This window comes from Marinospirillum insulare DSM 21763, from assembly GCF_000686905.1.
In the GTDB taxonomy this organism is placed as follows: Bacteria; Pseudomonadota; Gammaproteobacteria; order Pseudomonadales; family Halomonadaceae; genus Marinospirillum; species Marinospirillum insulare.
This window is the reverse complement of the sequence record NZ_JMLW01000018.1, coordinates 1-56,784: the sequence shown is the minus strand read 5'-3', so window position 1 is coordinate 56,784 and position 56,784 is coordinate 1. Positions and strand designations below refer to the sequence as shown.

Here is a 56,784-nt window from a genome sequence, read left to right as displayed (position 1 = left end):
CTTAAGTTTGCCGGTAGGTGTCGATGAGCAAGGCCTACCTATAGCAATGCAGCTTACTGCAGGCGCACAACAAGAAGTTAAGCTCTTAGCGCTAGCCCAAGTTATAGAGCGGCAGCTAGGTTATTACCCTGATTTACCCAATTAATTTATTAGGAGCAAGTATGCCGCAATTAGTAGGACGCCAAGAGTTAGCTTGGCAATCAGCCTTAACTGCAGCCCAAGCAGCGATGGCTAAAGCAGATGAATTAAAAATAAAAATTCATGTGGCCGTAGTTGATGTAGCAGGGTTAGAGCTAGCTTACTTACGTCATAACGGTGCCTTTTTACACTCAGCTCAAATTGCACGTGATAAAGCTTATACTTCTGCTAGCTTTGGAATGCCTACGGGAAAATGGCCTGAAGTTTTAGAAGACAACCCAGCTTTAAAGCTAGGTTTTCCACATCAGGAACGCTTTATAGTGTTTGGAGGTGGCCTACCTATAGAGCATCAAGACATGCTTTTAGGTGGTATTGGTGTTTCTGGCGGTTCAGCTGAACAAGATGAGGCTTGTGCTCTAGCAGGGTTAGAGGCAATTAATAGTTAGTTTTTAATCTGAAAAGGAAAGTTTAATGCCAAGTGCTTTAATAGAAACACGTCAAAATTACTCGCCAGAAATTGAAATTGGTATCATGGATGCAGTTCATTCTGCGCTTTGTGAGGCTTTTAAAATAACACCAACGGATAAAAATATTCGTTTATTAGTACATGAACCACACAGGTTTGTCTATCCAACGGGTCATGAGCAACCAGAAACTTACACTCATATAAGCATTGACTGTTTTGCTGGCCGAACTATCCAAGCTAAAAGATTATTGTATAAAGCGATAGTAAAAAACTTATCTTGCTATGGTATTCCAGCAAAAAACATCAAAATCTTGCTGCGTGAAATCACTACTGAAAACTGGGGTGTCAGGGGTGGTCAAGCTGCATGCGATGTTGATCTTGGCTTTAATCTTAATGTTTAACCAAATAAGCCCCGCACTCAGCATGGTGGGTATAAGGAAATTGGTCAAAAAAAGCCAAGCGTTCAATTTTATGCGTGAGTGTTAGGGTTTTTAAGTTATCTGCTAGCGTTACTGGGTTGCAGGAAATATAAATAATTCGTTCATAGTTTTGCACTTGTTCTAGCGTGGCTTTATCTAAGCCAGCTCTGGGTGGGTCGACTAATACGGTTGAAAAGTCATAATCCTGTAAATTGAATTTACTGGCTTGCTTTGAATCGGGTTCATTTAATGCTTTAGAGAAATCTTCAGCAGCCATGCGCTCAATACGCACATTGTTTATATTGTTAGCCTGAATATTATACTGACCAGCAGCTACAGAAGTACGGCTAATTTCTGTGCCCAGCAACTGCCTAAAATTATTAGCTAAAGCTAGCGTAAAATTGCCATTACCGCAGTAAAGCTCAACTAAATCACGTTTTTCTTCATCGGCTTTCGGGCTAGAAACAGCTTGTGCCCATTCCAGCATGCTTTGGCAAATCCACGGGTTGGGCTGAGTAAAGCTGCCTTCTACCTGCTTGTAAACAAGGGGTTGCCCGTTTACCTGCAAGGTTTCAAGTACAAAGTCTTGTTCTAAAACACGCTTTTGTTTGCGTGAGCGACCTATCAGCATTACCCCTAATTCAGTTTGTAGCTGTTTTGCGGCAACTTCCCATTCATCTTCTAACGGGCGATGATAAATAAGGGTAATTAGTACTTGCCCAGAAAGCGTGGTTAAAAACTCCACCTGAAATAAGCGGTGGCGCAATAAGGGTTTATCACGAATGGCATCGAGTAATAACGGCATTAAACGGTTAATTTCTTTGCCTGCTACTGGGTATTGGTCCATACGCACTAGGGTGCGGTCTTTTTTAGGATCTTCACCTATTTCAAACATGGCATAAAAAAGATCATCGCCTTCATGCCAAACTCGAAACTCAGTGCGCAGCCGATAGTGGCTAGCAGGTGAAGCAAAAACCTCTAGCTGGGGTGGATTAAACTCAGCAAAAGTTTGTTTTATTAGCTCAGCTTTTTCAGCTAGTAGTTGCGAGTAAATGGCAGGGTTAACTTGAGGCAGCCTAGAAGACATAGTGTAATTTAATCTCGTAAAAATATTAGCTAACCTGCTTGTCTAGATTGAAGCTGGTTAGTTGTTTTAGTTGGCTAAAGCCAAATGATTGTAAGAAATGAGGAAGCTGACTAGCGGTAGACAAAGGGGCAGTTAACCAGCAGCTAGGAATAAAATTTGTTGGGCAAGATGGATTAGCATAGCCAGATTCAGTTAATAGCTGAACTACACGGCGAGCGATGGCTGCGCCGGAATCTATCCATTGCCAAGGAGCTGTACCTGTTTGTTCTGCAACTCTTGCCAAATGTGGCTGAAGTAAAGGAAAATGGGTACAACCCAGAACAACGGTATCTAAGCGTGACGCTGCTAAAAATGGCTGTAAAATTTCCAACAAGTCTTGGTCAGCTACCTTACCGCCAGCCAAGTGAACTTCAGCTAACTCAACAAGCCGATTACTACCCACTTTAATGATTTCGCAATCAGCTGCAAAAGTTTTAATTAACTTTTCTGTGTAGGGGCGACTTACTGTACCGCAAGTGGCTAAAAGACCAATTTGACCACTGCGAGTCATTAAGGCAGCAGGCTTAATAGCTGGAACCACACCCACCACGGGTAAGTTACAGCTCATACGCAGCTCAGGTAAAGTTAAAGTACTGGCAGTATTGCAGGCCAAAACGATTAAACTGGGTTCAACTTCCTTAATTAAACTGGCAATAACCGAGAGCACTCTTTTTTTGAGCCAAGCTGCACTTTTTTGTCCATAAGGAAAAGCCGCATTATCACAAGCATAGACTAGCGGTAAACTAGGTAAACGCTCTTTTAGCGCTTGCACAACAGAAAGCCCACCAACGCCTGAGTCAAAGACTAAAATTGGGCCAGAGAGAGGAGTAGGTGCGCTTGTTAGATCAACCAAGATGTTGCCTATTATAGACTGAACAAAAGGTCATTTTACGCCCTGCAATGGCCTTTCAGCAAATCGGAATATTTATCTTTATTATTGGTGAAGAATGTTTTCGCAAAAAAACAAATCTGAGTATGTTTTAGAGTTCACTAGAACTCTGCCTAAATCAAAAAAAAATGTAACTAGCCTCTATCTTTTTCCACCCGGAGAAGCTGAACACCTGCCCGAGCTTTTAGATCGTACTGAATGGAATGCTCGCCCAATTGATTTTCGTTACCGTGTTTTAGGAATACCCGAAGATAAAAAACAGCATGCTGAGCAATCGGTGTCCTTGTTGTCGCCCCACTATGAAACCCTGCGAAGCACTTGGTTAGCTAGCTTTCAGCGTTCACTAGAAAAAGTGCAGTATCAAATACAGCAAGCTGGGCTAGGTGAACAGCAGGTTGGTCGGTTACTACTTTTACTTAGAGGTTTTGCTAAACGTATTCGCACCAACGTATCGAGTGAGCCAAGGCAGAGTCGTTATCAGCGTCAGCTAGATGTGTATTTTTCTTGGTTAGCTGAACAGAGTTTGTTGGCTTTAATAAAAAATGAAGGCTGGGCAGACCTACCCGAAACAGCTCAAGCCGAGCTAAAAGCCTATTACCACGAAGAAATTGAATACCGCAAAGCTCAAGGCTACTTAAAAGAGTTGGACAGTCGATCCGCAAGAATCTTCTATCGTATGCAGTTGTACCGACGTTTTTTAGATAGGTATATTTTATTAAAGCCTGATGTAATTGAGCTAGGCAATATTGCTAGACGCAGTGTAAAAGCCTTTATAACCACTTTAATTATGAGTGCGTTTACTATATTTATATTTTATTACCGAGACTCAGGCTACTCATTAAGTATTGGTCTTATTCTTACTGTGGCTATGGTTTATGCCTTGCGTGACCTGTTACGTGATGACCTAGTGAAAGTCTTAACCGACTATATTAGAAAAGATAAAGCTTTATGGAAGCTCAGGTACCGAAAAAATAAAAAATCACCTTTGCTATTTCAGCAGTTTTTATGGCGCTCAATTATTAGCTTTGAACAACTACCAGAAAGTGTGAAGAAAAATAGTGGAAAGTGGTTTTTTAGTGCGGGTAATAATATTTTCTTTTTTCGATCAGAAATTGATGGTGATGGCTATTTAGGTATCGAAGAAAATATAGAAGAAAGCATTGAGATTGACTTCAAGCCTTTTGCTGACCTGTTAAGCAGTGTTAAAACGCCCATTTATCACTATGACTTCAATGATGAAGAAGCAGAGGTAGGTACTCATTTAATAGAGCAGCGTCACTATTATAATTTAGTTTTAGTGACTGAGGATTCCCAAGCAGAGGAGCCAGTCAAGGTGCAGCGTTGGAAGCTCACCCTGACGGCGGAAGGAATAGTGAACACGCTTGTTGGGCGTGTAATTGAGCCATCTAAAGCCTAGTTTTTAAAACCTAGGCCTTAGAAGGATTCTTAAGTAGGAAATGTGCAAAAGCTGGTAAGAGCCAAAGTGCGCCAATCATATTCCAAAGGAACATAAAGGTTAGCAAAATGCCCATATCTGCTTGGAACTTAATAGGCGAAAATACCCAAGTACCTACGCCTATTGCTAGGGTTAGGCCTGTAAAACTAACCGCCTTACCAGTAGAGCGAAGTGTATGGTAGTAGGCGTCTTGCAAGCTTTTTCCTTCACCTAAGTATTGGCGTAGGCGTGAGTAAATATAAATGCCGTAATCCACACCTATACCTACCCCTAATGCAATAACAGGTAGTGTAGCCACTTTTACACCTATGCCCAGTTGCGCCATAAGCGCCTGGCAAAGTACCGAAGTTAGGCCAAGGGGTGCCACAATGCACACCACTGCACGCCAAGAACGGAAGGTAATAAATACTAAAGAAGCGACCACAGCATAAACAAAAATCAGCATAAAGGTTTGCGCACGGGCAATTTCTTCGTTGGTCGCTGCTTCTATACCAGCACTGCCTGCCGCTAACATAAACTGGGCAGCCTCAGAATTATTTTCAGCAGCAAAGTCTTCTACTGCCTTAGTTACTCTAACTAGGGTGTTAGCTTTATGATCTTCTAAGTAAAGAATAACGGGTAAAAGATCACACTGGTTGTTAATCATGCCGGCAGGCAGGTTGCTCATGGCTTGGTTAAGTACAAATTGGTTACGAGCAAGGGTTTCCCATTTCAAATTACCTTCATTAAAGCCGGCAATAACTCGCTTGGTAATGTAGGCGGGCGACAAGGTACCCTGCACACCAGCAACATTCTGCATTTGCCATTCTAGTCTATCAACAGCTTCTAAGGCTTCATAAGCAACACAGCCTTGTTCGGGTGTTTCTACCATAACAACTAGCACATCAGCACTGGTTGCGTAGTTGTCTGTTACATAGGCGTTGTCTAGGTTATAGCGAGAGTCGGGGCGCAGCTCTGGCGCACCTTTATCTAGGTCACCAATTTTTAAGTCGGCACTGGCTACAAAGCCAAAAACACCTAAAAGTAAAGCTGCTGCTAAAGACCAAGGTGCAGCCTTGGCATGGGTGAAAAAAGACAAACGGTGCCAAACGGGTGAGTGCTCTAAGCGCTTATTTTTAGCACGCATAATGCTGGTTAGGCTGACACCTAAATAAGACATTAGTAAAGGTAAGAGAATTAAGTTAGTCAGAATAATAACCGCTACACCTAAGGAGGCAGCAACGGCAAGCTCTTGAATAACTTGAATATCTATAAATAGCAGGGTCATAAAACCTATGGCATCTGACACCAAAGCTAAAATACCGGCTATGTATAAACCACGGAAGGCTAGGCGAGCTGCAGTAATGCGATCGTGACCAAAAGAGGCTTCTATTGCCATGGCATTGATTACTTGAACACCATGTGAAACAGCGATAGCAAAAACTAAAAAGGGTACTAGCATGGAATAGGGGTCTAAGCCGTAGCCCAAAAGGTTAAGCAGACCTAACTGCCAAGTAACCGCAACGACGGAACACAATAAAGAGATTAAAGCACTTTTAATGCAGCGTGAATAAAGAAATAACAAAACAAACGTGATGGCTAAGGCAATTAAAAAGAAAAACCCTACCTGAGTTGCACCATCAATTAAATCACCAATAAGCTTAGCAAAACCAATGATACGCACGTCAAAGTCTGAGTCGCTAAACTGGTCGCGTACTTCCTCTAAGGCAGCAGAAAAAGCTTGGTAATCAAGCGGCTCGCCATCTACCATTTCTAGCAAGGGTGCTACAACAATGGTTGATCGAAAGTCGTTGGCAATCATAATGCCAACCTGACCTGATTTAAGCAGGTTTTCACGCAACTCTTCTAGGCTGGCAGCACTACCATCATAGGTATCAGGAATGACCGTTCCGCCTTCAAAGCCCTCTTCGGTAACCTGTGTCCAACGCACGGCTGGATCCCATAAAGATCTAACAGCAGACTGATCAACGCCTTCCAAATAGCGTACTTCTTCATAAACATCTTGCAGGCGCTGCATATATTCAGCACTAAAAATGTCTGCATCCTTTTGCTTAGCCGCTACAACAATACGCACCGCATTACCCAAACCACGCAAGTCATCTTGGCGATCCATAAAATTTTCTATGTAGGGGTGCGATAGGGGAATAAGCTTTTCAAAGCTAGCTTCAGGCTTAACCTGAACTGCTTGAAAGCCTAAGAAAATGGTTAAAGCTAAAAAGAAAGCTAACCAAATGGGTCGAAAGTTAAAAAAAGTATTTTCGATTAGGGGTGCTTGTTTTGTATTCATAAAGATAGTCCTTATCGCCCTAAGGTTTCAGCTAGTGGCAAGCTGTGCAGGCCACCACGACCAACAGCAATCAATTCTGTGCCTTGGCGGGCTGCTGCTAATAAAGAGTAGCGCCCTGCTAGGGTGTGCAGTTTAAGTGCTTGTGCAGGGCCTGTTAGATACTCACCATTTTGACCCAATAAAAGCAGTTGGTTATTCTCTAAGACTAAGCCCGTGTTTAACGTTTGTTCGCCAGCATGCTCTAGTGCTTGCCATGAATCACCCGCATCTAAACTCATAAATAAATGACCACGCAAGCCACTGGCAATTAGTTGCCCAGCAGAGGTAGCGAGCAAACCAAACAGCGAGCCGTCATAATCAAGTTGCAAACTTTGCCAATGCTTGCCTGCATCGGTTGATCTATAAAGATTGCCACGCTCACCGGCAATAAATAAATTGCCCGCTGTATCTTGGGTAATGGCATTGTTGTGGTAGCCATCTGGGTTAGGTAGATCATCCATCAAGCTTTGCCAAGTTTTGCCTGAATCATTGGTTGTAAGCAGTAATCCATAACCACCTACTACAAAACCTTTTTGTTCAGAAGTGAAATAAACATCTAAAAGAGGTGCTTCTTCAGTATCTTGGTGGATGAGTTGCCAGCTAGCACCCGCATCTTTGCTACGTAGAATCATGGCTTCATGGCCTACAGCAAAACCGACTTGAGGAGTAGGGAAGTGGACACTCGTTAACTGACTTATAACGGGCACCTGAGCTTGTTGCCATTCTTTACCTGGGTCGCGATAAATAATGTGTCCACGTTCGCCGACAGCAACTAAACGGTTGCCGGCAGTGGTAATGTCTAACAATAGAGATTGAGTGACCAACTCAGACTTAAGAGCTGGCCTAACTAGAGCAGAGTCTGCAACAAGAAGCGGCGTATAGAGGCTAGCCGCAAGTAAAAGGTAGGTAATTTGCAGTCGTAAAGACCATAAACTCGAAGCCATAGCAATCTCCATTATTTTTATTTGCTGATGAAATCCAACTTTAGCACCAAGTTGCACGTCAGACAAACGATCGTTTTAAATGAGTAGGGTTTTACTGGATAATTTTTAGACCCTTAAGTCTAACAATGCTTTACAATACATCAATTAAAGTGAAAGAGGTTGCATTGATGTTGGCTAGAGGTCTGAGTTCCTTTTTACTAGGCTGTTGCTGTTTATTAGCCTTCGAGGCTAATGCACAGGCCAAAGGTATTGTCAGTTTACAAGTCGAGAATGATGCGCTAGTAGGTTTAGACAAGCATTACACTAGTGGTGTGTTACTAAGCTACTTTCCATTAACTCCTGCTCCAGACTGGGCTATTTCTGTCATGAATGACCTAGGCTTAAAAGTTGTACCAGATAAGGTTGCATTAGAATATTCGATTGGTAATACCATTTTTACACCCAAAGATTTTGAGTCTACCGAACCTTTACCAGACCAGCGCCCTTGGGCAGGGCATACCTTTGCTAGCTTGGCTATTATGCGCAAACCCAAGCGGCTTGATAGCTTTATCAAGGTAGGCGATAAGTTAAATATTACCCTAGGGCATGCTGGTCCTGCTTCAGGTGGTGAGTGGGGCCAGAAAAAGCTTCATGAAATAATAGGTTCGCCCAAGCCAGGTGGTTGGCAGCATCAAATAGGTAATGAAACAACCTTCAATCTGCATTACTTTAGAAAGTGGCAAGTGTATCAACAGTTGTCGGATAGCTATGAGTTAGAGTGGTCACCTTTATTTAGTTTAGCATTAGGCTCGCCTTACACTTATGCAAGTTTAGGTTTTACTCTGCGTTTAGGTCCTGACTTAAGGCAGGATTATGGCCCGCCATCCATTCAACCTAACTACCCAGGATCAAGTTACTTCTCACCTGGTCACCCATGGAACTGGTACCTAGTAGCAGGTATGGAGTACCGTTATATGCACTACAATCTATTTTTAGATGGTCCAGTCTTTCGTGATGGCCCCAGTATAGAAAAGTATAGAAACATAGATGATTTTTTTGTAGGTGGTGCAGTTAGTTATGAAAAGGTAAGGCTAGGATGGACTGCGGTTTCCCGCTCAATTGAATTTTTAGGGCAAGCTAAGCGAGATTATTTTGGCTCGCTTAACCTATCCTATTATTATTAAAACTAACCAAACTGCTGGCTACCAACAAAAGGGTTGTTACGCTTTTCTTCACCAAAAGTAGAGCGTGGTCCATGCCCGGGAATAAACTGAATATCATCGCCTAAGGGAAAAAGCTTGGTTTTAATAGACTCAATCAAGTCTTGCTGATTGCTTTTAGGAAAGTCAGTTCGACCTACAGAGCCAGCAAAAAGCACATCACCAACTTGAGCAATTTTGCTTTCAGAATTATAAAAAACCACATGGCCTGGTGTGTGCCCAGGGCAGTGTAAAACTTGTAAGCTTGAGTTACCTAAGGCTAGCTGATCACCATCATTTAGCCATTGGTCAGGAGTAAGGGGTTGAGCTTCAGGGAAATTAAACATTAAACTTTGTTGCCCTAAGCCATCTAACCAAAACTGATCCGCTTTATGCGGACCTATAATTGGAGCACCACTCGTTGCTTTTAATTCTGCCGCGCCACCTGCGTGATCTATATGCCCATGAGTAAGAAGTATTTTTACTAACTTAAGCTGCTTAGTGGCTAGGTGATTTAAAAGCCGATCAACTTCGCCGCCCGGATCAATAATGGCAGCCTCTTGGGTTTCATCGCACCAGACCAAAGTAGCGTTTTGGGCGAAAGGTGTAACGGGAACCACTTCAAACATCAACATCTTTTTACTCCAATAACCTTTAGCTTTACCAGTGAATAAGATAGTATGCGCCTACCAGTTAATTAAAGAACCCAAAGAACTCTACTACACCTATGAACTTTCTTTTACAAAAACTCGCTAGTTGCTTGAGAATGCAGCGCATAACTTTATGTTTTTGTTGCCTATTTTCTGTTTTCTCTCTTAGCGGCTGTAGTGGTACACAGTTTGCCGAGTTTTTGAAGCCTGTCAATGTAGATAAACTATCAGCCTACGAGAAAAAACGCTTGAGCTGTTCAATACAAACAGGTTTACAGTCAGAAACAGACTATGCCTTAATCGGTTCAGGCATAGTTAGCTTAGGGTTTCGTTTACCCTCTTCAGCTGACCAAGATATGAATTATGATCGTCGCTTCGATGATTACCATGACTGTTTACGCATCGCTGGGCTCTAATGAATGCTCTTCCTAGAGTCACTTCTTCCTGATCAAATCAGTTCCTTCAGTAGTTTACTTTTAATTGTTTTTGCAGGGCTTACCTCCGCTATTACTGCCAGCATTGGTGTAGGTGGCGGTGTTTTGTTGCTTGCAATAATGGCAATACTTCTCCCTCCAGCGGCAATTATTCCTGTACACGGCATGGTGCAGTTAGGTTCTAACTTTAACCGTGCAATCATGACCTTTAAAAATATTGACTGGAAGCTACTTGCCGCTTTTACCCCGGGTGCTTTTTTAGGTGCTGGTTTAGCCAGTCTATTTTTAGTTGAGTTACCCCTACATTTATTACAGTTAACCATTGCAGGTTTTATTTTGTTCTTAACCTGGGGACCTAAAGTGCCTGCTTTGGCCTTAGGGCGTTTAGGTACTTTTTTTGCCGCACTGATTACTACTTTTATCAGTATGTTTGCTGGCGCTACAGGTCCGCTAGTAGCTGCGTTTGTAAAACAGCAGCATCAAGGTGATCGCTTTCGTACCGTTGCTAATTTTGCGGCTGCTATGAGTGTTCAACACCTACCAAAAGCTTTAGTTTTTGGAGCAGCAGGCTTTGTTTTTTCAGATTGGCTAGGCTTAATGCTTTTGATGATTGCTAGTGGGGCGCTAGGTACTTGGCTAGGCTTAAGGCTATTAAGTAAGCTGAGTAATCAAAGGTTTGCCCTAGTTATTAATACTGTACTAACCTTGTTAGCCCTCCGCTTAATTTGGTCTGCTTTTTTTAGCTAGCCTGCAAACGTTAAGTTATGTCACTCAAGGTGCGTGGGTCTTTTCTCCAAAGCCCTAAACTAATAGCTAAAGTTATTATAAACACCAGAATAGAACCTAAAATAACCCCTTGCCAGTTCATGGCTTGCCAAAAGGGATCTAGGTAAAAACCTCCTGTGCTTGCTCCCATATAATAAAAAACTAAATAAAGAGCACTGGCACTAGCGCGAGCTGTAGATGCCTGGCGACTTACCCAGCTAGTAATGTTGGAATGACAAAAGAAAAACCCAAAGCTATTAATCAATAAGCCACCAATGATAGCTACAACGCTAGGAATTAACATCACTAGGCTGCCTAACATTAAAAAGCCTATACCTATAGCCATACATAAAGGCTGAGCCACCACTAGAGCAACTCGACCAGATATAGAAGCAGCCCAAGTACCGGTTAAATAAGTTAAAAACAACATTCCTAAAAAACTGCTACTAAGTAACCAGGGCTCACCTGCAAGTAAGTAGGTTACATAGCTGTACTGGTTAATAAAAATAAAGAAATTAAGCCCGCCGAGTAAATAGACAGAAATTAACAGTGGATTTCTTAAATGGCTAATCAAGTCTTTTAGCATTGTCTTTAAGCTAGGCTGCTGAGGCTTAAAGTGCTTAGATTTAGGCAAAGCCCACCAAAAAATAACCACGCAAACCAGTGATAAGCCAGCAGCAAAAAGAAAACTTGCTCGCCAGTTAAACGCATCAGCAATAAAACCAGAAAATAGCCTGCCGCTAATGCCACCCAACGTATTAGCACTAATATAAATACCTACTGCTAAAGCCATGGCTTTTTTACTGAACTCGTCACCCATGTAAGCAATGGCTACGGCAGGTAGCCCGCCTAATAAAAAACCTTGAACAGCACGCAAAATGAGCAAGCTGGTATAGCTATTGACCCAAGCCAAGGCAAAAGTAATAACTAAAGTGCCTGCCATAGTAACCAGCATAATTGCACGCCTACCCAGTGCATCTGAGAGGGGGCCATAAACCAACAGAGACAAACCCAGCATTAAGGTGGCAAGTGCTAAAGAAGCATTGGCTTGCAAAGTTGAAATGCCAAAAGCCAGTTGAAATTCAGGTAGTAACGGCTGAGTCACATAAAGATTACTGAAAATCATGAAGGAACCACAGCAAAGTGCTAAAGTGGCACGCCAGAAGGCGGGTGATTTTGCTTCTATCATTGGTTAAACCTGCAAAGAAAAAAACTACTTTACGCAGCCCTAACAGATAAGCAAAATTCATATAGTTAATCTTCAATATAAGGTCGGGTTATGGATATTCGTCCCCTACGTTACTTAGTTACTGTTGCTGACCTAGGTAGTTTTACACTGGCTGCTGAAAGGTTGGGTGTTGCTCAACCCGCAGTCAGTATGTCGATAAGAAATATGGAAAAACAGATGGGCTTGTCTCTGCTAGACCGTGGTGAAAAACGTGTAAAGCCCACTGCAGAAGGTGCCATCTTGCTGGTTCATGCACGACGTATCCTCGACGAAGTTGAAGCAGCTGAACTGGCATTGAATGAAGCTAGGGGCTTAACCAAAGGCGAGGTAAGAATAGGCATACCCAGCATGTTGGGTTCTTATTATTTTCCGCCCATTCTTATGGCTTTTAAACACCGCCACCAAAGCCTAAACCTTGCCGTCTTTGAAGATGGTACACGCAGTATTCAAAAGAAAATTCGTGAAGGTGACTTAGACGTTGGCGTTATAGTGGCTGATCGAGTACCAAAAGATTTAGAAGCAGCGCCTTTTTTACAAGAAGAAATGGTGGTGTGTGTACCGCATGACCACCGTTTTGCAGAACAAAAAGCAGTGAGCTTTGCTGATTTTTTTGAAGAAGAGTTGGTGCTGTTTAAAGAAGGCTATTTTCACCGAGAGTTTATTGACAGGGTATGTGAAAAGTCAGGCTCTACTCCTAAAGTGGCTTTTGAATCTAATTTAATTCCTCTAACCAAGTCGATAGTGCGTCAAGGTTTTGGTATTACCGTATTTTTAAAAATGGTTTTAAAAGACGAGCCAGACTTAGTCGCTATTCCTTTTGAAGAGCGAGTCTTTTTAAATATGTCGATTGCTTGGAAAAAAGGCGCTTACCAATCACTGGCAGACCGCGCCTTTGTCGACTTTTTACTAGAACATGCAGAAGTAGCGGCAGACTAACCCAAAGCCACTCCTTTAATTAATGCATAAACTAATTGGCGCTCTTTTAGCTTAAGGTTTTCTACTGAGCGCTTAGATACCCTAGCTAACAAAATTTGGTCAGCCACTTCTATACGCACTAAAGCCTGACTAGGGTTAGGGTCGGGCTGTATATCTAATACCCAGGCAGTTAAACAGTTTAATAGGCTGGTTTCTGTGGGTGGTGTTAAGGCTAGCACCAGATCACGCGCCATTACTCTGACCCTAACTGGCTGCCCAGCTGACACTGAAGTTTTACTAATAAATAATGCCTGGTTACCTAGCTTTAGTTCTGTTAACCCATCGCCTGTGTCAGGCTGCTTAACCACAGCTCTTAATACAGTGGAGGCAGTTTCAGTTTGAATAAAAGGTAGGCTAGGGTCGGTTAGCAAATCTTGTAACTCACCTTCGGCAATAACTTTGCCTGCTTCTAATAAAACCAGGTGATCTGCCAAACGGGTGACTTCCTCGATAGCGTGGCTAACGTAAATAATCGGCAGTTCTAATTGATCGCGCAACTTTTCTAAAAAAGGCAAAATCTCTGCCTTGCTGGTGGCATCTAAAGAGGCCATAGGTTCATCCATTAATAGTAATTGTGGGCTGGTTAACAAAGCTCGACCTATAGCAACTCGCTGGCGCTGTCCACCCGACAATTCATCTGGGTAACGTCCTAATAACTCTTCTATACCTAACAGTTTAATAACTTCTTCTGGTTGAAGTTTTCTTTGTTCTTTTGGAATGCGTCTATAGCCGTAGGTTAGGTTAGCTAAAACTTTAAGGTGTGGAAACAGGCTGGCCTCTTGAAATACATAACCTATGGGGCGTTGGTGTAGCGGTAAAAAGAAACGCTCAGTTTGCCAAGTTTCACCATCAAAACTTAAACTGCCTTGGGCGGTTTTTTCTAACCCAGCAATGCAACGTAACAGGGTGGTTTTACCTGAACCAGAACGCCCAAACAAAGCGGTTACCCCTTGGCTGGGTAATTCTAGCTGTGCAGCTAAAGAAAACTCTCCGCGGTCAATTTTAAAATCTAAATTAAGCAAGGTTAACCACCTTAAAGCGACGGTTTAAAGTAAAGACAGAAATTAATAAAATAAAGGATGAAGCAACTAGAATAAGCGATAAACCGTGAGCTGAACTGTAATCCATGGCCTCAACGTGGTTGTAAATGGCAATAGAAGCTACCTGAGTGCGGCCAGGAATATTACCGCCGATCATTAAGATCATGCCAAATTCACCCAAGGTATGTGCAAAAGACAAAACACTGGCAGTTAAAAAGCCTCTTTGGGCAAGGGGTAAAACTAGAGTAAAAAATCTATCTAGGGGTGAAGCACGCAAGGTGGCAGCAACTTCTAAAACACGCCCACCGGCAATGGCAAAAGCATTTTGCAAAGGCTGCACCACAAAGGGTAAAGAAAACAACATAGAGCCAATCACTAAACCTGTAAAAGTAAAGGCCAAATGGCCCAAGCCTAAGGCTTCAAAAAAGCGCCCCACCGCACCGTGGGGGCCTAAGAGCACCAGTAAATAAAAGCCCATCACCGTGGGTGGTAAAACCAGCGGCAGAGCAACCAAAGCCTCTACCACTACCTTGTAAGGTGAGCGAGTACGCGCTAACCACCAAGCCAAGGGCGTACAAAGCACCAAAAGTGCCAAGGTGCTCACCACAGCCAGTTTTAAAGTAGTCCACAGGGCAATTAAATCGGCTTCACTGATACCCATTTTTTTATAACCTTTCTAGCAACTAGTTGTTTGGTAAGCCATAGCCTACAGATTTAATAATTTCAGCAGCTTCAGGAGAACGAACAAAAGCTAAAAAATCTTTGGCTAAAGCTTTGTCTGTTGCAGTTTCTAACACTGCGGCTTTTTGTAAAATTGGGCTGTAGCTTGCTGCAGAAGGAATCCAGTAAGAGCCTTTACCCTTAACTTCTGGGTGCATAATTTGTGATAAAGCTACAAAACCTAGCTCGACAGCACCAGAGGCGGCTTGGCTATAAGCTTGACCAATATTTTGCGCGCGAATGATTTTTTTATCGGCATTTAATTTATCCCAAATACCCATCTCAGTCAGTACCTCTTGAGCAGCTAAACCGTAGGGTGCATTTTCTGGATGGGCAATACCTAAATTGCGGTACTTATTTGTTTTAAGTACAGCGCCCTGATCATCGACTAGTTTAGAATTAGTTGACCAAAGTACTGGAATGCCTTGTGCGTAAATAAATACGGTTTCAGCCAGTGCTAAACCTTGTTCGGCTAGTAGCTCTGGTCTTTTGCTATCTGCAGAGAAAAACACATCAAAAGGTGCGCCATTTTGAATCTGTGCATAGAATGCACCTGAAGAACCACTGCTTAATAAAAGCTTGTGACCGGTTTGTTTTTCAAATAGCGGTGCTAGTTGCTGCATAGTACCGTTAAAGTTAGCAGCCACAGCAATACGAAGTTCAGCTGCGCTTACTGCGCTAGCAGCAAGCAGTAAGATGAGTGCCAAGAGTAATTTTTTTATAGGTTGCATAAGCTTCTCCTTGTAAGAAGTTTGGAATGCTAAGGGTTTTACCAAGCCAATACTATACCTGTTTTTCTATATACTTAAATATATAGAGGTAGGTTTTACAGTGTTTTATTAGTTTTATTCTATTTTTTAGGTATATATCGACTTGAGGAGGAAGTGTGGGCTATTCACTCTCTGAGCGGCTATTGAGCCGTTTATCCTTAGAAAACGATGCGGGTGCAGCCATATCTAGCAAACGCATTCGTTTATTAGAAATGATAGGTGAGCTGGGTTCTATTTCCCAAGCAGCTAAGGCAGTGCCTTTATCTTATAAAGCTGCTTGGGATGCGATAGAACAGCTTAACTCAACAGCTGCCCAGCCTTTAGTTGAGCGCACCAGTGGTGGTCGCCAAGGGGGCGGAACCCAATTAACCGAATACGGGCGGCGCATGACGGTTATGTACCGTGCGCTTGAACAAGCACATCAAACCACCTTAGATAGATTGCTGGCGGGTATGGATGAGCTGCAGCAGGGCGACTTAAAAGATTTCCAGCAGCTAATGCACCGCACGGCGATAAAAACCAGCGCAAGAAATAATTTTTGTGGTCAAGTCACTGGTTTAAAAAGTGAGGGCGTAAACTACCTAGTGCATTTGCAACTTGAACCTGGTTTAGAGCTGTTGGCATTAATCACCCAAGCAAGTGCTGCAAACCTGGGTTTAGCTATGGGTAGTGAAGTTTTTGCACTATTTAAAGCGTTTAGTGTGAATTTAAGTAAAACACAACCAACCGCTGCCCCTGCAACTAACCAATTAGAGGGACAGGTCACTAACATTATTCAGGATCAAGGGCAGGTAGAAATAGCGATGGGTATTGCTGAAAAACAACAATTAACTGCTGTGGTGAGTCAGCTGGAGTTTACCCAGTTAGGTTTGAAGTTAGGTGATCAAGTTTATGCCAGCTTTCCTGCCGAACAAATTATTCTAGCTACCTACAATTGATTTTCAGAGCCTGTTATTCTTGCCGCCCACAAGCGATGTATCCATATCGAGGTAGTCAATGTTATTAGCTGGAATAGCCGTTTTAATCGGTTTGCTTTTGTTAGTTTGGAGCGCTGATCGCTTTGTTGATGGTGCGGCAGCGACTGCGCAGCACTTTAAAGTGCCGCCCTTGTTAATTGGTATTGTTGTTATTGGTTTTGGTACCTCTGCTCCAGAAATAGTTGTTTCAGCTATCTCTGCCACGCAAGGCAATCCAGGCTTGGCATTAGGTAATGCCTACGGATCAAACATAGCGAATATTGCCTTGGTTTTAGGTGTAACGGCACTGATTAGCCCAGTATTAGTGCATTCAACTATTCTTCGTAAAGAGCTACCTCTATTGCTAGGTATTACGCTCTTAGCTGCTTACCAAGTGTGGGATGGTGAAATAAGTCGCCTCGATGCCATTATTCTACTCCTAGTTTTCTTTTTGATTATGGGTTGGACCATTAAAAGAGGTTTAAGTAAAGGAGCCAATAGCCTTGCCTTGGAAGTAGAGCAAGACCTAGGTAACCAAAACTTAACTTTAAAGTTAGCTAGTTTATGGTTAGTGGTTGGTTTATTAGTGTTGGTTGCCAGTTCACGCTTACTTGTTTGGGGTGCAGTAGAAGTTGCTCAGGGTTTTGGCATTAGTGATTTAATTATTGGGTTAACTGTGGTTGCTATAGGTACCTCTCTCCCAGAGCTTGCTTCTTCTGTTGTTGCTGCGCGTAAAGGTGAGCACGATATGGCGCTAGGTAATATTCTAGGCTCTAACCTCTTTAACACCCTAGCTGTTGTGGGTATTGCAGGAAGCATTCATCCTTTAACTTTTGGGCCAGAAGTTTTCTTGCGTGATGCAAGTGTTATGCTGCTACTAACGCTAGCCTTGTTTGTGCTAGGTTATGGGTATAAAAAAAGACAAGGGCGTATTAATCGTTTAGCAGGCGGCTTTTTATTAGCTTGTTATGTGGCTTACACCCTTTATTTGCTAAGCAGCATTTAACGGCTTGCAAGACCAGAGGTTGGCGATGAAAAAAATTGCAGTCATAGGTGGCGGCATTACTGGTATAACCACTGCCTACGCCCTTTTGAAGCGTGGTTTTCATGTGACTATTTATGAAGGTCACCGCTATGCAGCAATGGAAGCCTCTTATGCTAATGGAGCACAGATTTCAGCTTCCAATACCGAGGTATGGAATTCCCTACCTACGGTAGCTAAAGGTTTAAAGTGGATTCTTAGAAAAGATGCACCGCTGTTGGTTAACCCCAAGCCTTCTTGGCATAAACTGACTTGGTTTAGTGAGTTTTTAGCGGCTATCCCGAACTATGCAGCTAATACTAGCCATACAACCCGCATGGCTATAGCCGCTCGTGAGCACCTGTATAGCTGGGCAGAAGCAGAAAATATCGACTTTGATTTAAAACAAAGTGGCATTCTGCATGTTTACCGCACTCAAGCTGAATTTGACACAGCAGCCAAAGTTTCTAAGTTGCTAGCTGCCGGTGGTTTAGAGCGTCAAGCGGTAAGCCCTGAAGAAATGCGTAGCTTAGAGCCGGCCTTAAAAGGCCAGTTTTATGGTGGCTACTACACACCCAGTGATAGTACCGGCGATATTCATAAATACACTCAAGGTTTAGCCTTAGCTTGCCAGCGTTTAGGTGGCAAAATTAAATATCAGCAAGCAGTTAACACAATAAAAGCAGATACCCAGCAGGTGCAGCTTGTAACGGCTGATTGCACTGATGCAACGGAAGAACACCGTTTTGATCGCGTGGTGATTTGTGCAGGCACGGCCAGCAAACAGCTGGCAGCTAGTTTGGGTGACCGTTTAAATATTTATCCAGTGAAAGGCTACTCACTGACCCTACCATTAAAAGATGAAGTGAGTCGCCAAGCTGCGCCTAATGTTAGCTTGCTAGATGAAGCTACTAAGCTGGTTGCCAGCCGTTTAGGCGAGTCAAAACTTAGGATTGCCGGAACTGCCGAATACAATGGTTATAATAAAGATATTCGAGCCGATCGGATTCAGCCTTTGGTTGACTGGGTTGAAAGCTGTTTTCCTGATGTATCCACGGAAGAAATTATTCCTTGGGCAGGCCTAAGGCCCATGATGCCCAATATGCTGCCTAGAGTGATGCAAGGAAAATGCCCTAATGTTTTTTATAATACCGGGCATGGGCACTTAGGTTGGACTTTAGCCGCTGTTACAGCAGAAATGCTGAGTGATTTAGTCGAGAAAGCTTAGGTTTTAAGCCTTAGCTTAAATGTTTTAGAGAAACCTCGGTGCTATCGACTACCTTACGCATCACAAAGCTAGAGTGTACGCCGGTAACCCCAGGAATTTGTGTAATGGTGCCTAGCAAAAACTCTTGAAAGGCCTCCATGTCAGGTACTATGACTTTTAGCGTATAGTCAGCCGACTGGCCGGTAACTAAGCAGCACTCGACAATTTCTGGGCAGCTATTCACGATTCGATCAAATTCCAAAAATCGATCAGGCGTGTGACGGTCTAAAGCCACTTGAATGTAAGCAGTTAACTTTAAGCCAAGTTTGGACTGGTTAAGTCTAGCAACATAACCCTGAATATAGCCTTCATCTTCTAGCTGCTTAACTCGCCTAGAGCAAGGGGAAGGCGATAAGCCTACCTGCTCGGCTAAATCTTGATTGCTAATGCTGCTGTCTTTTTGCAGGGCTGCTAAAATACGCCGGTCAGTTCTATCTAATTTCGTATTGCTTATTTTTTCCATGCTTAGATCCTACTAACTATTTATAATCAGCAATATTAAACCTTAATTTTTGATCTTTGCGCAATTTTTGTGCAAAAAAATAATTTGAGCTAGTAAGTTTGCAATTATTTAGCGTGACAGCTGCGTTAAACTAGTCTCATTCAATACTACACTGCTAAAACTAGAGAGAAGCAACCATGTCAGCTTTTGACCATACTAAATACCGCCCTTTTCCACAGGTAGAAATTAAAGATCGCCAGTGGCCAGATAAAACCATTACTCAAGCACCTATTTGGTGCAGTGTAGACCTGCGTGATGGTAATCAGGCGCTAGTAGATCCTATGACGGTTGAGCAAAAAAAACGCCTCTTTACTCTCTTAGTCAAATTAGGTTTTAAACAAATAGAAGTAGGCTTTCCTGCAGCCTCTCAACCTGACTTTGATTTTGTGCGTGCACTTATTGAAGAAAATATGATCCCTGATGATGTCACTGTGCAGGTGCTAACTCAGGCAAGAGAACATTTAATCGATCGCACCATTGAAGCTTTGGCGGGTGTAAAGCAAGCCATAGTGCATATTTATAACTCCACTTCAAAAGTGCAGCGTGAACAAGTGTTCCGCATGAGCCGCCAAGAAATTATTGATATTGCTGTATCAGGCGTTCAGCTAGTAAAAGAGCGAGTAGAGAAGCACCCAGAAACCCAGTGGCGCTTAGAATACTCACCCGAAAGCTTTACAGGTACAGAGTTAGACTTTGCTGTAGAAATTTGTGATGCGGTTGTTAAAAAATGGCAGCCAACCCAAGAGAATAAAATTATTTTAAATCTGCCTGCCACGGTAGAAATGTCGACCCCTAATATTTTTGCTGACCAAATTGAATGGTTTGGCCGCCATATTCAACAACGTGACTGCATAGAAATAAGCCTTCACACACATAATGACCGAGGATGTGGCGTTGCCGCAGCAGAGTTAGGTTTAATGGCTGGCGCAGATAGAGTTGAAGGTACCCTTATGGGTAACGGTGAGCGCACGGGTAATATGGATGTTATTACCCTAGCCATGAACCTTTACAGTCAGGGTGTAGATCCAAAACTGAATCTAGCTGATGTAAAGGAAATTATAGAAGTGGTTGAGGAGTGCACACAAATTGCTGTGCACCCACGTCACCCTTATGTAGGTGAATTGGTTTACACGGCTTTTTCTGGCAGCCACCAAGATGCCATTAAAAAATCCTTAACCTGTCAAACTCCAGAAGATGGCTGGAATGTTGCTTACCTGCCCATTGACCCTAACGATTTAGGTTGTAGTTACGAAGCGGTTATTCGTATTAATAGCCAGTCGGGTAAAGGTGGCGTAGCTTATGTTTTAGAAAATGACTACGGCCTACAGTTACCTCGTTGGTTACAAGTTGAGTTTGCTAAAAAAGTACAAGCACGTACTGAAAGCTTAGCAAGGGAATTACAGCGTAAAGAAATTTGGGAAACCTTTGAACAAGCCTATTTAAATAAGGCAGATAAAGCCGAGCTAGTTAGCTATAAGTTAGAGCGTAATGGTAGCGATCAACTTAAAGCTGTGGTGCGCCAGCAAGAAGAAGAGTGGCAACTAGAAGCGTCAGGTAAGGGCTCCTTGCATGCACTGAGTGAAGCTTTAAAAGAGCGCCTAGGTCAGCCAGTACACATTACTGAATACAGTGAGCATGCACTAACCAGTGGAAGTGAAGCCAAGGCTTGTACTTATTTACAAGTTCAAGTGGGTGAAAAAGCCTTTACTGGTGTAGCCATTAGTGAAGACACAGTTAGCGCTAATCTAAATGCACTTTTAGCGGCGGTTAGCCCTGTATTGTTAGCCAATAAAGCAAAAGTAGCTTAAGTCTTAACTAAGCTGCTAATGAATGATCTGGTTAGCAGATTAAAACTAAAAAACCCTACTTAAATTAAGTAGGGTTTTTTAATGGTTGGGTTAAATTTTAAAACGCTCTACCAAGTCTCGCAAATGACGAGAAAGCTCTTGTGCAGCTTCCCCAGCATCACGCGTTTCTAAAGCTGAATCGGCGCTGGTATCAGCGAGGGTGTCTATCTCGACTAAGCGTTGGCTTATGTCTTCAGCAACGGATGATTGTTCCTCTGCTGCGCTAGCAATTTGAATGCTCATTTGGTGAATTTGCTGAACAGCAAGGTTAATTTCACTTAAAGCTGCATCTGCTAAGCTGGCCTGTTCAATGGTTGCATCGGCTTTAACTTGGCTAGCTTCCATGGCTTCAACTGCTTTCATCGACTGGCTTAACCACTGATCAATAATGGTTTGAATTTCTTGAGTGCTAGTACGGGTGCGTTCTGCTAAAGAGCGTACTTCATCTGCAACTACCGCAAAACCACGACCATGCTCACCGGCACGGGCTGCCTCAATAGCAGCATTTAAAGCTAAGAGGTTAGTTTGCTCAGCCACCGAGTTAATCACTTCTAATACTTCGGTTACATGCTGACTGTCTTCGTTTAATTTACGCACAGCCGCCGCACTTAAACCTATTTCGTCTGCTAACTGGTTAATGGTGTGTACAGTGCGAGCTACTACTTCTTGTCCTTCTTGTGCTGCAGCATCGGCACGGTGGCCTGCATCAGCTGCTTCACTAGCATGGGAAGCAACTTCATGTACAGAAGCAGACATTTCAGTCATGGCAGTAGCTACCTGATCGGTTTCAGCACGTTGGTTGCTTATTTCATTTGAAGAGCGTGTAGAGGTTTCTGCTACTTTACGCATTTGTTCACGCACTTCATGGCTGGTTTTACTTACGTCTACAACCAACTGCTGTAAACGCTCCATAAACGCATTAAACGCCTGAGCTAGCTGGCCTACCTCATCACCACTTCTAACGGGTAAACGGTAGTTTAAATCAGATTTTTCGCTATCTAACTGTTTCATGGCGCGCACAGTGCTACGCAAATTCAGCACCATGCGATGACTCAATACGAGTAAGAGTGCTCCACCAATAATCATGCTGGCAAGGGCTAAACCCAGTGCTAAAGCTAGGTCTTCTTGACCTTGAGCGACTATGTCACTGCGCGTTGTGGTAAAACGGTCACGTTGCATTTTTACTAAGTCTTGCAGTTGGTTACGTATAGCAAACCAGCCAGGGTGTTCTACTTTAACTAAATGTACTTCAGCTTCTTCTAGCTGGTTGTTTTCAATTAAAGTGAGTACATGCAGTTTTGCTTTTTGGTTGTTTAACCAGCGACTATTCAGTTCTTTAAGTTCGTTTTGCCAAGCAGCATCAGTTGAATACACATCTTGTAAGGCAATAATATTATTATTTACCCTTTGTATAGCTCCTTCAGTCACCTTGCGGGGCTGCTTTAAGCTAGGGTTCATTAGTTTGTTACGAATTGCGATACCTGCTAATAAACCATCTGCTAGCATTGAATTAAGCTGTGTCATGGCAGCTTCATCACGATCAATAAATTCAATGAACCTTTGTTCGGCACGATGCATTTGTAGCAGGGTTAAGCCCAACACTAATACCAGTAAAAAAGTAGAGACTGAGGCAGTTGCAATTAATTTGTTACGCAGGCTGTTACTAAGCAGCATAAGGTAAACCTCAAAATAGATTAAAAAGAGTTTAGGGGGAAGCCGCTGTTGGCTAATTTTGCCCGAAGGCTCAAGTTCCATCCTAGATTGAGCAGGTTAATATATTTGTATTTTAGGTTAGTAGAGCCAAGAAGCCTAGCTAGATTACAGTTGGTTAACAAATAGAAGTAAAGGCGTAAGGCTAAGCTGCCAGTCAATTCATAACTAGTCGTATTAACAATATATTAAGGTGAGCTAAACAAGCTACTTAAAAAATGCTGTACAGGTCTGTTAAACTCTAAAAATTATAATGAACTAGGGAACAATAATGCACATAGAATTTTGGGGTGCTGCACAGGAGGTGACTGGGTCTTGTCACCTAGTTAAGGTAGGTAGACAAACTATTTTGCTTGATTGTGGTTTTATGCAAGGAGGCAGTAAAGCAAGGGAAGATGAAGCCAATCGTCAAGACTTTCCTTTTGACCCAGCCAGCATAGATGCCGTAGTACTTAGCCATTCTCATCTAGACCACTGTGGTCGTATTCCCCTTTTAGTTAAACAAGGCTTTAAAGGTAAAATTTATACGCAGCGTGCTTGCCAAGAAATGTGCCGAGTCATGTTTATGGATGCTGCTTTTATAGCAGAAAGGGATGCCTACACTTTAAATCGAAAACGTGAACGTAAAGGTTTGCCTTTGTTGGATGCCCTTTTTAATAGCCAAGATGCCGAAAAAGCCCTCAAGCATTTTCGGGGCATGGATTATGCTCAATCATTGAAAATAGCGGAAGGTATTACGGTTACATTATTTGATGCTGGACACATTCTAGGATCATCAATAGTACAGCTTACTTTGGAAGAAGCAGGCGAAACACGAAAAGTAGTATTTTCAGGTGACTTAGGTCATGCCGGTGCACCTATCTTGCGTAACCCTGCCTGTGTAAAAGAAGCTGATGTGGTACTAATGGAAAGCACTTATGGTGGTCGTTGCCACCGCAGTTGGGAAGCTAGCTTTGCAGAAATGGGTGAGGTTTTAAATAGTGCACGCTACTCAAAGGGCAACCTACTTATCCCCTCTTTTGCTGTAGGGCGCACGCAAGAGCTGCTGTATTTATTTACTAAATATTATGAAGAATGGGGTATGGCAGCTTGGCAAATTTTCTTAGATAGCCCTATGGCAATAGAAGCTACCGAAGTTTATTCCCACCATAGCCATCTTTATGATGCTGAAAGTCGTGAAATTTGGTCACAGAAAAAAATTCAAGAAAAACTACCTAACCTAAAAATGACCCGCTCCCCCGAAGAGTCGATAGCCATTAACAATATAAAAAGTGGTGCCATTATTATAGCTGGTAGTGGTATGTGTGAGGGTGGGCGCATACGACATCATTTAAAAAACCAAGTTTGGCGTAAGGGCACTCACTTAGTTTTTGTTGGTTTCCAAGCGCGTAATACTCTAGGAAGAAGAATTGTTGAAGGTGCAAAAACAATTAAGCTTTGGGGTGAAGAAATTAATGTAGAAGCTGAAGTACATACCATTAATGGTTTTTCTGCTCATGCAGACCAGCAAGGTTTAATTGACTGGTATCGCTGTTTTAATAACTCGCCCCAACTTATTTTGGTGCATGGCGAAACCGAAGCACAAGAAGCTTTAATTGAAGCAATCAAGCCTTGGACTAATGCACAAGCACCTAGTGCAGGACAATACATGGATTTGCTAGATCCAGCTTACACACTAAAAGATTTAGCAGAATAAAATGAAGCTAAAGCGTATTTTAAAACTACCTAGCTGGATTTTTTTAGTTTTAATCTTAGGTGGAAGTTTTGCTTATTGGCAAGAAGTACAAGAGCGGGAGTATCACGCTTATGCAGGTTTGCCACAGTTACAAGATTGGAAAGACTGGCAGCGCTGGCATCGTGTGCTTCGTAACCCAGGGTTTATGGTTGGCTATTCAGAAATTCGCATGAATCCACTTTGGGTTACCTACCGAATTGAAGCGGTAGAGCCAGGCGGCAGTGGTCAACGCCCTTCAAAGTTTTCTTATGATTGGCGAAGCCTTGTACGTGTAGAACATAACGACTATACCGGCAGTGGTTATGACCGAGGCCACCTAGCGCCTAACTATGCTATTGCTAAAGTGCATGGGCGAGAAGCTCAGCTAAAAACTTTTTTAATGACCAATATTAGCCCACAAAAGCCCAACTTAAATCGCCGTGTTTGGCAAAGAATTGAGCAGGCAGCGATGGATCATTTTGCGGTACTTAAAGGTGAGGTGTGGGTCATTACTGGGCCTGTTTTTGATGAGGAAATTGAAAGGCTGCCGGGTAAGTTTATAGAGATTCCTGATGCTTTTTATAAGATTTTTATTGCTCCTCCTGAAGGTGATCGTCCGCTAGAAGTACTCGCTTTTGTTGTGCCACAAAGCGTTAGGGGTTCCGAACCTCTAGCTAAGTTTGTAACCAGCGTGCGTAAAATTGAAGATTTAACAGGGTTAGACTTTATGCATCGTTTACCGCAAGCCTTGCAAGATGAGCTAGAAACCACTAAAAAACCACAAGCTTGGCAATTAAAAGAAGTTAACCAACTAATGGGTAGGTTTTAACTAGCTGAATTAGCTTTGGTTAATTTGGCTGGTGCTAATGGCTAGCTCGGCTATTCTATCTTTCCAAACCAGCTTAGTGAGCCAGCATAATCAGTTTGAGTTTCAGCAAAGAGCTTTAAAGCCTTGCGAGTGGCTAAACCTATATCTATACAAATATGCTGACAGGCTAGGTAGCCATCTTGATACCAGCGTAGGTAATTTTTTAGCTGGTCTTTTGAATCAAAACCTTGGCAGTCTACTAGGCTAGTAGCTAAGCAAAGCGCCATAGCTGTGTCATCAGTCCACTCACCTGGGGCAAGCTTAAAAATGCCGCCACCAGTTATTTCGGTATGCAGTGGAAAAGAATCACGCGGTGCAAACTCCACTGTTGTTCCTAATGCATCACCGCAAGCTAAGCCTAGCAAGCTCCCTAGAGCAAAATCCTGATTATTACGCATTTATTTCTCCATTGGTTAGGAGAAGAAGTCTAAGCAGGTGTAGCGACAAATAGGGTCGTAGGTAGTATTAAATAGGCTCAATAATAAGCAGCTAAGCGCCAACGTGTTAGACTCGTTTAAAGATAGTTTATTGTAATGAAAAAAAGAAAAGGATTACCTCTGATGAAAGCCAGTTGGTCGCTAGACAAAGATCCCTATGCAGGTCGCGAAGCTAGCACTTATGAGCATCCAGTGCCTAGCCGTGAATACATTCTTGAATGCTTAAAAGAAGTGGGTCGTCCTATGACTCATGAACAGTTATGCAAGGCTTATGGCATGACTGATGAAACTTCAATTGAAGCTTTAAGGCGGCGCTTAATTGCCATGGAACGCTCTAGTCAGTTACTGGTGAATCGTCGACGTGCTTATGTGTTAATCGACAAGCTAAACTTAATTAAAGGTCGTGTACAAGCTCACCGTGATGGTTATGGTTTTTTAATTCCTGAAGGGGGCGGTGACGATCTTTACCTGCACAATCGCCAACTTGCTAAGGTATGGGATGGCGACCTTGTACTGGTTCGTGAAATGGGCAAAGACCAACGTGGTCGCCGAGAAGGTGCAGTGGTTGAAGTGTTAGAGCGAGGCGTTACTCAACTCATTGGGCGCTTAAAGTTTCAGTCGAGTGGTTTTGCGCTAGTCTCCCCAGAAAATACCTCCTTACACCATGATGTGCTTATTCCACCCGATGAGTTGGGCGGAGCGCGTGAAGGTGAGATAGTTCAAGTAGAAATAACCGAGCACCCGGGTCATCGCCGTATGGTTACTGGTAAAATTACCGATGTCTTAGGTGATTTTATGGCTGCAGGTTTAGAAATTGAAGTAGCACTACGCAGCTATAACTTGCCATTTGAATGGAATGCCGCAGTAACTGCCCAGGCTAACCAGTTTGGCAAAGAAGTAGCCGAAGTCGACAAACTTCTGCGTGTTGATCTGCGTGACCTGCCGCTAGTCACTATTGATGGTGAGGATGCCAAAGATTTTGATGATGCCGTTTACTGTGAAAAAACTAGCTCAGGTGGCTGGAAGCTCTGGGTTGCTATTGCAGACGTTTCACATTATGTCGAGGTTGACTCACCGCTAGACAGGGAAGCCATGACAAGAGCTACATCGGTTTATTTTCCAGGTCGTACCATTCCAATGCTGCCAGAAGCACTATCTAACGGGCTTTGTTCACTCAACCCGAATGTTGATCGGCTGTGCATGGTTTGTGAGATGAACATTAGTAAAACAGGCAGGTTAAGTCGTTACAAGTTTTACGAAGGTATTATGCAATCTAAAGCCCGCCTAACCTATACCCAAGTGGGCGCACTACTAGACGAGCCAGCAAGTGCTTTAGCGCAAACCCTGCGTGATGAACAGCCCCAGCTAATTAAGCCTTTGCAGCATTTGCATGAGGCTTATAAAGCTTTGCGTCAAGAGCGTGAAGCGAGGGGTGCCATAGATTTTGAAACGCGTGAAACGCGAATTATTTTTGGTGACGATAAAAAGATAGAAAAAATTGTACCTGTAGTGCGTAACGATGCTCATAAAATTATTGAAGAATGCATGTTATGCGCTAACGTAGCTACAGCCCGCTTTTTAGATAAGCATAAACTCGCTGGACTGTATCGCGTGCATGAAAGCCCTAAAGCAGAACGCCTAGAAACCCTGCGTGCTTTCTTAGCAGAATTAGGCATAGTTTTAGAAGGTGGCGATAAGCCAACGCCCAAAGACTACCAAGCAGTGTTTAGCAAAATTCGTAACCGCCCAGATTCTGAAATTATTCAAACCATGATGCTGCGTTCTATGCGTCAAGCGGTTTACACTCCAGTCAATGAAGGTCACTTTGGTTTAGCCTACACAGCTTACGCACACTTTACTTCGCCTATCAGACGCTATCCAGATCTACTCGTACATCGAGCCATTCGTGGGTTGATTCGCAGTGGTACAGAAAGCACCAACGTACAAAGGCATGATGACGCACAAATAGAAAAAGTAGAAAAATGGTCGCCTTATTCAGCTCAGCAAATGGTTGAATTAGGTGAGCATTGTTCCATGGCTGAACGTCGAGCAGATGAAGCTGTACGCGATGTAACTGACTGGCTTAAATGCGAGTTTATGCTCTCACGAGTGGGTGAAGTGTTTACAGGGCGCATTAGCTCTGTGGTTGGTTTTGGGTTGTTTATAGAGCTACACGACTATTTTGTTGAAGGCTTGGTGCATATAAGTTCGTTGCCTGGTGATTATTATCGTTTTGTGCCAGAAAAGCAGCGCTTAATTGGTGAGCGTAGTGGGCGAAGCTACCGCCTAGGTGACGAGGTAGAAATCATTGTTTCACGCGTTAACTTAGAAGATCGTAAAATAGATTTTGATTTAACCGATGCACTAGACAACCCAGATAAACCTACTAAAAAAATACGCAAAAGAAAAGTATCTGGTAAGGCGGCAGCAGAGGCAGTAAAAAATGATGCTAAAGCTAAAACAGCTAAGTCATCTAAAAAAGCTAAAGCCAAAAAGAAAAAGAAAAGTGCTAGTCGACCTGGTAAAAAAGAACGTGCAAAAAATAAGGCAAAATAAATAACCGTGAATAAACGACCACGCAAACCCAAAATTCAAACCACGCAAAGCCTAGCAGCAGTGTTTGGTTTTCATGCTGTAGCTAGTTTAATTAAGCACCGTGCTAAACATATCGCCTACCTTTGGGTACAGCAAGGGCGTGATGATGCGCGTATGCAAAGTTTGCTTGAAGAAGCACAAGCCGCTGGCGTGAAAATAGAAGTGCAGCCCCGAGAAACTCTAGATAAAGAAGCTGGTGGTGTACATCAAGGCATTATTGCTTGGGTGCAGCCACGCCAAGCAGGTAGCGAATCAGATTTAGAGCGCTTATTAGTTGAAGTAACCAAGTCACCCTTATTGCTGGTGCTAGATGGTGTAACTGACCCGCACAACCTAGGTGCTTGTATGCGCAGTGCTGAAGCGGCTGGCGCTGATGCAGTGTTAGTACCTAAAGATAAATCGGCAGGGCTAAACCCAACGGTTAGAAAAGTGGCTTGTGGTGCAACCGAAACCTTACCCTTGATACAAGTAACCAACCTAGCAAGAACGCTACGCAGTTTGGCCGACTATGGCGTTTGGGTGATTGGGACGGCTGGTGAAGCTGAAAAACTTATGTACCAGGCTGATTTAACACAAGGTGTCGCTTTAGTTATGGGTGCAGAAGGTAAAGGCATGCGCCGCTTAACTCGAGAAGTTTGTGGTGAGTTGGTTAAATTACCCATGGCAGGCGAAGTCTCTAGCTTGAACGTGTCGGTAGCTTCTGGTGTTATCTTGTATGAAGCAGTAAGGCAGCGACTTTAGCTCCTGAGTCTTTAAAGCTTGGACTTAGCCACTAATAAAGGTTAGAATCTCGCGCTTGTTTGAGTGGTCGGAAATTCACTCAAATGGCAGTGGCTAGTAGATAAGCACTGGGTTGTGTAGTTTCCTCCTTGCTTTTTGTTGCCTTATGACAGAAAGCTTTTAATCCGTAAGGAGCATTTATGCGTCATTATGAAGTAATTTTTATGGTTCACCCAGACCAAAGCGAGCAGGTTCCCGCTATGGTTGAGCGTTACACTACTTTGGTTACTGAAGCTGAAGGCACAGTACACCGTATGGAAGACTGGGGCCGTCGCCACCTAGCTTACCCAATCAACAAAATTACTAAAGCACACTATGTTCTTATGAATATTGAGTGCCCAGATTCTGTTGTAAACGAGCTAGAAGAAGTTTTCCGTTACAACGATGCAGTGATCCGTAACCTGATTATTCGTACTAATGAAGCGGTAACAGAACCTTCTCCAATGAAGGCTTCAGAATCTCGCGAAGATCGCCGTCGTGATGACCGTCAAGATCGCAACGAAGATCAAGAGACGCAGTCAAAAGATGAGTCATCTAACGAAGATTCAGAAGACGCCGAATAAACTAATTAATCAGGAGAATCACCATGGCTCGTTTTTTCCGTCGCCGTAAGTTTTGTCGTTTTACCGCTGAAGGTATTCAGCAGATCGACTATAAAGACCTAGACCTTCTAAAAGGCTATGTAACTGAAACTGGTAAAATTGTACCTAGCCGTATTACAGGTACTAAAGCTAAGTATCAGCGCCAATTGTCTTCTGCTATTAAGCGTGCTCGCTTCTTAGCCTTGCTACCCTATTCAGATAGCCACGAATAAGCATTTAGGCTTTTAAGGCCTATTAGTTATGCGTGCATTAGCTGAGTTTGTCATGAAAAGCCCCAGTCGTGCCTTAGGTGCGGCTGTTGTTGCTGCTTTAATACCTGTTCTGTCTGTTTTCAGCGGTGCAATTGTTGCATTGGTTTGGTTGCGGATGGGGCCTGCTCAAGGTATAAAAATTCTACTGGCTGCTGCGCTACCAGGTTTGTATTTCTGGTTATCTGCTTCCAGTCCAGATGTGCTTTTGGGCGTGGTAGGGGCTGCATTACTTGCAGAAGTATTGCGCTCTAACCAAGGTTGGAGTCGTGTACTGATAGTAGGCGCTTTAATAGCTGCATTTATTGCCCTCACTATCCAATGGCTAGACGATGATTTACAAGTGCAAATTATCGATCTGTTACTCGACCAAGGTGGCTTAGCAGAAAGCTATGAATTAACAGCACTCGATCAGCAGCAGCTAGCGGCCACCTTAGGCTGGCTGTTTAATGGCGTTATAACCTCTGTGCAATTACTTATGTTAATTGCCAGCGTGATTATCGCCCGCTGGTGGCAATCTATGCTGTATAACCCAGGCGGCTTTCAAGCAGAGTTTCATGCTTTAAGGCTTCCACTTTGGTCAGCAGCTTTTTTGCCTCTGGTTTTAGTGCTGGTAGCTAGCGGACAAACTTGGCTTATGCCTGCTCTACCCGTGTTATTAGTGCCCCACTTAATTGCAGGTGTGGCTTTAGTGCATGCGGTATTTGCAATTAAAAAGTACAACAGTTTTTGGTTGGGTCTGTTGTATGTACTATTAATTTTTACTCAGCCTTACATGAGCTTAATGCTCGTTCTTTTTGCCCTGGCGGACAGTGTGATGAATGTACGTCATCGACTGGCTCCTCCACCGCCACCTCCTTCACAGGATGGTGATGGCGAGGCCTAACGTCTTGAGGATATTAAAATGCAAGTAATTCTATTAGAAAAAGTTAACAAACTAGGTTCTTTAGGTGACGAAGTAACCGTTAAAAATGGTTACGGTCGTAACTTTTTAGTTCCACAAGGCAAAGCAGTACCTGCAACTGCCGCTAACCGTGAAGCTTTCCAAGAGCGTCGTGCTGAACTAGAAGCTGCCGCTGCTGAGCGTTTAGCTGCTGCACAAGCCATTGCAACCAAGCTTGAAGGTGTTGAGCGTGTAACTATCGCTTCTAAAGCGGGTGACGAAGGTAAGCTATTTGGTTCAATTGGTGCGCGTGACCTAGCAGAAGCGGCTACCGCTGCTGGTGTTGAGTTAACCAAAAGTGAAATTCGTTTGCCAGAAGGTCCACTTCGTAACGTGGGTGAGTACGAAATTGTTGTACACCTACATGCCGAAGTTGAAAGCCTACTGCGTGTAGCTATTGTTGCAGAGTAAGCTTTTCTGAGTAAACTAACCGAGCCAGTTATTTGACTGGTCCCGGTTTAAGAAAAAAGGCACGGGTTCAATCCTGTGCCTTTTTTATTTGAGGTGAGTTAAGAATGGAAAATACCCGCTTTAGCGATGACAAAGAAGCTTCTGATATAAAGCTACCCCCTCACTCACTTGAAGCTGAGCAGTCAGTTTTGGGTGGGCTAATGATAGATAATGCTTCGGTTGATGGTGTAGCAGAGCTACTAGTGGAAGCCGATTTTTATCGTGGCGAACATCGCTATATTTACGCAGCGATGAATGAGTTAGTAAAGCGTAACTCACCATTTGACCCTCTTATTTTATCGGCAGAATTAAAAGCGCGTGACCTGCTAGAAAAAGCTGGGGGTGATGCTTATTTAATAGAGCTGGCTCGTAATACACCTTCAACCAGTAATATTTATGCCTATGCACAAATAGTTAGAGAGCGTTCCGTTAGACGTAAACTCATTCAAGCTGCAAGACGGATAGCAGACTCGGCATACAGTCCTGAAGGGCGCACTTCAGACGAACTGCTAAACGAAGCAGAAAGAGAAGTATTCACTATCGCAGAAGAACGACCGAAGTTTGGTGGGCCACAATTAGTGACTGATGTAGCTGCTAAAGTTTTGGCTAAGTTAGAGTCTTTAGACTTAAGTGAATCAGGTATTACTGGCTTAACGACAGGTTTTAAAGATTTAGATGCAATGACCTCTGGTTTGCAGCCGTCAGACTTGGTTATTGTGGCGGGTCGTCCTTCTATGGGTAAAACCACTTTTGCGATGAACCTAGTAGAAAATGCGGTTTTGAACTCAGATAAAACAGCGGTTGTTTTTTCTATGGAGATGCCAGCAGAACAGCTGCTAATGAGGGTGTTTTCTTCATTAGGCCAAATAGATCAATCTAAGGTGCGAACCGGAGAACTCCTAGAAAATGACTGGGATAGAATTGCATCTACTTTAGCAATCTTAAAAGAAAAGAAGCTATACATTGATGATACACCTGGCCTATCACCCAATGATTTACGTACACGCACACGTCGAATTGCAAGGGATGAAGGCGGTATTTCAATTATAATGGTCGACTACCTGCAGTTAATGCGAGTGGCGGGCAATAGTGAAAACCGAACGGCAGAAATTTCTGAGATATCCCGCTCGTTAAAGGCCCTAGCAAAAGAGTTTGATTGCCCAGTAGTGGCGCTTTCTCAGCTTAACCGTGGCCTAGAGCAGCGCACCAACAAGCGCCCAATTATGTCTGACTTGCGTGAGTCGGGTGCCATAGAGCAAGACGCAGATGTTATTGCCTTTGTTTATCGTGATGAGGTTTATAACCCAGATAAAGAAGGCAACAAGGGTTTAGCAGAAATTATCATTGGTAAGCAGCGTAACGGCCCCATAGGTAGTGTGCACCTATTATTTACAGGTCGTTACACCCGCTTTGATGACTTAGCGCCTGAAAGTATTGCGCAATATAGAGAGGCAGGTTTAATTTACGAAGAATAGCCCTTAACAAATAAGGCAGCGTTTACGACGACGATCGTAATGCTGCTCTATTACTGCAAAGGCTTCAGGCTCACTAAACACGCCCATCCACTCGTGGCGTAGGTCTGCCGCGTAAATAACTTCAACCTCTGTGTTATTTTCAACCAGTGGCTTTACACCATAGCCACTCCAGTGACTACCTAGTTGACCAATAAAACGTGGTGGGCTGCTTTCTTCAGGTGCTTTCAACCAAGCATGCAAATGCTCTGCATCTAAAGTCATTACCACGGTTGTTTTAGGGTCTTCCAAAAAACGTAATTGTTGAACAACAAGACTACCCGGGTCTGCAAAAGCACCCAGGTGCAAAGCTTGGTCTTCTTGTTCGGCATATAAGTACCAACTATCCGCTAGGGCAACTTTCCAAAAGTTCCACTCAGTTGCTGTTTTGCTAGGAAGCAATTCTGGCAGCTGACCTGTTGGTTGCCTTAAATCAGTCATTAGACTTCTCACCAATCAATATAAGAATGTACTTATATTCTACACTTGTTTTTTGCTTTCAGCTATCCAGCCAACTACCAGAAAAGCTAGAAGCACTAACAGACCAAGCCATTTGGTGCTAACTAAAGAAAACCAGCCCGCAAAAACTGGGGTTAGCAGAACGGTGAGTAAACCGTAACCAAAGGCGCACATAATCACAAAGCCAAGTATTCTAATTAAGCGTGGGTAGGGCCTTAAAAAACGCTTAACAAAACGGTTGATTTGATCGCCATAAATAACTAGCAGGGTTGCAACCAAGGCAAGGGTGATATTGTGCATTTGGCCATGAGCCCAGTTGCCCGAGCGAATTAAAATTTCGTTGATAATATCCATAAATTGAGTTCACCGACTAAATAGATGAGTAGCAGTAAATAATGTTACACCTTGGTACTTGGAGGCGTGACCTGCTCGGGTTAGAGTGGTAGTGTAATTTTTTCATTTTAATCAAGTTCAAGGCAATAGCAAAGATGACATCAACAACTAAAAAAACTCAAAAATTACCTAGTGAAGAAATGTTACCAGACGCCAAAGGTTATTTTGGTCCTTACGGTGGTCAAGAACTTCCACCTCATCTTAAAGCTATTATGGACGAAATAGCAGACGCTTACCTTAAGGTTCGCGAAACTGCTGCTTATCAAAATGAACTTAAAGACTTGTATCAACACTATGTAGGTCGTCCTAGCCCTATTTACTATGCAAGTCGCCTAACCGAGGCTTGCGGTGGCGCAAAGTTTTATTTTAAACGGGAAGACTTAAACCATACGGGTGCTCATAAAATTAACCATGCGCTGGGTGAAGCATTATTAGCTAAACACATGGGTAAAACCAAGGTGATAGCAGAAACAGGTGCAGGCCAGCATGGTGTAGCAATGGCAACCGCTTGTGCTCTAGTTGGCTTGCCTTGTGAGATTCACATGGGTGCGGTCGATATAGTTAAAGAGCACCCTAATGTCACAAAAATGAAAATCTTGGGTGCTAAGCTCATTGCTGTAGAGTCTGGTACTAAAACTTTAAAAGATGCTGTAGACAGCGCTTTCGAAGAATATGTAAAAGATCCCGACAACTTTTTTTATGCCATAGGTTCCGTAGTAGGACCTCACCCTTTCCCTATGATGGTGAGAGACTTCCAATCCATTGTTGGTAAAGAAGCAAGAGAACAGTTCCCTGCAATGACCGGCGAACTACCCGATTATGTTGTAGCTTGCGTAGGTGGCGGCTCTAATGCCATGGGTATCTTCTCAGGCTTTATGGATGATGCCAGCGTTAAACTAGTCGGTATTGAGCCTTGTGGACGTGGTTTAGGTAAGGGTGACCATGCGGCGACACTTACCTACGGTAAACCTGGCACTATGCATGGTTTCCACTCTTATATGTTGCAAGATGATACAGGTGAGCCTGATCCAGTCTACTCTATTGCCTCAGGGTTAGATTACCCATCAGTTGGGCCTCATCATAGTTATTTGAAAGATTTAGGGCGGGCTGAATACCATGCTATAGATGACACTGCCTGCTTAGATGCTTTTATGAAGCTTTCTCAGTTAGAAGGTATTATTCCAGCACTAGAGTCAGCTCATGCCATTGCATGGGTGATGCGTGAAGCTAAAAATCTGGGCCCAGACGTTAAGGTTTTAATTAACCTTTCTGGTCGTGGTGACAAGGATGCTGACTTTGTAGCAGAGAAGTTAGGTTTATAAGTAACCTTTGGTCAAGTTTGGTTACCAAGGCAAGCAAACTTGGCCTAGATCAAGGATTCTCTACTGATCATGACGGACTATGCAACCTTTATGTCTTATTTGGCGCAAGCTTAGATTGCTGGAGAGCAGAATGAATAAGTGGTTTGCTGATACGTCGATTCAAACCAAGGTAAACACAGTACTGCTAGCGGTATTACTGGTCGTTATGGTGGCCTCTATGTTATTCACCATACGCAGTGAGCGTGCCATGGTTGAAGACGCTATGCTGCAAAATGTTAAAGATGCTACAGACAGCTATCTAGACACGCTAAATATAATGATGCTGACGGGTACCTTGGCACAGTTTAGAGAAATTCATCGAGAAAAAGTGCTTAGTCAGCCAGGCATAACTGAAGCAAAAGTTCTTCGCTCACAAACGGTTATAGACTTATTTGGTGAAGCAGCAGAGCTAGATCAAGCTACAGACGATCTAGACCAGCGTGCTTTAAAAGGAGAGTTAATAGAGGTTATTAGAAACACTCCTGAAGGACGGGTATTAACTGTTCTTCGTCCTGTTATTAGCGAAACAGATTACCGTGGTACTGACTGTACAAGTTGCCACGTAGGTACCGAAGGCCAACAATTAGGTGCGATACGCCTAAGCTATTCTTTGGCAGCGTTGGACCAACAAATTAATATGAACCTCTTAAAGCTAGGCGGGGTGCAAGCCTTGCTATTTATTGGTGGTTTATTCCTTATTTCATTTGTACTTTATAGAATAATTTTGCGCCCATTACGCTACTTGCGTAAAGCTATTCAAAAAGCTGAGAGTGAATCAGACTTAACTATTCGGGTACATACCGTACGCTCATCAGATGAAATTGGCGTTTTATCTAAGGCTTTTAATAAGATGCTAGAGCGTTTTTCAGATAGCTTAAGCCAAGTAGCCTCTACCACTCGTAGCTTAAAGTCTTCGGCAACAACCATTGCCACAGTTGCAGATGAAACAGTTAAAGCTGTTAATACTCAACATGCAGAAACTGAACAAATGGCAAGCTCTATGGAGCAGATGCAAGCAAGTGCGCATGTTACCCGAGAACATGCACAGCGTACTTCACAAGCATCGGTTGAAGCTGATAATGAAGCTAATTCTAGCCGAGACTTAACTTCAGAAAGTATTTGCGGCATTCATGAATTGACGGAACACCTAGAAAAAGCCTCGAATGTTATTCAAGCTCTAGACCAATACAGCGACGATGTAGGCCAAGTGCTTGAAATAATTACTGCCATAGCAGAACAAACTAACCTTCTGGCACTCAACGCTGCGATAGAAGCAGCTAGAGCAGGTGAAAGTGGACGAGGGTTTGCGGTAGTGGCCGATGAAGTCCGTTCTTTAGCTAACCGTACCCACGATGCAACTCAAGAAGTTAGGCGCACCATTGACCGCTTACAAGAAGAAGCCAAGGGCGCGGTGGTTATGATGGAAACTGCACGTGAAGGCGCACAGAAAAGTGTTGCGGATGTTGAGCGAGTAGGAAGTTCTTTAAGTCAAATTGCTGACGCTGTAACTAATATAAATCAACTTAATGGTCAGATGGCGAATGCTGCCGTAGAACAACAGGAAGTCGCTGGTCGAGTGAATGCTCAGGTGACTCAAATAGGCAGTATTGCCCAGCAGACCTCTGGCAATGCAAGTAAATCTTCTGAAGTGAGTGATGATTTAGTTAAACTAGCAGATCATTTAGAAAAACTAGTTGATGGTTTTAAAATAAGTTAATGCACTAAAATAACCTTATCTACTCAGCATATTTTTTTGCTGTATTGGTGCTATTATGTAGATAAAATATGTAGGTAAAATGCATTTTAAAATCAACTGAATATTCTGCTCATCGACTTAGGAAAGGCAATGCTATCTAAAGATGTAGTTTTGGTTGTTGATGATTCCACAACAGCACGCTCAGCAATCATTAATGTATTGCGTGATCACCTTTACTGTAAAGATATAGTTGAAGCATCGGACGGGCAAGAAGCCTTAAGACGTTTAAAACAACGCCCAGATATTGACTGGATTTTTTGTGATTGGGAAATGCCAGTGATGGCTGGTGACGAGCTGCTTAAAGAAATTAGAGCTAATCCAGAAACTGCACACCTGCCTTTTATCATGATTACCTCTAAAGGCGATAGAGACTCTTTAGTAACAGCAGTACAGTTAGGCGTGACCTCTTTTATTGTTAAACCCTTTACTGCCAAAAAACTCGTTGAAAAAGTTTTTATGGCCCAGGGTCGAATGGAAAGACGTAATGCCGAAAGAACTCGAGTGAGCAGTGAGCAAAAAACTACACTTAAATTTAGTTCAGGAGTAGAAACAGAAGCGAGCCTAGTCGATATTTCTTTATCTGGTTTATTAATGATGGTCGAGCATGAGTCAGTAAGGAACATTACGGTCTTTGACTCTTTTCAGGCTAAAGTTGGGCATCCACATGGTAAAGGGTCAGCCATTTTACCCTGCCAGGTCATCCGCCTAGAGGCTGATCCTATGCACCCATCAAGAACCAGCACCATTCGTTTAGCAGCTAGGTTTCAGCCTATGGAAGAAGGCCCGCGTAAACACCTGGTTAGCTATATTGAAGCCGCTGCAAGGCAAGCAAGGGCTTCAAAAAACCAAGACTCAGTAGATTAGTTACAACCTTAAAATACTTAGCTATTTAGCTAACAAAAGCCCGCTCTATTACGTAATCTGCCGCATCTCCCATGCGTGGTGAAACCTTAAAGCCACGCTCATCTAACATTTGGCTAACATCCTTTAGCATTTCAGGGCTACCACAAATCATTGCTCTATCTGTCGCTGGGTTTAACTCGGGTAAGCCTAAATCTTTAGCTAACTGTCCACTAGCAGCTAGTTCAGTAATACGGCCTTGGTGAACAAACTCTTCACGCGTTACTGCTGGGTAATAAATAAGTTGGTTTTTAATCTGTTCACTCAGGTATTCATGCTGAGGTAGCTCTTGAGTAATAAACTCACTGTAGGCTAAGTCTTTTTCCCAGCGTACCCCATGCATAAGTATGACCTTTTCAAACCGCTCGTAGGTTTCTGGATCTTGAATCACACTTAAAAAAGGCGCTAGGCCAGTTCCTGTGCTGAATAAATAGAGGTTTTTAGCTGGTAGCAAATCATCAAGCACCAGTGTGCCTGTAGGCTTTTTGCTAACAATTAATTTATCACCCTCTTGGAGATGCTGTAGGCGTGAGGTTAAAGGACCGTCTTGAACCTTAATGCTAAAAAATTCTAGCTGGTCATCATAATTAGGGCTGGCAATGCTGTAAGCACGCATTAAAGGACGACCATCAACTTCTAGGCCTATCATAACAAACTGACCATTTTTAAAACGTAAACCTGCATCACGGGTAGTAGTGAAGCTAAACAGGTGTTCTGTCCAGTGGTGCACGCTAGTAACTTCTTCAGCATAAAACTTGCTCATGGTGGCCCTCACAACCTTCTATTACCTAGTAAAATGATTGGTTATTCTAACCCCAAATGATAGTGGTTACTAAATAGTTTGTTCTTATAACCTTATGGAGCGCTTTGAATAGAAGGATATGCAATTAAGTTATGCTCGAGCTATTTTTCTGCAATAACAATAGCGCGTAGGGGAGCAGGATAGCCTTCACGGGTTAGCTGAGGGTTTTGTGGGTCTAAAAAGTCTGCTAAAGATTGAAAAGTCATCCACTCGGTTGCGCGTTGTTCCTCAGTGCTGGTTAGGTTTAAATCCACGCAGCGAATATTTTTATAGCCACAACGCCTTAACCATAGTTTTAATTGAGCGACAGAAGGCAGGAACCAAACATTGCTCATGGCGGCATAGCGGTCTTCTGGCATTAAGCAGGCTGTTTCATCGCCTTCGATTACTAGGGTTTCTAACACCAGTTCGCCACCAGGGCGTAAGCAGTCTTTTAATTCGTACAGGTGGTCAATAGGAGAGCGGCGGTGATAAAGCACACCCATAGAGAGCACTGTATCAAAGGCTTCTATTTTTTTGGGTACTGCTTCTATGCCTAAGGGTAGGTGATAAACAGCAGGGCGCTCTTTGGGCCCCATAAGCTTGCGAGCTGCTTCAAACTGAGCAAAATAGCGGGGTGAAGGGTCTATACATAAAGTAAACTCGGCACCTGCTCCTGCTAAACGCCAAGCATGATAGCCAGAACCGCCACCCACATCTAAAACTTTACGACCAAGTAAATTACTTAAATGCGGTGCTAACCTATCCCATTTAAAATCTGAGCGCCATTCAGTATCAAGGTAAGTGTTTTCGAGTTGATAAGGCCCTTTGCGCCAAGGCTTTAAATCTTGCAGTAGACCAGTCAGCATTTTTTGCTGATTGTCTGTAAGGCTTAGTTTATTTTCTAAACGAGCATTTTTGGTAGTGATGACTGAGGTGTTAAGGGTGATTTCAGCACTTACCACCTCAGGTAACTTTTCAATTCGTTTCCACCAGCCAACAAATTCAGGGAAGCGCTGAGTATCCAAAGCGGTTGTTAATTGTTCAGGCAACTTGGCAAGCCAGGTATGTAAGCCCGGGCGTTCACGACCTAGTAAAGCGAGCTGTTGAAATACTTCAGAAAAGTCAGGACCTTGCATTAGCTTTCCCCTTTAATGGCTAAAAAAGAAGCAAAGTTTAGGTATTGAAACCACTGGCTAGCAAAACTAAAACCCGTTGCTAATAAGCGCTGTTGATGTTCTTCAGGGGTATCAGTTAACAAAACGTCTTCTAAGGCAGTACGTTTTTGACTGATTTCCATATCGGAGTAGCCATTGGCACGCTTAAAGTCATGGTGTAATTCGTAGAGTAATTGTGCTTGCCGAGGGTCTTTAAAATGCACTTTTTCACTAATAATTAAAGCACCACCGGGGCGGAGCGCCTTAAAAAGTTTATCTAGCAGTGCTTGGCGATCGATAGGTGGTAAAAATTGCAGTGTAAAGTTTAAAATAACCAAGTCACAGGGTTGGTAATCAAAGCTACGTATATCGCCACATAGGGTGGTAACGGAGCGTTCTGCAAGGTTTTCTGCAAGAATAGTTGCACAGCGTTCAGTCATGGCTGGTGAGGTGTCGAGGGTAATAAAGTCAACTTCTTTTAGGTGACTTAACTGTTGTGCAACACTTAAGGTGGTTGCACCTAAAGAAGCGCCCAAGTCATAAATACGCCCACCCTCAGGCACGTAGCGTTTAGCTATAACACCTGTCATACCTAAAATTTGTGAATAACCAGGAATAGAGCGTTTAATCATATCTGGAAAAACACTGGCTACCTGCTCATCAAAAGAAAAGCTAGCTAGCTCATCTAAGGGAGTAGCAAAAATGGCATCTCGTGGAATAGTTGACTGGCTCACCCTTTACCTCCTATTGCCTTGTAAACACGGAATTTACCGTTTTCAGCAGCAATTATAAAGTTACCAAAAGCTTGTTGCAGTAAGTCTGGGTAGGGCAAAAAACGGTTAGCAACTAGCCATAGCTCACCGCCTTTACGCAAATACTTAGGTGCTTGGCTAATGAGCCGACTAGCCAACTCATAGTCAGTAGCTTTGCCAGTATGAAAAGGTGGGTTGCTAACAATTAAGTCGTAGCCTTGGGGCGGAGCCTCTGCTTCTAAGCCTGAAAAAATGTCCGCAGCAAGAACTTTTCCTTGTAGTTGGTTGGCTTTAAGTGTGGCCCGTGTTGCATTTAAAGCAAAGCCACTGACATCACATGCAGTTAGTTGTAGCTTAGGGTGTTGTTTAATTAACCAAGCACCTAATAAGCCACAGCCACAGCCTAGGTCTAGTAGGTTACCTGATGATACTAGCGGTTGTTTAGCCAAGGTTTCTAGCAGTAAAGCAGAGCCGTCATCTACACGACCATGGCTAAATACACCGGGTTGGCTAATGAGTGTTAGCTCGTTAGGTCCTGACCATTGGTGATGAGGTGTGTTTTCTGAAATTAAGTGTTTGGCAGGTGTTAAAGAGTTAACTGAATAGAGTGCACAGCGCCTAGCTGAATCTAATTTATTGACTTGCACCCCGGCAGTTAGTAGTTGCTTGGCTAGTGCTTTAACACCACCGTTAGTTTCACCAATTAGTAAGACTTGGTTATGCGGTAACTGAGCCAGTTGCTTTAACCACCAATAACCTTCTTCTTTAGCTTTAGGCCAAAAAACTAAACTGCGTCCAGCCAGCTGAGTGGGTGCTTGCTCAGCAGTAAAGTAACTTTGAATGCCTGCTGCTTGGGCAAGCTGAAAACTACGCCAGTCACTTGTCCATACTTGAATGGATTGCTGAGCAGTAGTGAAGGTGGTTGCTAATTCTTGCCAGTTTAAGTCGGCAGGTGCAGCTAGAAGGTTCAGAGGTTGATCTAACCAATTAGCTAGCTGGCGAAAGAGGAACTGATTTAAAGGTGAACTGCTAGAGAGGTTAGGCATGTTTTTCAGTAATGCTTCTAAAAGAAATAGAAAAGGCGCTCCTGAGAGCGCCTAATAAAACTGCTTAATGATTTAACTAGGCTGCTACTTGCACTTGGTTATTTGGCTCGGTAAATAATGCCTGGCCTACACTGCACCATTTCATAAAGCTCTGGCATATTAGACAAGGCTTCTGAGGCACCCAAGAATAAGTAACCACCAGGTTTAAGCGTGGCGTGAATGCGCTTGAGAATATCTTTTTTGAGTTCTGCTGAAAAGTAAATAAGCACATTACGGCAAAAGACAATATCAAACTGACCCAGCATAGTGTAGCTATGCAGTAGGTTCATCATTTTAAATTCAGCACGCTTTTGAATGTTAGGGTTAACCTTCCAGCGACCTTCACCTGTTTGGGTAAAATGCTTGGTTAAGCGCTCTTTAGATAAGCCACGACCTATGGCTAGCATTTCATAAGTACCCGACTTAGCTATGGCCAGTGCAGAGGCAGAAATATCGGTACCAATGATTTTTTCACCACCACGCAGTAGGGAAGGGTTCTTTTTACGAAACTCCTCTATAACCATAGATATAGAGTAGGCTTCTTGTCCTGTTGAGCTGGCAGAAGACCAAATTTTTAGCTGCTGAGCACCCAGCTTGGGCGCTATTTCAGGCAGAACCTTGTTTTCTAAAATATTAAAAGGGTGCACATCACGAAACCACAGGGTTTCGTTAGTGGTCATGGCATCAATAACCGCTTCTTTTAGACCGGAACGAGGGTTCCGCTGCATCTCACGCATTAGGTCAGTTAAGCTTTCTAGCTTTTGCTGAGCCATAATTTTGCTCAAGCGGCTAGTGACTAGGTATTGTTTATTGTCACCCAGCAAAATGCCACAGGCATCCTGTAAGAAATTACGGAAAGCTTCAAATTCTTGGGGGCCCAACGTCTTACTAATTGACATCCATCACCACCATTACACAGGTATTATTATAAAGAGCCTTATATGATAATAACTTAACATAGCTAAAGCTATGAATTAAATCACCATTTAGCGGCTTCAGCTTTTTTTATTTCGCCAATAACAACTCTTGCAAGCTCATCGGCATCATATTTAGCTAGGAAAAAGTTCGCACCTACCTTTTTTACCATTGCCTCATTAAAAATACCGCTTAATGATGAGTGTAAAAGCACCGTTAAGCTACTAAGGCGAGGGTCTTGTTTGATGCGGTTGGTTAGCGTGTAACCATCCATTTCAGGCATTTCAATATCTGAAATAATCATTAAAAACTCATCGCTAATGTTCTTACCTTCATCTGCAAGGCCATTTAAATAGTCGAGCGCCTCTTTACCATTGGTTAAGCTAGTGAATTGTACACCAGTTTCAGTAAGGTTGCGTTCTACCTGATTACGCGCAACGCTTGAGTCATCGACTAATAAAATATGGTAGTTGGCTGCAACTGCCTTAACTTCATCGGTTAAGAGCTCGCTAGATACGCCTTGAGCTAAAGGGTCGACACTGGCGATAATTTTTTCTACATCAATAATTTCGATGAGTTGGTTATCCATCTGAGTCACAGCAGTTAAAAAACTGTTTTTACCACTGCCTTTAGGCGGTGGGTGCACTTCTTCCCAGTCTATATTTACAATTCGGTCGACCTCACGCACTAAAAAGCCTTGCGTGCGGCGGTTGTACTCAGTCACTATGACAAAGTTTTCACGCGGGTTTTCCATAGGTGGCTGACGTATAGCCATGCCTAAGTCGAGAATAGATATGGCGCCTTCACGGACATGCGCAACACCTCGAACTTCTGCTGTATGATGTGGCAAGCTGGTAAGTGGTGGACAAGGGATAATTTCCTTAACTTTAAAAACATTAATACCATAGAGCTGCCTACCTTTTAAACGAAAAAGTAAAAGCTCCATACGGTTGCCGCCAGCAATTTTATTGCGTGCGGCTAACTTGCCTGCAGAGTTTGTCATAAAATATTCTTCTAGTTTCACCGGTCGAAATATTTAGTAAGTAGACTGAGTATAAACTGCTAAGCAAAAGATTTCTAAAATTCCTTGTAGAGTTCTGTGTTATGTCTGTTAAGTGTATGTCTAGGTTGGCTTTATTCTTTTTAATTCTCTTAGCTAATAGCTTAGTTAATGCTCAAGCATTACAAGATGTGGGAGAGTTAGAAATAGCTGCAAACACTTGGCTAGACCAGCAGTTAAGCCAAGAAGAAGGGCGTTACGAGGCTAGATTCTCTAGTTTAGATCCGCGCTTGCGTTTGACTGCCTGCGAAAGCCCATTAGTGGTTGAGTTGCATGGCTCTAATGATTTGCGTGGTCGGCTTAACTTAAAGGTTAGCTGCTTAGATCAAGACTGGTTTGTGTATTTAGGTGTTAACCTAGCTCGCTATTTAACCGTTGTTGTGGCTAAAACCGACCTGCCACGCAAGGCAAAACTGAGCTCGCCTATGTTAAGTCTTGTTGAAAAAGATGTTTCTAGGGTGAGGGGCGATTACTTTACTAGCCTAGCAGAAGTGACAGGTTTCCAATTAAGAAATCGCTTAAGAGCAGGCGATGTGCTTAGCAGCAAAAATCTTTTGGAAACTGATGCTGTCAATCGTAGTGAGCAAATTACTATAGTGGCAACCAATGGTGTGTTAAGTGTTCGCATGGGTGGAGAAGCCCTAGATAGTGGCAAAGTAGGTGACCAAATAAGGGTGCGCAATTTACAGTCTGGAAGAGTCATTCGTGCATTGGTTGTGGGTCGTGGTAAAGTTGAAGTTCGTTACTAGGTCGAGCAATTAATTTTTTAAAAATAACACTAAAGTTTTTAAGCAACAGGCCGAAAACCTTTGTAAGAGCAATAAAGTGTCATTTGATCTAACAAAACGGGTATCCAGTTATGGCTATTGATTTTAATGGTGTTGGCAGCAACCTTACCCCTAGGGTTAGAGGTTCAGACCAGTCTGCAGCCAAGGGTTCCAGTGCAAAAACTGAAGTCGCAGTTAATACCTCTGCAGCTGACCGAGTTGAACTCAGTGCTCAAGCACAGCAACTCTACAAAAATGCTGATCAAGGTTCTTTTGACTCCGAGAGGGTTGAAGCACTGAAAATGCAGATTGCTGATGGAAGTTATCAGGTAGATTACACTAAGCTAGCTGGAAAGCTAATGGGTATTGAATCCAAGCTTTAAGTTATAAGTACCCGATGCAGCTAGACTTATACAAAATACAGAGCCTGCCGTGTAATTACTCGGCAGGCTCTTTTGCATTGATGATCTATTCGTTAAACTGCTAAAAGTTAATTAGCTGCGGAGTCAAACGTGTCCCAAGCAAGTATCCAGACCTTCAAAGAATTACTTATTCAAGCCATAGACAACTTCCAGTTACTAAGCAAGTTGTTAGAAGAAGAGATGGTTCTTCTACAACAACCTGGCTCTACACCTGAAGCTTTAGAAGCTATAACTCAGCGTAAAAATGAGCGGCTAGAAAAAATTCAAGAAGACGTGGATCAGCGCAAATTGTTTTTAGAAGAACAAGGTTTAACAGCAGATATGGAAGGCATAGAAGCCTTCTTAGCTGGCTTACCAGGCAATATGGAAAAAGCTATGCGCCAAGGCTGGAATCAGCTAGTAACCAAGTTAGAGCAGGTTCAAACAGCTAACAAAGTTAACGGTCAGCTAATTAACCGCGCAACACAACACTTTGATACCCTCTTAAATGCTTTTAAAGCTTCACAAAACAAAGTTAAGGTTTATAACCCAGCAGGCGGGCCAGGTAATATCAGCATACCTAGAACCTTGGGTAAGGCTTAAATATGACTAGCGATGCAGAACACATAATTACACGCCCTGCAGAAGTGGCGAGCGTACTCAGTTCATTACAAAGACAAAGATCTCCTGTTAGCGTTAGCTTTAGAGGTGTTGAGCAAAAATACCTTAGCCTAGTATTGGCAGTCGATAGAGAAGCCCAAGTATTTTACTTAGATGAACTAAACCCGCCGAGTGGACATAAGCGAATTTTAGCTAATGAAACCTTCTCAGTAAGGGGTACAGAGCAAGGTATAACGGTTTTTTTTACTAAATGCCAAGCAATGAAAGTGTTAGATGAAGAAGACGGTGCTGTTTATCGAGTTGCCTTTCCTAAAGAGCTAATTCACAACCAAAAGCGTGATGCCTTCCGGGCTCATGTAATGCTAAGCAATAAGGTGCCCGTTAGCCTTCTTTCCTTAACCCGAACTGAGCCAATACAACCTTTAAAAGCCACCTTGAAAGATATTTCCAGCACCGGGTGTAAGTTAGAGTTCGATAGTCTTATTGAGCCGCCATTTAAAGACTTAGAAATTTTTGACGAAATGACCATCAACCTAAAAGCTTTTGAAAAAAAATTAACCCTAAAGGTTGAAGCAAGGCATGCTGTTTATGATGAGCACAAAAAACGTACGACTTGCGGCTTTCGTTTCTATGATCCCAAACCTAGTGTGCAAGCAGAAATAGACCGCTTTGTGATTTTTTTGCAAAGGGAAGCGAGACGGGTAGACCTACGTTAAATGCAAAAGTATAATTTTGCCCTTAGCTCATCTGGATAGAGCGGCTCCCTGCTAAGGAAGCACTCATAGTAAAAAAGCCAGTGGAAGGAACAGCTCAAATTTAGTGTTTTTTGATTCACCGCCCTTAGCTCATCTGGATAGAGCGGCTCCCTCCTAAGGAGCAGGTAGTAGGTTCGAGTCCTACAGGGCGGGCCAATTCTTTACTTTTCATACCTTCGTTTTGAATTCTTCCCTCAGTGACCAACCCCCCCTCATAATAGCCTTGTGACCACTGGGTGACCAAAAGGTGACTCGAGTTTCAAATAGCCAGTTTATTCAGTACTTAAATGCGGTAGCTGAGTGTTTATAAAAGTGCGGGAAGTTCATGTTTGCTTCTGGCAGTCAGTTAAACCCTTATGATGCGATTAGCTTGCTTAATCGACTCATCGTGTGATTAGATTAGAGTGGTTAATCACATCAAAAGGCAGAGTATGTGGATTTGGCAGCAAGACGAATGGCCCAATTTCACTTGGGATAACAGCATTATTGAACCGCTATTAAGGCAAACACGCCTTAATCAAGGTGTGTTGCTGGGTAAAGCCAGCAGCCAATCGGCTGACCAAAAACAAAGCATGCTGAATACCTTGCTGGCTAACCTAGTGCATTCCAGTGCTATAGAAGGTGAACAGCTTAATGCCTTTTCTGTGCGTTCTTCCTTGGCAAATAAGCTAGGGCTTAGCGAAGCACATCCATTTCCTACTAGCAAACATACAGATGGTTTAGCCGAAATTATGCTAGATGCGGTAGAAAACCTAGACGAACCACTTACCTTAGAGCGAATTTTACATTGGCATCGCTGCTTATTTGCAGAAGGAAGCAGCTTGTTTCAGTCAGTTGTTGGCGGTCAACTGAGGGGGGAAGCACCCATGCAGGTGGTATCGGGCAGGCTGGATAAGCCTAAAGCGCATTTTACTGCCCCAGATAGAACCCTATTAGAGAAGGAACTTAGTCGCTTTATAAACTGGTTTAACCAGTCACAAACTGACACCAGCTTAGACCCATTATTAAGAGCCGCCCTTGCACACTTTTGGTTTGTTACCTTGCACCCTTTAGAAGATGGTAATGGCCGTATCACGCGTTTAATAACAGACCTTGCCTTAGCCCAAGCAGAGCAGCAATCGGTAAGGTTTTACGCCATGTCGGTTAGTATTCTAGCCAAGCGTGAAAGCTACTATACAATTTTAGAGCAAAGCCAAAAGGGCGGACTAGATATTACCCCTTGGTTGGTTTGGTTTTTAGACACCTTAAATGATACTTTTGCAGGGGTGATAACAGAAATTGAACAAACGCTGTTTAAAACCAGATTTTGGCAGCAAATCGACCAAACCCAATTATTAAAAGAGCAAGTAAAAGTGCTGAATAGAATGCTGGATGGTGATTTTTTAGATGGCATTAATACTACCCAATATCATCGTGTAGCCAAGGTAAGTAAACCCACCGCCACGCGACATTTAAGCGCCTTGGTGGATTTAGGCTGCTTAGTAAAATCAGTAGCGGGTGGGCGTAGTACACGTTATTCATTGCCCAACAACACAATGCAATTATCTCATTGCTGCACCTAGGAAATGTATTTACTGCATACCAACTTTAGAAAACACGTTAATAACCACCACTCCAGCAATAATTAGCCCCATCCCTAAAACACTAGCAAACTCTAGCTTTTGACCAAAAACCAGCCAGCCAACTAAAGAAATTAAAACAATACCTAAGCCAGCCCAAATGGCATAGGCAATACCAACAGGAATGGTTTTTAAAGTAAGAGAAAGGAAGTAGAAAGCTATAGCGTAGCCAAAAACGACTAGCAAGCTGGGCCAAAGCTTTGTAAACCCCATGCTTGTTTTCAAGCTAGAGGTTGCTACTACTTCAGCAATAATTGCAGCACCAAGAAATAACCAGTTTTTCATTTAGCCCTCGAACCCATGTAGGGACAGCATTATAGAAGAAAATAACAACAATAACTGCAAATTTATTGCTCCAAAACTTGCAGACAGGCCACTTATCTGTCATTTTAATTGAACGTTCATTCAATAGATAGAAGGTGGGCTAGATGCCAAAGGTAGGCATGCCAACAATACGCAAGTCTCAGCTAATACAAGCAACCATTGAAGTAATTAATGATGTTGGTTTACATAAAGCCAGTGTCGCCATGATAGGTCGCTATGCGGGTGTTTCGCCCTCTATCATTAACCATTACTTTGGTGGCAAAGATAGCCTGCTTGAAGAGACCATGCGCTCTATCTTAAAAGACCTCTCTGCTGCCATTACTTATCGATTAGCAAAAGTTAGCAAAAAGGATGTGCCAGCCAGAATCATTGCCATAGTGGAAGGTAACTTTGACCCCAAACAGCTAGATAGCAAGGTTGTTAAAACTTGGCTAACTTTTTGGTCGCACGCTATGCACATGCCCCAGCTACACAGGCTACAAAGAATTAACGAACAACGCCTCCTTTCTTATTTGCGCTATGAACTCAAGCAAGTAGTTGAGCATCAAGAAGCTAATTTTATTGCACAAGGTGTGGCAGCCCTAATCGATGGTATATGGCTAAGGGGAGCGCTTTCGCCTGAAGGCATCAACAAAAGCTTAGCAGAGCAGCTTATCTTAGATTATTTACAGCACCGCCTTCCTAGCCAGGTATTTCAACGCTATAAAGCAAAGAATACTGTTAGCCAGCAACTCTAATCCTTAAATCAAATCTCAAGGTTGTTTCATGTCTGTTACCCAACATTATATTCATGGTGCTTATTATACTGAGCCACCTAAAGAAACTTTTAATTCTATCAATCCAGCTACTGGTGAAGTCATTGCCACTATTGCTCAAGCAGACCAAAGGGTAATGAATGCAGCCGTTGCTTCGGCAGAAGAAGGGCAAGCGATTTGGGCTGCCATGACGGGCATTGAGCGGGGGCGAATCTTAAACAAAGCCGTTGCTTTGCTTAGAGAACGCAACGATGAATTGGCAAAGTTAGAAGTCATGGATACCGGCAAGCCCATTCAAGAAGCTGAAGCAGTCGATATAGTTACCGGCGCAGATGTTATTGAATACTACGCAGGCTTGGCAGATAAAATTCAAGGCAGCCACCAACAGCTGAATGAACAAAACTTTTTTTATACTCGCCGTGAACCCTTGGGTGTTTGCGGCGGTATAGGTGCTTGGAATTACCCTATTCAAATTGCCTGTTGGAAATCAGCACCTGCCTTAGCAGCAGGTAATGCCATGATTTTTAAACCTTCAGAAGAAACCCCTTTAAGTGTTTTAAAGCTAGCAGAAATTTATAGCGAAGCGGGTGTGCCTGCTGGTGTATTTAATGTGATTCAAGGTGATGCGCGGGTTGGTCAAATGCTCACCAGTCATCCAGCCATAGCCAAAGTATCTTTTACTGGCGAATGTGGAACAGGCAAAAAAGTAATGGCTGACTCAGCTAAAACCTTAAAGCAAGTGACTATGGAGTTAGGCGGCAAATCTCCAATGATTATTTTCCCTGATACCTCTATAGATCAAGCTGTATCAGGAGCCATGCTGGCAAATTTCTATACTCAAGGCGAAGTATGCACTAACGGTACAAGAGTCTTTGTTCATGAAGAAATTTATGAAGCTTTTTTAGACGAGTTAAAAAAACGTACTGAACAAATGATTATTGGTGACCCAACCCATCCAGACACCCAGGTTGGCGCGCTAATTTCAGAAAATCACTTGCAAAAAGTTCTTGGTTACATCGAGGCTGCTAAGCAAGCCGGTGCGCGACTCGTTTGCGGTGGTGAAAGAGCGACCGAAAAAGGTTTAGAAAAAGGTGCTTTTGTTAAGCCTACCGTATTTGCTGATTGCACAGACGCTATGCCCCAAGTGATAGATGAAATTTTTGGGCCAGTTATGTCGGTTCTTAAATTTAGCAATGAAGATGAAGTTATTGCACGTGCCAATGCAACTAAATATGGCTTAGCGGCTGGGGTGTTTACTAAAGATTTTGGACGCGCACATAGAGTTATTAATCGCTTACAAGCAGGTATTTGCTGGATTAATACCTGGGGTGCCTCACCCGCCGAAATGCCCGTGGGTGGTTATAAGCAATCAGGAGTTGGTCGAGAAAATGGTTTGGAAACACTAAATCATTACACCCAACTTAAAAGTGTATTCGTGGAAATGGGCGAAATAGAGCGTCCTTACTAAAATTACTAGCTGAGTAAAGGCAAGATGAACCAAACATTTGATTACATTATTGTCGGAGCTGGCTCTGCTGGTTGTGTACTAGCAGACAGATTAACCGAAGATGGCAAGCATCAAGTATTACTGCTTGAAAAAGGGGGCAGTGATAAAAGCATTTTTGTGCAGATGCCAACGGCTTTATCTTATCCGATGAACACTGAACGTCTTTGCTGGCAGTTTCATACTGAAGCAGAACCAGGCATAGATAACCGCTCCTTGCATACCCCGCGTGGTAAAACCCTAGGCGGTTCTTCATCCATTAATGGCATGGTTTATGTGCGTGGTCATGCTTGTGATTTTGATGAATGGGTAACTGAAGGTGCTAAGGGGTGGGACTATCAAAGCTGTCTACCCTATTTTAAACGTGCTGAAACTTGGGAAGGTGGAGCCGATGAGTACCGTGGTGGCGACGGGCCTTTAGGTGTTTGTAATGGCAATAAAATGTCACTTAACCCACTTTACAAAGCCTTTATAGATGCAGGTGTAGATGCGGGTTACGCTGCAACAGAAGACTATAACGGCTACCGCCAGGAAGGTTTTGGTGCAATGCACATGACAGTAAAAAAGGGTGTGCGTAGTTCAACATCTAATGCGTATTTAAGGCGTGCATTAAAGCGTTCTAACCTAACCCTATTAACGGGTGTTCATACTCGAAAAATACTGACAGACTCCAGCAATGAAACACCCATTGCAACAGGTGTGGAGTTTGATCACCAAGGTAAAACTAAAACAGCCCAAGCCAAAGTTGAAGTTATTTCTGCAGCAGGTTCGATAGGTTCACCGCAACTTCTACAATTATCAGGTATTGGCCCCAAAGCAGTAGTAGAAAGTGCTGGGGTAAAGCTAGTTAAAGACCTACCTGGTGTGGGTGAAAATCTACAAGACCATTTAGAGGTTTATTTTCAGTATCGCTGTAAACAGCCCATTACTTTAAACAGCAAACTTAACTTGGTTAGCAAGGGCTTAATAGGTACGCGCTGGATTTTATTCAAAAATGGTTTAGGCGCTACTAACCACTTTGAATCTTGTGCCTTTATTCGCTCCCGCAAAGGTTTAAAATGGCCAAATATTCAATACCACTTTCTACCCGCTGCCATGCGCTACGATGGCAATGCGTCTTTTAAAGGTCATGGGTTTCAAGTGCATGTTGGGCCTAATAAGCCGTCTAGTCGCGGCCGTGTAAAAATAAAAAGTGCCGACCCTTACCAAGCCCCCAGCATTTTATTTAACTACCTAACCGAACAACAAGACATTGAAGATTGGCGAGCCTGCATTCGTTTAACCCGCGAAATAATCGGCCAAAAATCAATGGACGTTTATCGGGATGATGAAATTCAGCCAGGCATAGATATAACCAGCGATGAGCAAATTGATGCTTGGGTACGTGCCAATGTAGAAAGTGCTTATCACCCTTCCTGTACCTGCAAAATGGGTGCAGATGATGACCCTATGGCAGTGCTTGATAGTGACTGTAAAGTGCGTGGTGTAAACAAACTACGCGTCGTAGATTCTTCCGTGTTCCCTACCATTACCAATGGCAATATCAACGCACCCACCATTATGGTGGCTGAAAAGGTTGCTGACACTATTTTAGGGAAAACACCCCTACCCAAAGCAGAAGCAGCTGTTTGGATTCACCCTGACTATAAAAATACGCAACGTTAATAATCACTTTAAAAGGAAAAACAATGAGTTTTAAAAAAGCATTACCCATCAATAAACTACTAACAAAAGCACTGATTGCAGTCGTTACCACCTTTTCTTTAAGTAGTTTTTCTGTAGCGCAAGCCAATAGCTGCTCTGAAGTGCGTTTCTCAGATGTAGGCTGGACAGACATTACTGCCACCACAGCAATAACAACTGAAATTGTTAAAGGCTTAGGTTACTCACCCAAAACACAGCTGCTATCTGTACCTGTTACCTATAATTCTTTGGCTTCTGGTGAGTTAGATGTGTTTTTAGGCAACTGGATGCCAACCATGGAAGCAGATATTGCCAAATACCGTGCTGAAGGCACAGTTGAAACAGTACGTACTAACCTAGAAGGTGCTAAATATACTCTTGCGGTTAACCAAGCAGCTTATGATGGTGGCGTGCGTAGCTTTGCCGATATCGTTAAATATAAGAAAAAATTTCGTAGCAGAGTTTACGGTATAGAGCCAGGTAATGATGGCAACCGTTTAATTCAAGACATGCTGGATCAAAATGCTTTTGGTCTGAAAGGTTTCAAATTAATCGAATCCTCAGAAGCAGGCATGTTGTCTGAAGTTCAACGTGCAGAACGTAGAAATAGCTGGGTCGTTTTTCTAGGTTGGGAACCCCACCCTATGAATAGTAACTTCGCTATTGAATACCTAGATGGTGGCGATGATTGGTTTGGTCCAAATTTTGGTGGTGCAACGGTTTTAACCAATACGCGTAAAAACTATAGCCAAGAATGTCCTAATATGGGCAAGTTACTAAACAACCTAGAGTTTACCTTGGCTATGGAAAACGAAGTGATGGGTGCTATTTTAAATGACAATAAAAAGCCTCAGCAAGCTGCCAAAGAATGGTTGCAAAATAACCCAGCCGCATTAAATGGCTGGTTAAAAGGTGTTAATACCCTAGATGGCAAGCCCGGTCTTAAAGCTGTAAAAAGCTACTTAGCTATTCAGTAAGTTTAATTTAAACCTTAATGCTAGGAGTGCTACTCCTAGCATTACTCATTTAATTCACTTATTTACTACTGCCGTTTACTTTTATGCAGTAGTAGGTTTATCGCAAAATCTACTCGGATATCCAATATGAACTGGATTATTGAACACAAAGTTCCCATGGGGCAATGGATAGAGTCTTTTGTCGACTGGTTAGTAGGCAACGCTGCTGGTTTCTTTGATGCAATATCATTTTCTTTAGAATGGCTTATTCTTGGTGTGACAGATATTTTGTTGTTAAGCCCACCTAGTTTACTCATAGCTTTAACAGCAGCTTTAGCTTGGTGGCTGCAACGCTCTTTTGGCTTGGTTATTTTTGTAGTCTTATCATTGTTATTAATTGCCAACCTAGGCTATTGGTCAGAAATGATTGAAACCCTAGTATTGGTGCTAATGGCTGCTTTTATTTGTGTTTTAATTGGAATACCGCTGGGTATTCTAGCTGCCCACTATCCAAAATTTCATACGATCATTCGTCCAGTATTAGATTTAATGCAAACCATCCCTACTTTTGTTTATCTAATACCCACTTTAATTTTATTTGGTTTGGGCGTAGTGCCAGGCTTAATTTCTACCATTATATTTGCAATTGCAGCCCCTGTACGTTTAACCGCTTTAGGCATTAGCAGTGTGCCTGAAGAGTTACTTGAAGCGGGTAAAGCCTTTGGTGCTACACGCAGAAAGCTTTTATTTAAGGTGGAGCTACCAGCAGCCATGCCCAACATTATGGCGGGTGTGACTCAGTGCATTATGTTGTCTTTATCCATGGTGGTGATTGCTGCTTTGGTGGGTGCAGATGGTTTAGGTAAGCCAGTCGTTAGAGCTTTGAATACCGTTAATATCGCACAAGGCTTTGAAGCAGGTTTAGCCATAGTGCTTGTTGCAATTATGCTTGACCGTTTGTGCAAGCAACCTAACCGTGATAACTAAGGAGCCTAACCCATGAACATGATTGAAATAGAAAATCTAGATGTGGTGTTTGGCGATAGCCCTGAACAAGCCTTAAACCTTTTAGATGAAGACCTTTCACGTCAGGAAATCATTGATAAAACCGGCTCGGTGGTTGGTGTACAAAACGCTAATATCACCATTAAGCAAGGCGAGATTTGTGTGCTTATGGGGCTTTCTGGCTCGGGTAAGTCTAGCCTTTTACGCACGCTAAATGGTTTGAACCCTATAACTCGTGGAAGTTTAAGAGTTAAAGATACAGATGGCACCATTGATATTGCCACTTGTGATGAAAACACGCTGCGTCATTTAAGAACTAACCGTATTTCTATGGTTTTTCAAAAATTTGCACTCATGCCTTGGTTAACCGTTGCAGAAAATGTGGCTTTTGGCTTAGACATGAAAGGTATTAATAAGCGTGAGCGCTTAGCAAAAGCTAAAGAAAAGTTAGAAATGGTGGGTTTAGAGCAGTGGGCAAATAGCAAACCCCATGAGCTATCTGGTGGTATGCAGCAACGTGTAGGCTTGGCCAGAGCCTTTGCCATGGATACCGACATTCTTTTAATGGATGAACCATTTTCAGCACTAGACCCTCTGATTCGTAGCCAGCTACAAGATGAACTGCTTGAGCTACAACAGAAAATGAAAAAAACCATTTTATTTGTTAGCCATGATTTAGATGAGGCATTAAAGCTAGGTACCAATATAGCTATTATGGAATCGGCTAAAATTATTCAACACGGTACACCAGAAGACATAGTGCTCAACCCTAAAACTCCTTATGTAGAAGCTTTTGTTGCTCATACCAACTCACTGAATGTTTTAGGTGGGGATACTTTAATGACTAATAAAGAAGACTTGGTTGAAGAAAATGGGCGGCTAATTATTGACCGTAACCATGGGTACTGGGTCAGCTTACAAGAAGGAAAAATTATAAAAGCTGGCAAAGGTGAGCAAGAGTTGCCCTGTTCTGAATGGTTAGAAGGTGATGGTGAGCAGGGTAAGTTTGCTATTGCCAGTTCAAGTATAGATATGCGTGCTGCTATCAACCTGCGTTACACCAGTCGCTTACCTGTACTGCTAACGCAAGATGGGCAGTTTGTTGGAGTTTTAAACGATAATAATTTTTACTATGCGCTATTAGGTAAGCATTTTGTTGCTGACTAATCACTTCAACTATAAGTAATCTCGGCTTGAGATTGCTTATAGCTAAAAGTTTTAAAGTCTTCATTCGTTAATTCAAAAATCTGCTTAAGATTTAGTTTTGCTCTGTTTGTCAATTCCTGTCAGTTATAAAATTATTAGCTATACTCAAGGTTAACTAGTAGTCTTTATCAGAATATAAATGCTGTTTCCAACCTGCTAGCCTTAAATATGGCAATTGAAGCAGCTAGAGAGGGTGACTAAGGTCGTAGCTTTGCTTTAGTAGCAGGTAAAGTAGGCTAGCCAGTCAAGAACTAGCTGAATTAGCAGCTAGCCTACAACAGCTAGTACAAGGCTTTAAGTTAAACTAAACTGCTTGGGGTAAGTTATGTATTTTCATTATAAGTAAGGAATAAGTACGACCTAATGCAAAAGCACTCCCCTAATTTTTTTCGACACTTTTTGTTTGAGTGGGTAGTTTTTACTCTTATTTCAGCTTTTATCGTCTTATTGCTGTCTTATCATCAATATACGAGGCACCAGGCAACGCTAGATCAAGAAGAAGTGCAACTGACTAATGCGGCTGCCGCTTCTGACTATGTTATTGGTCAACAGCTAGAAAGAATTAACATTACGTTAAATAAAATTCGTTCAATGCTGCCGCCTGACTGGCAAAATCAAGGTATAAGAGATCAGCTGTTAGGCGAAAGGCTTGAACTATTAAGTTCTGCTATGCCTAGTGTGCAAGCCGTAACGCTAACTAATAAAAAGGGCCAAGCCTTAGCTTCAAGCAAACCGCAGGTTGTTGGTAAGTCCTTCGCCTACCGAGACTATTTTCAATTACCCAAAATATCACCTGATCAACAGACGCTTTATATAACCCCTCCTTTTGAGGGTATTTATGGTGATTGGTTGATTGCTATTTCTAAGGCTGTTTTAGATCAACAAGGTCAGTTTGCTGGTGTGGTTTTTATTCTGCTTAATGCTCAAGAGTTCAAGGAGTCTTTAAACAGTTTAAGACCTGGGCTAGAAACTTGGGCAGTCTTGGTGCATGGAGATGGGCTGGTGTTTGCTTGGGAGCCAGAGTCTATTGCGGTAACAGGACAAAACCTAGCTAAGCCTGGAAGTCTGTTCACACGACACAGTGAAAGTGGTCAAGTGGCTTCATTTTTTGCAGATACTGTTGCTCTAAACAATGAGGTTTCACTTATTGCTATTCGTACTATTGCACCAGAACATCTCTATATGAATAAACCCTTAATACTTGGTGTGGCTCGTAATACAGCAGCTATTTATCAAACACTAGAGCGTGACCTGCTGTTGATAATAATTGCTTATTTACTTGTTAACTGGCTCTTCGCATTTAAGGGTGTAGAAAAGATCTGGCTCACTAGAAAAGGAGTCGGGTTTCTTAGAGAATGTAAGTTCCAACACAAACAAAACTAAGTCCCCCGACATGAGCAATCTTACCTTTTCTACCCCTGACCTTTCCACCTTTTGCCAATTAAATAAACTCGGCCTTGTTGCCACTGGACAGCATATTACTGAAAAACACGCTGTTATTGAGTGCCGTTTCGCTCAATCGCCAGAGCCTTGCCCTGAGTGCGCTGCTTGTGGCAATTCACGTGGCACTATTGATAGGCGTCTTGCCCACGTG

At 42.8% G+C, this 56,784-nt stretch carries 57 protein-coding genes, 1 tRNA gene and 1 pseudogene (1 of these 59 only partly in view); 38 read left to right on the top strand and 21 right to left on the bottom strand.

What is annotated here, in order from left to right; all coding sequences use genetic code 11:
- The 3 genes in view from BP27_RS0108845 to BP27_RS0108835 are tightly spaced (at most 25 nt apart) and all read left to right on the top strand, a layout consistent with a single transcriptional unit that may run on beyond the window.
- Positions 1-145 carry the 3' end of an amidase gene (locus BP27_RS0108845; protein WP_027851247.1) on the top strand. 1,235 nt of this gene lie to the left of the window's left edge, so 145 of the gene's 1,380 nt are visible here — the last part of the coding sequence; the start codon falls outside the window, past its left edge; its stop codon occupies positions 143-145.
- A 16-nt stretch (positions 146-161) separates the two neighbouring features.
- Positions 162-584 (top strand): GlcG/HbpS family heme-binding protein, encoded by a 423-nt coding sequence (locus BP27_RS0108840; RefSeq protein WP_027851246.1) that lies wholly within the window; start codon positions 162-164, stop codon positions 582-584.
- Between the two features lie 25 nt (positions 585-609).
- Positions 610-1,005, top strand: coding sequence for a tautomerase family protein (locus tag BP27_RS0108835; protein ID WP_027851245.1), 396 nt, complete (start codon positions 610-612; stop codon positions 1,003-1,005).
- Here BP27_RS0108835 and trmA read toward each other — a convergent pair.
- Together trmA and murI are read right to left on the bottom strand one after the other, a co-directional pair.
- A complete protein-coding gene (gene trmA / locus BP27_RS0108830; RefSeq protein WP_027851244.1) occupies positions 995-2,110 on the bottom strand; it encodes a tRNA (uridine(54)-C5)-methyltransferase TrmA in 1,116 nt (371 codons plus the stop codon). The two genes, BP27_RS0108835 and trmA, sit on opposite strands and share 11 nt — an antisense overlap.
- A gap of 25 nt (positions 2,111-2,135) precedes the next feature.
- The gene (murI, locus tag BP27_RS0108825) at positions 2,136-3,002 is read right to left on the bottom strand and encodes a glutamate racemase (RefSeq protein WP_051610476.1); all 867 of its coding nucleotides are present in this window, start codon (positions 3,000-3,002) and stop codon (positions 2,136-2,138) included.
- Between the two features lie 94 nt (positions 3,003-3,096).
- Between murI and BP27_RS0108820 the strand changes: the two genes are divergently transcribed.
- Positions 3,097-4,455, top strand: a complete 1,359-nt coding sequence (locus BP27_RS0108820; RefSeq protein ID WP_027851242.1) for a hypothetical protein — start codon at positions 3,097-3,099, stop codon at positions 4,453-4,455.
- Positions 4,456-4,465: 10 nt separating this feature from the next.
- On the opposite strand, the gene BP27_RS0108815 is transcribed toward BP27_RS0108820, so the two are convergent.
- Both BP27_RS0108815 and BP27_RS0108810 read right to left on the bottom strand, forming a co-directional pair.
- Positions 4,466-6,781 (bottom strand): efflux RND transporter permease subunit, encoded by a 2,316-nt coding sequence (locus BP27_RS0108815; RefSeq protein ID WP_051610475.1) that lies wholly within the window; start codon positions 6,779-6,781, stop codon positions 4,466-4,468.
- Positions 6,782-6,792: 11 nt separating this feature from the next.
- Positions 6,793-7,764 (bottom strand): WD40/YVTN/BNR-like repeat-containing protein, encoded by a 972-nt coding sequence (locus tag BP27_RS0108810; protein WP_036239883.1) that lies wholly within the window; start codon positions 7,762-7,764, stop codon positions 6,793-6,795.
- A 125-nt stretch (positions 7,765-7,889) separates the two neighbouring features.
- Between BP27_RS0108810 and BP27_RS15780 the strand changes: the two genes are divergently transcribed.
- The gene (locus BP27_RS15780) at positions 7,890-8,927 is read left to right on the top strand and encodes a lipid A deacylase LpxR family protein (protein ID WP_084324558.1); all 1,038 of its coding nucleotides are present in this window, start codon (positions 7,890-7,892) and stop codon (positions 8,925-8,927) included.
- Positions 8,928-8,929: 2 nt separating this feature from the next.
- Here BP27_RS15780 and BP27_RS0108800 read toward each other — a convergent pair whose 3' ends face one another.
- The gene (locus BP27_RS0108800; RefSeq protein WP_027851239.1) at positions 8,930-9,577 is read right to left on the bottom strand and encodes an MBL fold metallo-hydrolase; all 648 of its coding nucleotides are present in this window, start codon (positions 9,575-9,577) and stop codon (positions 8,930-8,932) included.
- Positions 9,578-9,840: 263 nt separating this feature from the next.
- Between BP27_RS0108800 and BP27_RS17250 the strand changes: the two genes are divergently transcribed.
- Together BP27_RS17250 and BP27_RS0108790 are read left to right on the top strand one after the other, a co-directional pair.
- Positions 9,841-10,008, top strand: coding sequence for a hypothetical protein (locus tag BP27_RS17250; RefSeq protein ID WP_160169831.1), 168 nt, complete (start codon positions 9,841-9,843; stop codon positions 10,006-10,008).
- A 3-nt stretch (positions 10,009-10,011) separates the two neighbouring features.
- A complete protein-coding gene (locus tag BP27_RS0108790) occupies positions 10,012-10,773 on the top strand; it encodes a sulfite exporter TauE/SafE family protein (RefSeq protein ID WP_027851237.1) in 762 nt (253 codons plus the stop codon).
- A gap of 10 nt (positions 10,774-10,783) precedes the next feature.
- Here the strand turns inward: BP27_RS0108790 and BP27_RS0108785 are convergent, their stop codons facing one another.
- Entirely contained in the window at positions 10,784-11,980 is a 1,197-nt protein-coding gene (locus tag BP27_RS0108785) for an MFS transporter (protein ID WP_027851236.1), read from the bottom strand.
- Positions 11,981-12,070: 90 nt separating this feature from the next.
- Between BP27_RS0108785 and BP27_RS0108780 the strand changes: the two genes are divergently transcribed.
- Positions 12,071-12,955, top strand: a complete 885-nt coding sequence (locus BP27_RS0108780) for a LysR family transcriptional regulator (RefSeq protein ID WP_027851235.1) — start codon at positions 12,071-12,073, stop codon at positions 12,953-12,955.
- Here the strand turns inward: BP27_RS0108780 and modC are convergent.
- Genes modC through modA form a run of 3 tightly spaced genes read right to left on the bottom strand, consistent with a single transcriptional unit; the run spans position 12,952 to position 15,485 of the window.
- A complete protein-coding gene (gene modC, locus BP27_RS0108775) occupies positions 12,952-14,016 on the bottom strand; it encodes a molybdenum ABC transporter ATP-binding protein (RefSeq protein ID WP_027851234.1) in 1,065 nt (354 codons plus the stop codon). The two genes, BP27_RS0108780 and modC, sit on opposite strands and share 4 nt — an antisense overlap.
- Complete coding sequence (modB, locus tag BP27_RS0108770; RefSeq protein ID WP_027851233.1) at positions 14,009-14,695, bottom strand: molybdate ABC transporter permease subunit; 687 nt, start codon at positions 14,693-14,695, stop codon at positions 14,009-14,011. The genes modC and modB overlap by 8 nt, the downstream gene beginning before the upstream one ends.
- A gap of 22 nt (positions 14,696-14,717) precedes the next feature.
- Positions 14,718-15,485, bottom strand: a complete 768-nt coding sequence (modA, locus tag BP27_RS0108765) for a molybdate ABC transporter substrate-binding protein (RefSeq protein ID WP_036239882.1) — start codon at positions 15,483-15,485, stop codon at positions 14,718-14,720.
- Positions 15,486-15,667: 182 nt separating this feature from the next.
- On the opposite strand from modA, the gene BP27_RS0108760 reads away from it, so the two are divergent.
- The 3 genes from BP27_RS0108760 to BP27_RS0108750 are packed head-to-tail and all read left to right on the top strand — an operon-like array spanning position 15,668 to position 18,729.
- Positions 15,668-16,462: a TOBE domain-containing protein gene (locus BP27_RS0108760; RefSeq protein ID WP_211251302.1), complete on the top strand. Its 795-nt coding sequence runs from the start codon at positions 15,668-15,670 to the stop codon at positions 16,460-16,462.
- A gap of 58 nt (positions 16,463-16,520) precedes the next feature.
- Entirely contained in the window at positions 16,521-17,486 is a 966-nt protein-coding gene (locus BP27_RS0108755) for a calcium/sodium antiporter (protein WP_027851230.1), read from the top strand.
- Between the two features lie 25 nt (positions 17,487-17,511).
- Positions 17,512-18,729 carry a D-amino acid dehydrogenase gene (locus BP27_RS0108750; RefSeq protein WP_027851229.1) on the top strand — a complete coding sequence of 406 codons (1,218 nt, stop codon included), beginning with the start codon at positions 17,512-17,514 and terminating at the stop codon, positions 18,727-18,729.
- A 10-nt stretch (positions 18,730-18,739) separates the two neighbouring features.
- Here the strand turns inward: BP27_RS0108750 and BP27_RS0108745 are convergent, their stop codons facing one another.
- Positions 18,740-19,231, bottom strand: a complete 492-nt coding sequence (locus BP27_RS0108745) for an Lrp/AsnC family transcriptional regulator (protein WP_027851228.1) — start codon at positions 19,229-19,231, stop codon at positions 18,740-18,742.
- 176 nt (positions 19,232-19,407) lie between these two features.
- Here BP27_RS0108745 and leuA point away from each other — a divergent pair, with 176 nt between their 5' ends.
- Positions 19,408-21,078 (top strand): 2-isopropylmalate synthase, encoded by a 1,671-nt coding sequence (gene leuA, locus BP27_RS0108740; protein ID WP_027851227.1) that lies wholly within the window; start codon positions 19,408-19,410, stop codon positions 21,076-21,078.
- Between the two features lie 90 nt (positions 21,079-21,168).
- Here the strand turns inward: leuA and BP27_RS16765 are convergent, their stop codons facing one another.
- Entirely contained in the window at positions 21,169-22,791 is a 1,623-nt protein-coding gene (locus BP27_RS16765; protein WP_160169830.1) for a methyl-accepting chemotaxis protein, read from the bottom strand.
- A gap of 307 nt (positions 22,792-23,098) precedes the next feature.
- On the opposite strand from BP27_RS16765, the gene BP27_RS0108730 reads away from it, so the two are divergent.
- Entirely contained in the window at positions 23,099-24,523 is a 1,425-nt protein-coding gene (locus BP27_RS0108730) for an MBL fold metallo-hydrolase RNA specificity domain-containing protein (protein ID WP_027851226.1), read from the top strand.
- Position 24,524: 1 nt separating this feature from the next.
- The gene (locus BP27_RS0108725; protein WP_027851225.1) at positions 24,525-25,370 is read left to right on the top strand and encodes a DNA/RNA non-specific endonuclease; all 846 of its coding nucleotides are present in this window, start codon (positions 24,525-24,527) and stop codon (positions 25,368-25,370) included.
- A gap of 50 nt (positions 25,371-25,420) precedes the next feature.
- Here the strand turns inward: BP27_RS0108725 and BP27_RS0108720 are convergent, their stop codons facing one another.
- A complete protein-coding gene (locus BP27_RS0108720) occupies positions 25,421-25,807 on the bottom strand; it encodes an ADP-ribosylglycohydrolase family protein (protein ID WP_027851224.1) in 387 nt (128 codons plus the stop codon).
- Between the two features lie 162 nt (positions 25,808-25,969).
- Between BP27_RS0108720 and rnr the strand changes: the two genes are divergently transcribed.
- The 7 genes from rnr (at position 25,970) to dnaB (ending at position 32,939) form a co-directional block, all read left to right on the top strand.
- Positions 25,970-28,402 (top strand): ribonuclease R, encoded by a 2,433-nt coding sequence (gene rnr / locus BP27_RS15770; RefSeq protein WP_036239880.1) that lies wholly within the window; start codon positions 25,970-25,972, stop codon positions 28,400-28,402.
- A gap of 6 nt (positions 28,403-28,408) precedes the next feature.
- Positions 28,409-29,182, top strand: a complete 774-nt coding sequence (gene rlmB, locus BP27_RS0108710; protein ID WP_211251301.1) for a 23S rRNA (guanosine(2251)-2'-O)-methyltransferase RlmB — start codon at positions 28,409-28,411, stop codon at positions 29,180-29,182.
- A gap of 179 nt (positions 29,183-29,361) precedes the next feature.
- On the top strand, positions 29,362-29,784 hold the full coding sequence (rpsF, locus tag BP27_RS0108705; protein ID WP_027851222.1) for a 30S ribosomal protein S6: 423 nt from the start codon (positions 29,362-29,364) through the stop codon (positions 29,782-29,784).
- 23 nt (positions 29,785-29,807) lie between these two features.
- The gene (rpsR, locus tag BP27_RS0108700) at positions 29,808-30,035 is read left to right on the top strand and encodes a 30S ribosomal protein S18 (RefSeq protein ID WP_027848877.1); all 228 of its coding nucleotides are present in this window, start codon (positions 29,808-29,810) and stop codon (positions 30,033-30,035) included.
- A 52-nt stretch (positions 30,036-30,087) separates the two neighbouring features.
- On the top strand, positions 30,088-30,957 hold the full coding sequence (locus BP27_RS15765) for a hypothetical protein (RefSeq protein ID WP_150112039.1): 870 nt from the start codon (positions 30,088-30,090) through the stop codon (positions 30,955-30,957).
- Between the two features lie 18 nt (positions 30,958-30,975).
- Positions 30,976-31,425, top strand: a complete 450-nt coding sequence (gene rplI, locus BP27_RS0108690; protein WP_027851221.1) for a 50S ribosomal protein L9 — start codon at positions 30,976-30,978, stop codon at positions 31,423-31,425.
- A 104-nt stretch (positions 31,426-31,529) separates the two neighbouring features.
- A complete protein-coding gene (gene dnaB, locus BP27_RS0108685; protein ID WP_027851220.1) occupies positions 31,530-32,939 on the top strand; it encodes a replicative DNA helicase in 1,410 nt (469 codons plus the stop codon).
- 3 nt (positions 32,940-32,942) lie between these two features.
- Here the strand turns inward: dnaB and BP27_RS0108680 are convergent, their stop codons facing one another.
- Positions 32,943-33,416 carry a hypothetical protein gene (locus BP27_RS0108680; RefSeq protein ID WP_027851219.1) on the bottom strand — a complete coding sequence of 158 codons (474 nt, stop codon included), beginning with the start codon at positions 33,414-33,416 and terminating at the stop codon, positions 32,943-32,945.
- Between the two features lie 39 nt (positions 33,417-33,455).
- Positions 33,456-33,788, bottom strand: coding sequence for a DUF3392 family protein (locus BP27_RS0108675; RefSeq protein ID WP_036239878.1), 333 nt, complete (start codon positions 33,786-33,788; stop codon positions 33,456-33,458).
- Positions 33,789-33,922: 134 nt separating this feature from the next.
- Here BP27_RS0108675 and trpB point away from each other — a divergent pair, with 134 nt between their 5' ends.
- From trpB to BP27_RS16760, 3 genes are all read left to right on the top strand, one after another.
- Entirely contained in the window at positions 33,923-35,149 is a 1,227-nt protein-coding gene (trpB, locus tag BP27_RS0108670; protein WP_084324557.1) for a tryptophan synthase subunit beta, read from the top strand.
- A 130-nt stretch (positions 35,150-35,279) separates the two neighbouring features.
- Positions 35,280-36,905, top strand: a complete 1,626-nt coding sequence (locus BP27_RS0108665; RefSeq protein ID WP_027851216.1) for a methyl-accepting chemotaxis protein — start codon at positions 35,280-35,282, stop codon at positions 36,903-36,905.
- Between the two features lie 129 nt (positions 36,906-37,034).
- Complete coding sequence (locus BP27_RS16760; protein ID WP_051610471.1) at positions 37,035-37,808, top strand: response regulator; 774 nt, start codon at positions 37,035-37,037, stop codon at positions 37,806-37,808.
- A gap of 25 nt (positions 37,809-37,833) precedes the next feature.
- On the opposite strand, the gene BP27_RS0108655 is transcribed toward BP27_RS16760, so the two are convergent.
- The 6 genes from BP27_RS0108655 to BP27_RS0108630 all read right to left on the bottom strand — a co-directional run bounded on the left by BP27_RS0108655 (position 37,834) and on the right by BP27_RS0108630 (position 43,537).
- A complete protein-coding gene (locus BP27_RS0108655) occupies positions 37,834-38,607 on the bottom strand; it encodes a ferredoxin--NADP reductase (RefSeq protein WP_027851215.1) in 774 nt (257 codons plus the stop codon).
- Between the two features lie 140 nt (positions 38,608-38,747).
- Positions 38,748-39,764 (bottom strand): tRNA 5-methoxyuridine(34)/uridine 5-oxyacetic acid(34) synthase CmoB, encoded by a 1,017-nt coding sequence (gene cmoB, locus BP27_RS0108650; RefSeq protein ID WP_027851214.1) that lies wholly within the window; start codon positions 39,762-39,764, stop codon positions 38,748-38,750.
- Positions 39,764-40,516: a carboxy-S-adenosyl-L-methionine synthase CmoA gene (gene cmoA, locus BP27_RS0108645; RefSeq protein WP_027851213.1), complete on the bottom strand. Its 753-nt coding sequence runs from the start codon at positions 40,514-40,516 to the stop codon at positions 39,764-39,766. The genes cmoB and cmoA overlap by 1 nt, the downstream gene beginning before the upstream one ends.
- On the bottom strand, positions 40,513-41,580 hold the full coding sequence (locus BP27_RS0108640; RefSeq protein WP_036239870.1) for a methyltransferase: 1,068 nt from the start codon (positions 41,578-41,580) through the stop codon (positions 40,513-40,515). The genes cmoA and BP27_RS0108640 overlap by 4 nt, the downstream gene beginning before the upstream one ends.
- Positions 41,581-41,678: 98 nt before the next feature.
- Complete coding sequence (locus tag BP27_RS0108635; RefSeq protein WP_027851211.1) at positions 41,679-42,518, bottom strand: CheR family methyltransferase; 840 nt, start codon at positions 42,516-42,518, stop codon at positions 41,679-41,681.
- Positions 42,519-42,598: 80 nt separating this feature from the next.
- Positions 42,599-43,537: a chemotaxis protein CheV gene (locus tag BP27_RS0108630; protein ID WP_027851210.1), complete on the bottom strand. Its 939-nt coding sequence runs from the start codon at positions 43,535-43,537 to the stop codon at positions 42,599-42,601.
- Positions 43,538-43,638: 101 nt separating this feature from the next.
- Between BP27_RS0108630 and flgA the strand changes: the two genes are divergently transcribed.
- The 6 genes from flgA (at position 43,639) to BP27_RS0108600 (ending at position 47,700) form a co-directional block, all read left to right on the top strand.
- On the top strand, positions 43,639-44,343 hold the full coding sequence (gene flgA / locus BP27_RS0108625; RefSeq protein ID WP_027851209.1) for a flagellar basal body P-ring formation chaperone FlgA: 705 nt from the start codon (positions 43,639-43,641) through the stop codon (positions 44,341-44,343).
- Positions 44,344-44,453: 110 nt separating this feature from the next.
- Positions 44,454-44,744, top strand: coding sequence for a flagellar biosynthesis anti-sigma factor FlgM (flgM, locus tag BP27_RS0108620; protein WP_027851208.1), 291 nt, complete (start codon positions 44,454-44,456; stop codon positions 44,742-44,744).
- Positions 44,745-44,873: 129 nt separating this feature from the next.
- Entirely contained in the window at positions 44,874-45,365 is a 492-nt protein-coding gene (locus BP27_RS0108615; RefSeq protein ID WP_027851207.1) for a flagella synthesis protein FlgN, read from the top strand.
- A 2-nt stretch (positions 45,366-45,367) separates the two neighbouring features.
- On the top strand, positions 45,368-46,099 hold the full coding sequence (locus BP27_RS0108610; protein WP_027851206.1) for a flagellar brake protein: 732 nt from the start codon (positions 45,368-45,370) through the stop codon (positions 46,097-46,099).
- Between the two features lie 118 nt (positions 46,100-46,217).
- Positions 46,218-46,294: transfer RNA gene (locus BP27_RS0108605), tRNA-Arg, on the top strand.
- Positions 46,295-46,569: 275 nt separating this feature from the next.
- The gene (locus BP27_RS0108600; protein WP_027851205.1) at positions 46,570-47,700 is read left to right on the top strand and encodes a Fic family protein; all 1,131 of its coding nucleotides are present in this window, start codon (positions 46,570-46,572) and stop codon (positions 47,698-47,700) included.
- A gap of 9 nt (positions 47,701-47,709) precedes the next feature.
- On the opposite strand, the gene BP27_RS0108595 is transcribed toward BP27_RS0108600, so the two are convergent.
- Positions 47,710-48,042 carry an SMR family transporter gene (locus BP27_RS0108595; protein WP_027851204.1) on the bottom strand — a complete coding sequence of 111 codons (333 nt, stop codon included), beginning with the start codon at positions 48,040-48,042 and terminating at the stop codon, positions 47,710-47,712.
- Between the two features lie 143 nt (positions 48,043-48,185).
- Between BP27_RS0108595 and betI the strand changes: the two genes are divergently transcribed.
- From betI to BP27_RS0108555, 8 genes and pseudogenes are all read left to right on the top strand, one after another.
- The gene (gene betI, locus BP27_RS0108590; protein ID WP_027851203.1) at positions 48,186-48,818 is read left to right on the top strand and encodes a transcriptional regulator BetI; all 633 of its coding nucleotides are present in this window, start codon (positions 48,186-48,188) and stop codon (positions 48,816-48,818) included.
- A 28-nt stretch (positions 48,819-48,846) separates the two neighbouring features.
- The gene (gene betB / locus BP27_RS0108585) at positions 48,847-50,304 is read left to right on the top strand and encodes a betaine-aldehyde dehydrogenase (RefSeq protein WP_027851202.1); all 1,458 of its coding nucleotides are present in this window, start codon (positions 48,847-48,849) and stop codon (positions 50,302-50,304) included.
- A gap of 24 nt (positions 50,305-50,328) precedes the next feature.
- Positions 50,329-52,005: a choline dehydrogenase gene (gene betA, locus BP27_RS0108580; protein WP_027851201.1), complete on the top strand. Its 1,677-nt coding sequence runs from the start codon at positions 50,329-50,331 to the stop codon at positions 52,003-52,005.
- Positions 52,006-52,028: 23 nt separating this feature from the next.
- Positions 52,029-53,000, top strand: a complete 972-nt coding sequence (locus BP27_RS0108575) for a choline ABC transporter substrate-binding protein (protein ID WP_036239866.1) — start codon at positions 52,029-52,031, stop codon at positions 52,998-53,000.
- A 126-nt stretch (positions 53,001-53,126) separates the two neighbouring features.
- Complete coding sequence (choW, locus tag BP27_RS0108570) at positions 53,127-53,966, top strand: choline ABC transporter permease subunit (protein WP_027851199.1); 840 nt, start codon at positions 53,127-53,129, stop codon at positions 53,964-53,966.
- 12 nt (positions 53,967-53,978) lie between these two features.
- Positions 53,979-55,151: a choline ABC transporter ATP-binding protein gene (gene choV, locus BP27_RS0108565; protein ID WP_027851198.1), complete on the top strand. Its 1,173-nt coding sequence runs from the start codon at positions 53,979-53,981 to the stop codon at positions 55,149-55,151.
- Positions 55,152-55,553: 402 nt separating this feature from the next.
- Complete coding sequence (locus BP27_RS0108560) at positions 55,554-56,573, top strand: PDC sensor domain-containing protein (RefSeq protein ID WP_027851197.1); 1,020 nt, start codon at positions 55,554-55,556, stop codon at positions 56,571-56,573.
- A gap of 10 nt (positions 56,574-56,583) precedes the next feature.
- A pseudogene (locus BP27_RS0108555) lies at positions 56,584-56,784 on the top strand (ISL3 family transposase); the annotation flags it as partial.

Bases quoted from the DNA above. Each gene is read 5' to 3' on its own strand.
- BP27_RS0108840 (WP_027851246.1), top strand. From the start codon at position 162: ATGCCGCAATTAGTAGGACGCCAAGAGTTAGCTTGGCAATCAGCCTTA.
- BP27_RS0108835 (WP_027851245.1), top strand. From the start codon at position 610: ATGCCAAGTGCTTTAATAGAAACACGTCAAAATTACTCGCCAGAAATT.
- trmA (WP_027851244.1), bottom strand. From the start codon at position 2,110: ATGTCTTCTAGGCTGCCTCAAGTTAACCCTGCCATTTACTCGCAACTA.
- BP27_RS0108820 (WP_027851242.1), top strand. From the start codon at position 3,097: ATGTTTTCGCAAAAAAACAAATCTGAGTATGTTTTAGAGTTCACTAGA.
- BP27_RS0108815 (WP_051610475.1), bottom strand. From the start codon at position 6,781: ATGAATACAAAACAAGCACCCCTAATCGAAAATACTTTTTTTAACTTT.
- BP27_RS0108810 (WP_036239883.1), bottom strand. From the start codon at position 7,764: ATGGCTTCGAGTTTATGGTCTTTACGACTGCAAATTACCTACCTTTTA.
- BP27_RS15780 (WP_084324558.1), top strand. From the start codon at position 7,890: ATGCTTTACAATACATCAATTAAAGTGAAAGAGGTTGCATTGATGTTG.
- BP27_RS0108800 (WP_027851239.1), bottom strand. From the start codon at position 9,577: ATGTTGATGTTTGAAGTGGTTCCCGTTACACCTTTCGCCCAAAACGCT.
- BP27_RS0108790 (WP_027851237.1), top strand. From the start codon at position 10,012: ATGCTCTTCCTAGAGTCACTTCTTCCTGATCAAATCAGTTCCTTCAGT.
- BP27_RS0108785 (WP_027851236.1), bottom strand. From the start codon at position 11,980: ATGATAGAAGCAAAATCACCCGCCTTCTGGCGTGCCACTTTAGCACTT.
- BP27_RS0108780 (WP_027851235.1), top strand. From the start codon at position 12,071: ATGGATATTCGTCCCCTACGTTACTTAGTTACTGTTGCTGACCTAGGT.
- modB (WP_027851233.1), bottom strand. From the start codon at position 14,695: ATGGGTATCAGTGAAGCCGATTTAATTGCCCTGTGGACTACTTTAAAA.
- modA (WP_036239882.1), bottom strand. From the start codon at position 15,485: ATGCAACCTATAAAAAAATTACTCTTGGCACTCATCTTACTGCTTGCT.
- BP27_RS0108755 (WP_027851230.1), top strand. From the start codon at position 16,521: ATGTTATTAGCTGGAATAGCCGTTTTAATCGGTTTGCTTTTGTTAGTT.
- BP27_RS0108750 (WP_027851229.1), top strand. From the start codon at position 17,512: ATGAAAAAAATTGCAGTCATAGGTGGCGGCATTACTGGTATAACCACT.
- BP27_RS0108745 (WP_027851228.1), bottom strand. From the start codon at position 19,231: ATGGAAAAAATAAGCAATACGAAATTAGATAGAACTGACCGGCGTATT.
- leuA (WP_027851227.1), top strand. From the start codon at position 19,408: ATGTCAGCTTTTGACCATACTAAATACCGCCCTTTTCCACAGGTAGAA.
- BP27_RS16765 (WP_160169830.1), bottom strand. From the start codon at position 22,791: ATGCTGCTTAGTAACAGCCTGCGTAACAAATTAATTGCAACTGCCTCA.
- BP27_RS0108730 (WP_027851226.1), top strand. From the start codon at position 23,099: ATGCACATAGAATTTTGGGGTGCTGCACAGGAGGTGACTGGGTCTTGT.
- BP27_RS0108725 (WP_027851225.1), top strand. From the start codon at position 24,525: ATGAAGCTAAAGCGTATTTTAAAACTACCTAGCTGGATTTTTTTAGTT.
- BP27_RS0108720 (WP_027851224.1), bottom strand. From the start codon at position 25,807: ATGCGTAATAATCAGGATTTTGCTCTAGGGAGCTTGCTAGGCTTAGCT.
- rnr (WP_036239880.1), top strand. From the start codon at position 25,970: ATGAAAGCCAGTTGGTCGCTAGACAAAGATCCCTATGCAGGTCGCGAA.
- rpsF (WP_027851222.1), top strand. From the start codon at position 29,362: ATGCGTCATTATGAAGTAATTTTTATGGTTCACCCAGACCAAAGCGAG.
- rpsR (WP_027848877.1), top strand. From the start codon at position 29,808: ATGGCTCGTTTTTTCCGTCGCCGTAAGTTTTGTCGTTTTACCGCTGAA.
- BP27_RS15765 (WP_150112039.1), top strand. From the start codon at position 30,088: ATGAAAAGCCCCAGTCGTGCCTTAGGTGCGGCTGTTGTTGCTGCTTTA.
- rplI (WP_027851221.1), top strand. From the start codon at position 30,976: ATGCAAGTAATTCTATTAGAAAAAGTTAACAAACTAGGTTCTTTAGGT.
- dnaB (WP_027851220.1), top strand. From the start codon at position 31,530: ATGGAAAATACCCGCTTTAGCGATGACAAAGAAGCTTCTGATATAAAG.
- BP27_RS0108680 (WP_027851219.1), bottom strand. From the start codon at position 33,416: ATGACTGATTTAAGGCAACCAACAGGTCAGCTGCCAGAATTGCTTCCT.
- BP27_RS0108675 (WP_036239878.1), bottom strand. From the start codon at position 33,788: ATGGATATTATCAACGAAATTTTAATTCGCTCGGGCAACTGGGCTCAT.
- trpB (WP_084324557.1), top strand. From the start codon at position 33,923: ATGACATCAACAACTAAAAAAACTCAAAAATTACCTAGTGAAGAAATG.
- BP27_RS0108665 (WP_027851216.1), top strand. From the start codon at position 35,280: ATGAATAAGTGGTTTGCTGATACGTCGATTCAAACCAAGGTAAACACA.
- BP27_RS16760 (WP_051610471.1), top strand. From the start codon at position 37,035: ATGCTATCTAAAGATGTAGTTTTGGTTGTTGATGATTCCACAACAGCA.
- BP27_RS0108655 (WP_027851215.1), bottom strand. From the start codon at position 38,607: ATGAGCAAGTTTTATGCTGAAGAAGTTACTAGCGTGCACCACTGGACA.
- cmoB (WP_027851214.1), bottom strand. From the start codon at position 39,764: ATGCAAGGTCCTGACTTTTCTGAAGTATTTCAACAGCTCGCTTTACTA.
- BP27_RS0108640 (WP_036239870.1), bottom strand. From the start codon at position 41,580: ATGCCTAACCTCTCTAGCAGTTCACCTTTAAATCAGTTCCTCTTTCGC.
- BP27_RS0108635 (WP_027851211.1), bottom strand. From the start codon at position 42,518: ATGTCAATTAGTAAGACGTTGGGCCCCCAAGAATTTGAAGCTTTCCGT.
- BP27_RS0108630 (WP_027851210.1), bottom strand. From the start codon at position 43,537: ATGACAAACTCTGCAGGCAAGTTAGCCGCACGCAATAAAATTGCTGGC.
- flgA (WP_027851209.1), top strand. From the start codon at position 43,639: ATGTCTGTTAAGTGTATGTCTAGGTTGGCTTTATTCTTTTTAATTCTC.
- flgM (WP_027851208.1), top strand. From the start codon at position 44,454: ATGGCTATTGATTTTAATGGTGTTGGCAGCAACCTTACCCCTAGGGTT.
- BP27_RS0108610 (WP_027851206.1), top strand. From the start codon at position 45,368: ATGACTAGCGATGCAGAACACATAATTACACGCCCTGCAGAAGTGGCG.
- BP27_RS0108600 (WP_027851205.1), top strand. From the start codon at position 46,570: ATGTGGATTTGGCAGCAAGACGAATGGCCCAATTTCACTTGGGATAAC.
- BP27_RS0108595 (WP_027851204.1), bottom strand. From the start codon at position 48,042: ATGAAAAACTGGTTATTTCTTGGTGCTGCAATTATTGCTGAAGTAGTA.
- betI (WP_027851203.1), top strand. From the start codon at position 48,186: ATGCCAAAGGTAGGCATGCCAACAATACGCAAGTCTCAGCTAATACAA.
- betB (WP_027851202.1), top strand. From the start codon at position 48,847: ATGTCTGTTACCCAACATTATATTCATGGTGCTTATTATACTGAGCCA.
- betA (WP_027851201.1), top strand. From the start codon at position 50,329: ATGAACCAAACATTTGATTACATTATTGTCGGAGCTGGCTCTGCTGGT.
- BP27_RS0108575 (WP_036239866.1), top strand. From the start codon at position 52,029: ATGAGTTTTAAAAAAGCATTACCCATCAATAAACTACTAACAAAAGCA.
- choW (WP_027851199.1), top strand. From the start codon at position 53,127: ATGAACTGGATTATTGAACACAAAGTTCCCATGGGGCAATGGATAGAG.
- choV (WP_027851198.1), top strand. From the start codon at position 53,979: ATGAACATGATTGAAATAGAAAATCTAGATGTGGTGTTTGGCGATAGC.
- BP27_RS0108560 (WP_027851197.1), top strand. From the start codon at position 55,554: ATGCAAAAGCACTCCCCTAATTTTTTTCGACACTTTTTGTTTGAGTGG.